The organism is Paenibacillus sp. F024, from assembly GCF_057814255.1.
The window spans coordinates 1-40,394 of the sequence record NZ_JBVASZ010000034.1 but is presented as its reverse complement, the minus strand read 5'-3'; the positions used below and the strand labels follow the sequence as shown (position 1 = coordinate 40,394).

Annotated in this window: 42 protein-coding genes and 1 pseudogene; 10 read left to right on the top strand and 33 right to left on the bottom strand. The window is 51.1% G+C overall.

The window, feature by feature from the left end:
• Window positions 1-183: 183 nt before the first annotated feature.
• Window positions 184-618 carry an SRPBCC family protein gene (locus tag ACZYR9_RS23170; protein ID WP_488980789.1) on the top strand — a complete coding sequence of 145 codons (435 nt, stop codon included), beginning with the start codon at window positions 184-186 and terminating at the stop codon, window positions 616-618.
• 193 nt (window positions 619-811) lie between these two features.
• Here ACZYR9_RS23170 and ACZYR9_RS23165 read toward each other — a convergent pair whose 3' ends face one another.
• The 9 genes and pseudogenes from ACZYR9_RS23165 to ACZYR9_RS23125 all read right to left on the bottom strand — a co-directional run bounded on the left by ACZYR9_RS23165 (window position 812) and on the right by ACZYR9_RS23125 (window position 5,617).
• A complete protein-coding gene (locus tag ACZYR9_RS23165) occupies window positions 812-1,552 on the bottom strand; it encodes an MBL fold metallo-hydrolase (RefSeq protein ID WP_488980788.1) in 741 nt (246 codons plus the stop codon).
• A 270-nt stretch (window positions 1,553-1,822) separates the two neighbouring features.
• Window positions 1,823-2,062, bottom strand: a pseudogene (locus ACZYR9_RS23160) (hypothetical protein); the annotation flags it as partial.
• Between the two features lie 81 nt (window positions 2,063-2,143).
• Window positions 2,144-2,863 carry a metallophosphoesterase family protein gene (locus ACZYR9_RS23155; RefSeq protein ID WP_488980787.1) on the bottom strand — a complete coding sequence of 240 codons (720 nt, stop codon included), beginning with the start codon at window positions 2,861-2,863 and terminating at the stop codon, window positions 2,144-2,146.
• Window positions 2,864-3,012: 149 nt separating this feature from the next.
• Window positions 3,013-3,138 (bottom strand): hypothetical protein, encoded by a 126-nt coding sequence (locus ACZYR9_RS23150; protein WP_488980786.1) that lies wholly within the window; start codon window positions 3,136-3,138, stop codon window positions 3,013-3,015.
• A 61-nt stretch (window positions 3,139-3,199) separates the two neighbouring features.
• Window positions 3,200-3,871 (bottom strand): 3D domain-containing protein, encoded by a 672-nt coding sequence (locus tag ACZYR9_RS23145; protein ID WP_488980785.1) that lies wholly within the window; start codon window positions 3,869-3,871, stop codon window positions 3,200-3,202.
• 126 nt (window positions 3,872-3,997) lie between these two features.
• The gene (locus ACZYR9_RS23140) at window positions 3,998-4,288 is read right to left on the bottom strand and encodes a hypothetical protein (RefSeq protein WP_488980784.1); all 291 of its coding nucleotides are present in this window, start codon (window positions 4,286-4,288) and stop codon (window positions 3,998-4,000) included.
• A 21-nt stretch (window positions 4,289-4,309) separates the two neighbouring features.
• Window positions 4,310-4,729, bottom strand: a complete 420-nt coding sequence (locus tag ACZYR9_RS23135; RefSeq protein ID WP_488980783.1) for a hypothetical protein — start codon at window positions 4,727-4,729, stop codon at window positions 4,310-4,312.
• Window positions 4,730-4,941: 212 nt separating this feature from the next.
• Window positions 4,942-5,313: an iron-sulfur cluster insertion protein ErpA gene (gene erpA / locus ACZYR9_RS23130; protein ID WP_488980790.1), complete on the bottom strand. Its 372-nt coding sequence runs from the start codon at window positions 5,311-5,313 to the stop codon at window positions 4,942-4,944.
• 103 nt (window positions 5,314-5,416) lie between these two features.
• Complete coding sequence (locus ACZYR9_RS23125) at window positions 5,417-5,617, bottom strand: Spo0E family sporulation regulatory protein-aspartic acid phosphatase (RefSeq protein ID WP_488980782.1); 201 nt, start codon at window positions 5,615-5,617, stop codon at window positions 5,417-5,419.
• A gap of 370 nt (window positions 5,618-5,987) precedes the next feature.
• Here ACZYR9_RS23125 and mqnE point away from each other — a divergent pair, with 370 nt between their 5' ends.
• Entirely contained in the window at window positions 5,988-7,088 is a 1,101-nt protein-coding gene (gene mqnE / locus ACZYR9_RS23120) for an aminofutalosine synthase MqnE (RefSeq protein WP_488980781.1), read from the top strand.
• Between the two features lie 28 nt (window positions 7,089-7,116).
• A complete protein-coding gene (locus ACZYR9_RS23115) occupies window positions 7,117-8,181 on the top strand; it encodes an NAD(P)/FAD-dependent oxidoreductase (protein ID WP_488980780.1) in 1,065 nt (354 codons plus the stop codon).
• 6 nt (window positions 8,182-8,187) lie between these two features.
• Here ACZYR9_RS23115 and ACZYR9_RS23110 read toward each other — a convergent pair whose 3' ends face one another.
• Window positions 8,188-8,442 (bottom strand): YuzB family protein, encoded by a 255-nt coding sequence (locus ACZYR9_RS23110; RefSeq protein WP_488980779.1) that lies wholly within the window; start codon window positions 8,440-8,442, stop codon window positions 8,188-8,190.
• Between the two features lie 79 nt (window positions 8,443-8,521).
• Here ACZYR9_RS23110 and ACZYR9_RS23105 point away from each other — a divergent pair, with 79 nt between their 5' ends.
• On the top strand, window positions 8,522-8,770 hold the full coding sequence (locus ACZYR9_RS23105; RefSeq protein WP_488980778.1) for a NifU family protein: 249 nt from the start codon (window positions 8,522-8,524) through the stop codon (window positions 8,768-8,770).
• Between the two features lie 52 nt (window positions 8,771-8,822).
• On the opposite strand, the gene ACZYR9_RS23100 is transcribed toward ACZYR9_RS23105, so the two are convergent.
• The 5 genes from ACZYR9_RS23100 to ACZYR9_RS23080 form a co-directional block, all read right to left on the bottom strand.
• Window positions 8,823-9,617 carry an SDR family oxidoreductase gene (locus ACZYR9_RS23100; RefSeq protein WP_488980777.1) on the bottom strand — a complete coding sequence of 265 codons (795 nt, stop codon included), beginning with the start codon at window positions 9,615-9,617 and terminating at the stop codon, window positions 8,823-8,825.
• Between the two features lie 77 nt (window positions 9,618-9,694).
• On the bottom strand, window positions 9,695-10,390 hold the full coding sequence (locus ACZYR9_RS23095; RefSeq protein WP_488980776.1) for a Cthe_2314 family HEPN domain-containing protein: 696 nt from the start codon (window positions 10,388-10,390) through the stop codon (window positions 9,695-9,697).
• Between the two features lie 69 nt (window positions 10,391-10,459).
• Complete coding sequence (locus ACZYR9_RS23090) at window positions 10,460-12,220, bottom strand: menaquinone biosynthesis decarboxylase (RefSeq protein WP_488980775.1); 1,761 nt, start codon at window positions 12,218-12,220, stop codon at window positions 10,460-10,462.
• Between the two features lie 53 nt (window positions 12,221-12,273).
• Window positions 12,274-13,221: a COX15/CtaA family protein gene (locus ACZYR9_RS23085; RefSeq protein ID WP_488980774.1), complete on the bottom strand. Its 948-nt coding sequence runs from the start codon at window positions 13,219-13,221 to the stop codon at window positions 12,274-12,276.
• A 351-nt stretch (window positions 13,222-13,572) separates the two neighbouring features.
• Window positions 13,573-13,950, bottom strand: a complete 378-nt coding sequence (locus ACZYR9_RS23080) for a thioredoxin family protein (protein WP_488980773.1) — start codon at window positions 13,948-13,950, stop codon at window positions 13,573-13,575.
• 166 nt (window positions 13,951-14,116) lie between these two features.
• Here ACZYR9_RS23080 and ACZYR9_RS23075 point away from each other — a divergent pair, with 166 nt between their 5' ends.
• Complete coding sequence (locus tag ACZYR9_RS23075) at window positions 14,117-14,959, top strand: SPFH domain-containing protein (RefSeq protein ID WP_488980772.1); 843 nt, start codon at window positions 14,117-14,119, stop codon at window positions 14,957-14,959.
• An 8-nt stretch (window positions 14,960-14,967) separates the two neighbouring features.
• The gene (locus tag ACZYR9_RS23070) at window positions 14,968-15,174 is read left to right on the top strand and encodes a type II toxin-antitoxin system antitoxin (RefSeq protein WP_488980771.1); all 207 of its coding nucleotides are present in this window, start codon (window positions 14,968-14,970) and stop codon (window positions 15,172-15,174) included.
• A gap of 232 nt (window positions 15,175-15,406) precedes the next feature.
• Here the strand turns inward: ACZYR9_RS23070 and ACZYR9_RS23065 are convergent, their stop codons facing one another.
• Complete coding sequence (locus ACZYR9_RS23065) at window positions 15,407-16,996, bottom strand: copper amine oxidase N-terminal domain-containing protein (RefSeq protein WP_488980770.1); 1,590 nt, start codon at window positions 16,994-16,996, stop codon at window positions 15,407-15,409.
• 128 nt (window positions 16,997-17,124) lie between these two features.
• Between ACZYR9_RS23065 and ACZYR9_RS23060 the strand changes: the two genes are divergently transcribed.
• On the top strand, window positions 17,125-18,387 hold the full coding sequence (locus ACZYR9_RS23060; RefSeq protein ID WP_488980769.1) for a DUF2515 domain-containing protein: 1,263 nt from the start codon (window positions 17,125-17,127) through the stop codon (window positions 18,385-18,387).
• Window positions 18,388-18,405: 18 nt separating this feature from the next.
• On the opposite strand, the gene ACZYR9_RS23055 is transcribed toward ACZYR9_RS23060, so the two are convergent.
• The 15 genes from ACZYR9_RS23055 to ACZYR9_RS22985 form a co-directional block, all read right to left on the bottom strand.
• Window positions 18,406-20,070, bottom strand: coding sequence for a putative polysaccharide biosynthesis protein (locus ACZYR9_RS23055; protein ID WP_488980768.1), 1,665 nt, complete (start codon window positions 20,068-20,070; stop codon window positions 18,406-18,408).
• Window positions 20,071-20,089: 19 nt separating this feature from the next.
• Window positions 20,090-20,575 carry a DUF456 domain-containing protein gene (locus ACZYR9_RS23050; RefSeq protein ID WP_488980767.1) on the bottom strand — a complete coding sequence of 162 codons (486 nt, stop codon included), beginning with the start codon at window positions 20,573-20,575 and terminating at the stop codon, window positions 20,090-20,092.
• Between the two features lie 29 nt (window positions 20,576-20,604).
• On the bottom strand, window positions 20,605-21,348 hold the full coding sequence (locus ACZYR9_RS23045; RefSeq protein ID WP_488980766.1) for a Cof-type HAD-IIB family hydrolase: 744 nt from the start codon (window positions 21,346-21,348) through the stop codon (window positions 20,605-20,607).
• A gap of 14 nt (window positions 21,349-21,362) precedes the next feature.
• Window positions 21,363-23,246: an asparagine synthase (glutamine-hydrolyzing) gene (gene asnB, locus ACZYR9_RS23040; RefSeq protein ID WP_488980765.1), complete on the bottom strand. Its 1,884-nt coding sequence runs from the start codon at window positions 23,244-23,246 to the stop codon at window positions 21,363-21,365.
• A gap of 234 nt (window positions 23,247-23,480) precedes the next feature.
• Window positions 23,481-24,269, bottom strand: a complete 789-nt coding sequence (motB, locus tag ACZYR9_RS23035; RefSeq protein WP_488980764.1) for a flagellar motor protein MotB — start codon at window positions 24,267-24,269, stop codon at window positions 23,481-23,483.
• Window positions 24,253-25,053, bottom strand: coding sequence for a flagellar motor stator protein MotA (gene motA / locus ACZYR9_RS23030; RefSeq protein ID WP_488980763.1), 801 nt, complete (start codon window positions 25,051-25,053; stop codon window positions 24,253-24,255). Before motA ends, motB begins: the two co-directional genes overlap by 17 nt.
• Before the next feature lie 478 nt (window positions 25,054-25,531).
• The gene (locus ACZYR9_RS23025; protein ID WP_488980762.1) at window positions 25,532-26,419 is read right to left on the bottom strand and encodes a metal ABC transporter permease; all 888 of its coding nucleotides are present in this window, start codon (window positions 26,417-26,419) and stop codon (window positions 25,532-25,534) included.
• On the bottom strand, window positions 26,416-27,384 hold the full coding sequence (locus ACZYR9_RS23020) for a metal ABC transporter permease (protein ID WP_488980761.1): 969 nt from the start codon (window positions 27,382-27,384) through the stop codon (window positions 26,416-26,418). The genes ACZYR9_RS23025 and ACZYR9_RS23020 overlap by 4 nt, the downstream gene beginning before the upstream one ends.
• 5 nt (window positions 27,385-27,389) lie before the next feature.
• Window positions 27,390-28,157: a metal ABC transporter ATP-binding protein gene (locus ACZYR9_RS23015; protein ID WP_488980760.1), complete on the bottom strand. Its 768-nt coding sequence runs from the start codon at window positions 28,155-28,157 to the stop codon at window positions 27,390-27,392.
• A gap of 38 nt (window positions 28,158-28,195) precedes the next feature.
• On the bottom strand, window positions 28,196-29,158 hold the full coding sequence (locus ACZYR9_RS23010; protein ID WP_488980759.1) for a metal ABC transporter solute-binding protein, Zn/Mn family: 963 nt from the start codon (window positions 29,156-29,158) through the stop codon (window positions 28,196-28,198).
• Between the two features lie 196 nt (window positions 29,159-29,354).
• On the bottom strand, window positions 29,355-31,412 hold the full coding sequence (locus ACZYR9_RS23005) for a peptidoglycan D,D-transpeptidase FtsI family protein (RefSeq protein WP_488980758.1): 2,058 nt from the start codon (window positions 31,410-31,412) through the stop codon (window positions 29,355-29,357).
• 65 nt (window positions 31,413-31,477) lie between these two features.
• Complete coding sequence (locus ACZYR9_RS23000; protein ID WP_488980757.1) at window positions 31,478-32,191, bottom strand: HAD-IA family hydrolase; 714 nt, start codon at window positions 32,189-32,191, stop codon at window positions 31,478-31,480.
• 113 nt (window positions 32,192-32,304) lie between these two features.
• Window positions 32,305-33,468, bottom strand: a complete 1,164-nt coding sequence (locus tag ACZYR9_RS22995) for a transglutaminase domain-containing protein (RefSeq protein WP_488980756.1) — start codon at window positions 33,466-33,468, stop codon at window positions 32,305-32,307.
• 35 nt (window positions 33,469-33,503) lie between these two features.
• On the bottom strand, window positions 33,504-33,938 hold the full coding sequence (locus ACZYR9_RS22990) for a hypothetical protein (protein WP_488980755.1): 435 nt from the start codon (window positions 33,936-33,938) through the stop codon (window positions 33,504-33,506).
• Between the two features lie 80 nt (window positions 33,939-34,018).
• Window positions 34,019-34,180, bottom strand: a complete 162-nt coding sequence (locus tag ACZYR9_RS22985; RefSeq protein WP_488980754.1) for a hypothetical protein — start codon at window positions 34,178-34,180, stop codon at window positions 34,019-34,021.
• Window positions 34,181-34,309: 129 nt separating this feature from the next.
• Here ACZYR9_RS22985 and ACZYR9_RS22980 point away from each other — a divergent pair, with 129 nt between their 5' ends.
• From ACZYR9_RS22980 to ACZYR9_RS22970, 3 genes are all read left to right on the top strand, one after another.
• Entirely contained in the window at window positions 34,310-35,476 is a 1,167-nt protein-coding gene (locus ACZYR9_RS22980) for an MFS transporter (RefSeq protein ID WP_488980753.1), read from the top strand.
• Window positions 35,477-36,029: 553 nt separating this feature from the next.
• Window positions 36,030-37,646: an S-layer homology domain-containing protein gene (locus ACZYR9_RS22975; RefSeq protein WP_488980752.1), complete on the top strand. Its 1,617-nt coding sequence runs from the start codon at window positions 36,030-36,032 to the stop codon at window positions 37,644-37,646.
• 290 nt (window positions 37,647-37,936) lie between these two features.
• Complete coding sequence (locus ACZYR9_RS22970; protein WP_488980751.1) at window positions 37,937-38,296, top strand: toprim domain-containing protein; 360 nt, start codon at window positions 37,937-37,939, stop codon at window positions 38,294-38,296.
• Between the two features lie 45 nt (window positions 38,297-38,341).
• On the opposite strand, the gene ACZYR9_RS22965 is transcribed toward ACZYR9_RS22970, so the two are convergent.
• Window positions 38,342-38,950 carry an SCO family protein gene (locus ACZYR9_RS22965; protein WP_488980750.1) on the bottom strand — a complete coding sequence of 203 codons (609 nt, stop codon included), beginning with the start codon at window positions 38,948-38,950 and terminating at the stop codon, window positions 38,342-38,344.
• A gap of 91 nt (window positions 38,951-39,041) precedes the next feature.
• Window positions 39,042-39,995, bottom strand: a complete 954-nt coding sequence (cyoE, locus tag ACZYR9_RS22960; RefSeq protein ID WP_488980749.1) for a heme o synthase — start codon at window positions 39,993-39,995, stop codon at window positions 39,042-39,044.
• Between the last annotated feature and the right edge of the window lie 399 nt (window positions 39,996-40,394).

Genomic DNA, 40,394 nt, shown 5'->3' with positions numbered 1-40,394 from the left:
CTGCATGCCCTTTCAGTTGTTCCAAGCTACCGGCTCCTCTGTTCCCTTCTTATCTCGCGCTAAACTAAAGGTGAAATCCTGCGAATTCATGAGTCTGAGTGAGAAAACCAAATCATTTCGAGGGAGCTTAGCGGTATAATTATCTATGATTCCAAATTTAATAGAGTGGAGGCGGTAAGTAGAATGGATACAGGTGATAAAGAAATCATAACGGTAGAAACGACAGTTCATGCACCGGTTGACAACGTGTGGAGCTATTGGACAGAGCCGCAGCATATAACGAAATGGAGTTTTGCTTCCGGGGACTGGCATGCACCTCATGCCGAAAATGATTTAAGGGCTGGCGGAGCATTTCTTACAAGAATGGAAGCAAAGGATAGAAGCTTCGGATTTGATTTTAGCGGAGTGTATGATGAAGTGCGTATCAATGAATTTATCTCTTATACTCTTGGAGACGGAAGAAAAGTTGAGATCACTTTTATTCGTCAAGAAAACGACACTAAGATCATTGAATCTTTTGAAGCAGAAGAAACCCATACCCTTGAGCAGCAAAAAGCAGGCTGGCAGGCGTTTCTGGACAATTTCAAACAATATAGTGAAACTTCTGCAGAGATGTAGAAAAAAATAGTAAACCTTCCTTATCGGAAGGTTTTTTTATGCTTTAAAACAGGAATCCATAAACTTTAAAAGGTATTCCGACACGAATTCCGGTCGAAGATATTCATCCCATGGACATATCACTTGGCCATACTGAGGGTCTTCAGTCCTCTTCATTGTTCTTTATTTAAGTCTTTTTGAAAGTGGGTATAGGTTATTTATTTTCGAATGTACCGGTTGCTCTCACAATTAAATCTTCAAGCTGTTCTGTCGCCTTGATATTACACAATCCCCCGTGATAACAAATGACTGCCTCCACATCCAGGTCCGAAAATTTCCTTAAAGATTGCAGCGCAGTTTCCATATCCCATGTGGCTTGCTGCACAGGCTCCCGCAAAATACCGCCCGCAAAAATTATCGCATCTCCTGCAACCAGAGTTTTGCTCTGCTTCAGATAGAGACTAATATGACCAGGTGTATGACCCGGAGTAAAGATGACCTGGATACCGCCGCAGAAGGGAAGCTCCTGACCGTCCTCTAATGTCTTGTGCACCTTTGATTTTGGCGGATTCTTATACAAGAATTTCATTTGTTCCGGCAAGCATTCCCAGGCTTCTTTACTCATCCGATCAGGGTCTGTTTTCATGAGAGGCAGCGACCCTTCAATATAGGGTTGATCCAGCTTGTGTGCATACACTTCGATAGGATTAGCGGATTGCTCCAGTATTTCCGGAAGGCCTCCTATATGGTCTAAATCCTGATGGGTTAGAATAATTGCTTTCAATTGATCTAAGGAGACTCCGACTTCATTCATGGCGGAACGTATTTGTTCCCCTTGTCCAGGCATACCCGTATCCATTAAAACAGCCATTTCCTCATTCCAGATGAGTGTGGGATGTAAACCAAAACCCTGAACCTTCAATTCCAACATCGCTAATCCATTGGATATTCTCATTTGCACTCCTCCTTATTCATGCGAAGGCTTCACCTCAATAATCTACCACTTCGGAGGATAAATCACAATAAAAAAATAATTATTATACCACATAAAAATATTTTTGTCAATATGTTTTTTTGGACAAAAGCCTCTGCTGCTGGAGACCCATTTTTTCTTCTTTATCGGCATATGGGAATACACAATTGCATTCCTTTTGTAGAGCCATACTTTAAAATTGCTGGTGCCGCCTATCCGGTTAGCGTTGCTTTTATGGTCAGGTTCTAATGGGACGCTCCCGGTTACATAACTGGAATCATCGGATGCCAGAAGCACGTAAGCCGGGGCCAGCTCAAACGGCTGACCCGCCCGTTTCATCGGGGTATATGCGGTAATCGAAGCTGTATTAACAATCGTGCTGCCCGGCATCAGATAGGGAAGCGCCGCTTTCGTCAAGTAAAACATCGGATAAACGTTCGTGACGTACGTAATGTGCAGCTGTTCGGCGGAAATGTTCGAGACGCTGTTTTGTTTCGTTTCGTTTGCGTCCCGGTGCTCGTATAAATACGGGATGGAGTCTCTCTCCGTCGAAGTCATCTCCCCCGAAATAATCTACACTTTAGCATTCCTTATAATCCGAATCATCATTTCGGCATTGGGATAGTCAACGCTTTTATAAAGCTCTACCACTTTTTCCGTATCATAACCGACCCGTTCGATCGAGGCTCTCAAATGACCGTCCACCACCTCAACCACACCGTATGATGCTTTGACCAAGCCGTCAAACGGCAGACCTACGCTTCCGGTATTCATGATCACCTTTCCATTGACAACCCTTATGTATGGTCTGTGAATATGAGCGTAGACATAGACCCGGGCACCGGCAGACTTCATCAAGCGTTCCTCCAATACGGTATCCTCCGCATGAGGAAGAACCGCTTCAAATAAGCTGTCCGGTGTCGCGTGGAATCCGTGGATTACGGTTCCATTCATCTCACAATGGATTTCTTCGGGCAGGCCGGCCAAATAATCAATATCTTCCGCCGCCAATTGGGAAACCGTCCATTGACGCTCCAGATTCATCATATCTAAAGCTTTCTCAGGAACTTCTCCTTCCCGGACACCGCGAACCACCCATTCATCCGCATTCCCCTTGATCACTTCCGTATGGAGCGAACGCACCAAATCAAGGGAACGTCCAGGCTCCGGCCCCCGGTAACAAAGATCGCCCATCACATAAATTTTATCTATTCCTTTGTTCTTGATGTCAGCGAGAACCGCATCGAGAGCTGTGGCATTGCCATGGATATCCGAAATAAAAGCGATTTTCATTCAACTTAACCTCCTCAAAGTAAAAACCTATGACTATGGTCTCTACCTTGATTTTAATCTACAAAAGGCCGGTCTGGAAAGGCTCATGTCCGACAAAAATGGAGTGTCAACCGGTTCCCCGTTTGCACTCCATTGTTTTTTACCCTGTATTATCTTCTCGCGTTTTTAGCCGCGCCCTCATTCGGATTATTCTGGGCCGCCCGCTTTACATTATTTTCAACGACTTCCTCGGCAAATTGCGAGTCATTTTTCATTTTGTTATTGCTTTTAGCCATGGATCTCACCTCCCCTGCACTCCTTATTGTGAGTGGATCGGAAGGGATTTATAATGGAAGCTTAATACAGCAGCTCTTGTTTTAATTGATTCCAAAGGGTTTGATTTATCTTGCCGTTCCCCTTTTTGACCACAAACACGTTCAATGTCTTTTTGCCCCACTCCTGATAAACCTGATCTTTTGTTTCAAAGTATAAATCGATCCGGTTTCCTTTAATTGCGCTGCCCGTATCCGCTACAACTCCGTAACCGTAGCCGGGAATGTAGAGAACCGTACCGATAGGGAATACTTTGGGGTCTGCGGCGATCGTCGAAAGGGACTGAACATCCCGAGCCACCATCATCCCTGAAAACGTAACGCCATATTCGGGATGACCCGGGCTTTTGCCCGTGGACTCCTTGCCTGCGGAATATCCTGTTGCGGTCACTTCCACGGCCCTGTATTTTGATAGATCCTGTCCCGGATGCGGGAATACCTTGTAATTCCGGGCTTGCTGATCTTGACCCGATTGGGTTGAAACCGGCTTGGATTCTCCTTTCGGGCTCCCCGATGCGTTGGCGGTTCGGCTAAAGCCGGACACCGGGACGGAAACGCTGTTGATTGGTTCAGGTGGAACGCTCGAGCTATGAAGCGATGCGGACTGCCTTGAATCTTGTCCAAACCACAGCAATACGGATACCATCAAAGTGATGAGAATTATCCATTTGGCATGGCTTGCGGTTTTCGTTAACATATGTGTTGTTAAACCTCCCCTTAATATAGGAGGCTGTCCATATGTGAACCAATCTATACATAGGGGAAAAAGAAACGCATAAAAAAAAAGGACCCCAAACAGGTCCTCCAATTCCGAATGATTCGATTATTCCTGAACGATGCTTTCTTTTACATGACCGTCTTCGAAGACCCGGTACTCTTGGATTTTGCCATCCTTCTGATAGAGGAAAGAATAGTGATTCACCGTATTCTCTTCGGACCAGTCAATAAACAATTGAATGGCCACCGAGCCGTTCTGCAGCCCCGTCATATCTACGGAATCCATTGTGTCCTGGAAGTCGTATCCCTGCTTTGTTCCTAGATCATAACGCCACATTATATTGCCGTCCATCGCGTTGGTTACTTCCGTATAGTTTGAACCCAAACGTTTTTTCACTTCGTCCTGGGACATGCCGATTTACAGGTTTTGCTTAATGTAACCCGCATCAGCCTTACCTTTTTGGCCTGCCGAAGTCTCCTTGGACGGCTTCGTTGATGCGCCGGCGTTAGATGTGCCGGCATCTGTGCCCTTCGTTGATTGTGTAATCACGGATGAGCCTGCTTTACCGGCCTCCGCCTTATTTGGTTCCGAAGCAGATTGAGTGCTTGCTGGAGAGGTCGCTTGTCCTTTACCTTCGTGTTGATGTTCCGTTCCCCCAGCAGACGGACTGCTCTTTGGAGCGGATGTGCTGGCATCCGTATTTTTTTGCTCTGCGTCAGCAGACGGCGGCGTACTTGAAGGGACAGCGGTATCACTCCCGGTGGAGCTGGTTTGCCCGCAGCCGCTTAGGATGGCCACGGCCAACATCGACATTAAAAGGACCCTTGATTTTTTCATTTGTTTCCTCCTTGCCCTTCCGAGAAGCATTGATTTTTCTCTTTTTCTCTCTCTATAACCTTAGACGCGGGAAATCTCTGGATGTTTCATTTTTTATGTATAATCGCCTGGATATAAAAAGCCTCCTAACGTAATGTTCCCGTAAGAACATCCGTCAGAAGGCCGTTTTACAAAACCCGGATACACGTCCAATATCCGCGCGTCAAGCCGCATTAAGCCTCGACTTTATCGTCGCACTTCTCTGGTGTCCCCTCTTCGTCCTTCACTTTGAAGGAAGAGCCGCAGCCGCAGGTAGCAACCGCGTTCGGGTTGTGAATGGTAAAGCCGCCGCCCATACCGGCATCCTCGAAATCGATCTGTACACCGTAAAGGTACTTGGCGCTTTCTTCGTCAACGACGACCTTGAGGCCGTTAATATCCATGACCTTATCGTCCTGCTGCTGGTTGTCGTCAAATCCCATGCCGTAGGAGAAGCCGCTGCAGCCGCCCGATTTTACCCCGACGCGCAGGAACAGGTTCGATGCTTCCTCCGCCGCCAGCATTTCCTTAATTTTATCGCAAGCACTTTCGCTAATGGTAATCATCATGTATTGCCTCCCTTACGTAAAAAAATGATCTTTCTACCTAAAGTATACTCCTTCCGGTCCCGTACCTCAAGGACAGGTTATGCATGTATGACAATGTTGCCTATAAAGAAGGAGCTTTGGCCGTGCCGTTGAGCTTTAAGTGATAAAAACGCACCAATAATTCATCCAACTGCTGACTGCATCTCTGCACTTCCGGATGCATCAAACCAAATTGAACACCTAAGCTGACCAAGCGCCCGCGAACCTCTTCAATTTCGCTGGCGATCACCGATTGGTTATCGGAAACACCAGAAACCAACACTGTCGTTACACCGCCCCATAAGATCTACAATACATAAAGTATATTGCATATTACAGAATTACAGAAAAAAGAAAATAAGGCAATGTATACATTATACACATTCAACTGATTTTATCAATGGATTCCTTATGATTATATTATGATGAACGCAGCGAATGCGTTTTCAATTTAATCATATGTTGCCCCGCTTGTATAGTAGGTTTATAATATAAAAGATTGTTTATTTCATTTCGGTCATTGGAGACTTCGGCGCTTCCATATATGACTCTTATTGTATAGTCTTTCCTACTTCATGATGACGGGCATTAAAAAACCAGCGCGTCCCAGGCTCTCCGGCCGGGGCGCCTAAACAGTTTACGGAGGTGCAACGATGAGCATCACAACAAATCACGAGCAGCGCATGGCTGAAATCGCTGAAAAAGTGGAGCACGGTGAGCGCTTAAGCCTGGAGGACGGCGTATACTTATACGAATCCGACGATTTGCTCGCTGTTGGCCAACTGGCCAATAAGGTCAATCTGCGCAAGAACGGAAATAAGGTTTATTTCGTCGACAACATGAGCCTGTACTTTACCAACGTATGCGAGGAACACTGCGCGTTCTGCCATTTCCGCCGCGATGAAGGAGAAGAAGGGGCCTACACATTGACTCCGGAGCAGATGTATGAATATGTGGACCAGCACATTCATCCGGGTCTTCGCGAGTTTCACATTACCGGCGGTCATAATCCGAACGTTCCGTTTCAATATTATGTGGACAGCATCCGCGCATTGAAGGAGCGTTACCCGAATGTAACGATCAAGGCTCATACCGCTGCGGAAATCGAGTTTTTTTCCCGGCTCAGCGGGTTAAGCTATAAGGAAGTACTGCAAACGCTCATCGATGCGGGATTGGGTACGATGCCCGGAGGCGGCGCGGAAATTTTATCCGAGAGGTACCGCAAAAAAATGCATCTTGTCGACAAAGCATCGACCGAGCAGTGGCTTGAAGTGCACCGCACCGCGCACCAGCTCGGAATGAAGACACATGCCACCATGCTCTTCGGATCGATCGAGACGTTCGAGGAACGCATCCGTCACTTGATGTATTTGCGCGAGCTGCAGGATGAAACCGGAGGCTTTATGGTATTTATACCGAATTCCGTACAGCCGGCCAGTGTCAATGCAGGGCTGAAACAGCGGGTGTCCGCGTATGACAATCTCAAGACCATCGCTATCAGCCGACTAATGCTCGACAATATTCAGCATGTGAAAGCTTATTTCATCAATCTTGGAACACAGCTTACTCAGCTCGCCTTCACGTTCGGCGCATCCGATGCTCACGGTACGATCATTCAAGAACGGATCAGCCATTCGGCCGGTGCGTTGTCTCCTAAAGGGATGACCCGTGATGAGCTTGTATGGCTGATCAAAGGGGCAGGACGTATTCCTGTAGAGCGGGATACTTTTTATAATGAGATCAAGGTTTATTAATTAGGCCATAGAAAGGGTTTGCCGTTGTATGAAAAAACTTGTGATTTTGGGCGGAGGCTATGGTGGATTAACCTTAGCCAAAGAACTGCTCAATAAGGAATTGCCATCGGACACGGTTATGATTTTGGTGGATCGGATGCCTTATCAAGGGCTCAAAACGGAGTACTATGCCCTGGCGGCGGGTACTGTATCGGATCGCGACATTCGGGTACAGTTCCCGGTTGATCCCCGGCTTATCCTGAAATATGGGGAAGTGGTCTCCGTTCATCCGGAGCAAAAGGAAGTCCGGTTTGCAAACGATGAGACATTGTCCTACGACTGGCTGGTGATCGCACTTGGCTGTGTCGACCGGTATCATGGCATTCCGGGAGCCGAAGCATTCTCGCACAGTATCCAGACGCTGTCCTCCACCCGTAAAACGTACCAGCAAGCCAACGACATCGCTCCTTACGGCCAGGTGACCATCGTCGGCGGCGGGCTCAGCGGTGTTGAAATCGCTGCGGAGCTTCGCGAGAGCCGGCCCGATCTGAACATCCGAATCCTGGATCGCGGCGCAAGCATTTTGTCGCCCTTTCCGGAGAAGCTGCGGAAGTATGTCCGTGAATGGATGCTCGAGCATGATATCGAGCTGCGCCCGCATATTTCGCTGGCCCGCTTGGAAGGCGGCATGCTGTACAACCAGCAGGAAATCATTCACACCGATTTGACCGTCTGGACTGCCGGCATTCAACCAAGCCCGATTGTGCAAAACCTGAATCTGCCCAAAGATGCACAAGGTCGTCTGATCATCAACGAATACCACCAGCTGCCGGATTATAACGAAATTTACGTTGTAGGGGACTGTGCCGCGCTTCCCTTCTCACCTAGCGGACAAGCTGCAGAAGCGCAAGGCGAGCAGGTGGCGCAGGTGCTTCAAGCGGTATGGAAAAACGAAACTCCCCGGCTCGGCAAAATCAAGCTCAAGGGAGTTCTCGGGTCGCTTGGCAAAAAAGCGGGCTTCGGCCTGATGGGCAAGCGGACCATCATGGTGGGAAAGATGCCCCGCGCCATCAAATCCGGCGTGCTTTGGATGTCCAAGAGGCATTTCGGATAGCTGTATTTATTCACCAAGGAGATCGAACATGGCTTCGATCTCCTTTATTTTATCCATAATGGCCTGCTCCAGCCCATCGGCCGTTGAAGCGGCGACAATCTCGCCGTTAACGAGCGCAAACGGTAAAATATAGCATTCCCCGCAGTTGCCCAGACAGCCGTATTCAATCACGTCATATTCGGGGTTCTGCTCCAGTTTTTTGAACAGCTTATCCGTGCCGTGATGCATATTATTTGTACAAAATTCAATAATAGGTCTCATAGGAAGGTAACACCGCCTTGCAGCCATTTTCATTTTTCGTTGATTGTACTATAATAAGATAAGAAGGGAGATGATGCAAATGAGCGAAAGTACTCAACAAAGTACGATGTACGATGAGGTGCTTGAGGTTCTAGATAAACTGCGTCCGTTTCTTCAACGTGACGGAGGCGACGTAGAGCTGGTTGATGTGGAGGATGGTATCGTGAAGCTGAAGCTCATGGGGGCCTGCGGCAGCTGCCCAAGCTCCACCATTACTCTGAAGGCCGGGATCGAACGCGCCCTCTTGGAAGAGGTTGAAGGCGTACAAGAAGTCGTACAAGTATTCTAACCACTTGATCCCATCAAGCCAAAAAGCCCTGAATCCCGCGGAATGCGGGTTTTCAGGGCTTTTTGGCTATGCCGCTGCCGGTGATCGCGCGAATCGGATCCAAGCCTCCGGAAATATCCATGATATTGCCTGTGATGAAATCGGAGCGCCCCTCGCACAAAAAGGCGATCACGCGGGCGATGTCCTCTCCGGTTCCCGGCCTGCCCCGCGGCGCTTCGTCATCATGGATGTGCTCCACCTCGTGGATCATACGTTCCTTATTGTCGCCAACGATATCACCCGGACAAATCATGTTGACCGTAATTCCACTTGCCGCCTCTTCGACTGCGAGTGTCTTGGTGAATGATACAAGACCCACCTTTGCCGCGGCGTACGCGGCCCGATGGGGCCAGCCGCGGGCTTCCGCCGCATGGCCGAAGCCAAAGTGAATAATGCGGCCCCACTGCTTGCTTCGCATCATGGGAATGACCATATGGTCCAGATGCATGACCCCGAGCAAATTGCCCTGCATTAAATCGAGAATTTCCTTGGGCTTGTACTCCCGAAACAGCCTTCGTTCACGAATGAACGGTCCCGCATTATTAATAAGAATATCAATCGATCCGAAGCGGCGAACAGCCTCGTCCACAAGCCGCTCCCTGTCGTCCTCGCGGGCTACGCTTGCTTGAATGGCTTCGCAGCTTACGCCCTTGCGCCGGATCCGCTCACAAAGCTCCTCGGCCTCCTGCTTGCTGTTCACATAATTTACAATGATATCAAACCCTTGATCGGCCAGCAGGAGTGCGGTCATTTTGCCGAGCCCTTTGGCGCTTCCGGTGATGAGTGCGGTTTTCCGCTGCTGCTCCATGCTCGGTTCCTCCCGGCTTCATCTTGCGTTACCTTACTACATCAAAGTATAGTGGATGCCGGAATTCGATTCAACTCTTAAGGGAGGCGGTGCACATAACGAAATACCTCGGCTACCGCACGAAACGTCATCTGGCACCCTTGCTCCAAATCATGAAGATCAGCCTGTATATCTTCCGTTCCGATTCTTACCTGCTCGCCATATTTGGCTTCGGCCGCCTTCATCAGCTCATCCAGCAAATCCGCATTCATGGTGTGGATTTCCATGTTTCGCTGGTTTCGCAATCGGGAAAGCGGTTCGTTATATTTCATTTTCAACTCATAAAGTCTCTGTTCCAGATCCGCAAACAGCTTCTCCTTGTGCATATGACGGAGCACGGTAAAGTAAGAAAACCGCGATTTGACCCTTTCCGTATGCAGGGCGAGGCGCTCGTTCATGAAATGCCCGAGCTTGTCCAATACCGCAAACACACGGATCAGAGCATTGTTGTAATAATAGATATGCCGATGATAATCATCAAGCTCCTCGGCGGACATCTGATCGGTATATCTCTTGCTTACCCTGCCGCCGAACCGAACCGCGGCGTATTGACTTTGCTCCATCTCGTCCAATGCGCGCAGGAAGCTTTGGCACCAGATGATGTACCGCCGGTCCTGTGACGGCTTGCCGGGGGCAGGCGTCAGTGTGGATAAATATTTGCGGATCGCTTGAATGGCTTCCAGCAGCAGGCCTTCGTCCTTGCGGTGCGGCTCGCCGAATATCGCTCTTAGCATGGCAGTTCTCCATCCATATACGGATTAGGTATGGCTAAGTATAACCGGATACGGGCTGATCCATGATCTTTAGGCAAAATATTCTTTCCAGCGCCGGTCCACCAGCTCCACGATATCCTCGCGGGGGAACAGCTCGTCAGGATACCCCGGCTTCATCCGGGCGTCAATGACAAGCGGCAGCTGATAGCCGATGTGATGGCGGTTCACCACGGTACGGGCATAAATGTCTCCCGCCGGATTAAAGCGCGTAAATACGGTCCACAGGAATGCCGTCTGATCTCCCGCAATGGAGGTATCGTCCGCCAGGATGACCAGCGGCCAATCGCCAAGACGGTCTCCTGCTTGTTCGGTCAAACGCTGCGCAAGAAGCGGATCCTCCTCATAAGACGCTCCGGAGACCACCAGACAGCCACGGCAGTAGACGGCAAGAGAACGGATTCCAGGCAGCTCTCCTCCATTATACACGGCCGGCAGCTCGCGTTGAGGCTCACCGACGCCAAGCAGCACCGCCTTGCTTCCGTGATTCAAGCGGTCTCCCGTATAGTCCAGCGTATCATGGGACGTATGATCGAAGATCAGCAAATCGCGAAGCGGATCGAACCTCTCCAGCACCGCCTCCAGCAGCTTAGGGAAGCGCTCAAGCTCTACGTTTTGATCGGTAACGATCAAAAACTTCGTCAGCGTCAGCTGGCCTTCGCCCAGGATGCGAAACGCGGAGCCCAGCGCCTCGCGGCTGTAGCTGTCGCGGACAATGGCCGCAGCCAGCGGATGAAAGCCGGTTTCGGCATACGTCCAAAGGTCTTTGACTCCCGGCATCGCCATCGGAAAGGCAGGAGACAGCAGCCGCTGCAAAAATTCGCCGAGATAATAATCCTCCTGACGCGGCTTTCCGACGATGGTAGCCGGGTAAATGGCATCCTTGCGGTGCCACATGTGGCTGACTTCAAAGACCGGAAAATCATGCGTGAGCGAGTAATACCCGTAGTGATCGCCAAACGGTCCCTCAGGACGGCGCAAATGCGGCGCTACGGAGCCGCTGATGGCGAATTCGGCCTCAGCGACCAGCCGATGTCCGCCGTGCGGATTTTGTACCATCGGAAGCTTTTGCCCAACGATAAGCGATGTCAGCAGAAGCTCCGGAAGATGCTCGGGCACTGGAGCGATAGCCGATGCAATCAGGGCCGGCGGTCCGCCCAAAAATACGGTGACCGGAAGCGCCTCTCCGCGCTTTTCCGCTTCGTGGTAGTGAAAGCCGCCGCCTTTATGAATTTGCCAGTGCATCCCGGTCGTCTTGTTGTCATACACCTGCATTCGGTACATGCCCAGGTTATGATGGCCGTTCTCCGGATGCTCGGTGTAGACAAGCGGCAGCGTCACGAACGGACCGCCGTCCTCCTGCCAGCTGGTCAGAACGGGCAATCCCGCCAAAGGCGCATCCGCTTTACAATGCTGCAGAATCGGAGCCGCATCCGAAGATACGTTTTTGGTTCCGATTTTGAGCAAATCGACAATCAGCTGCCTCTGCTGCCAGAGGGCCTTGGGCGTAGGGGGCACAAGCGTGTCCATGGCGCCGATAACCTGCTTCATAAGCTGCTCGGGACGCGGACCGAAGGCCAGATCGACCCTGCGGCTCGTGCCGAACAAATTCGTTACTACGGGAAAGGATGCTCCCTTTACATTCGTAAAGAGCAGAGCGGGACCCCCCTCGTCAATCACCCTTCTATGTATCTCGGCAAGCTCCAAATAGGGATCCACGGGCGCGGAGATCACCTTCAGCTCATTTTCCTTACGAAGCGCTTCCAGAAAGGTACGCAAATTTTCAAACCTCATGTATTGTTATTCTCCCTTCTATATACCGGTCACAAGCTCCGAATGAAGAAGGCTTACGGCAGCCTTGGAGCCGCGTAAGCCTGAATCGTCCTGTCTTCGGCCGTCTGCATCGAGATGATGGACAAATAGCATAGAATGCCGAATAAACATGATATCAAAAGCGCGTGCAGCAAGCTGGCCACCAAATAAACATCATATCCGATGGAGAGCGTGACGAAGCCGCCGCTTAAAATTTGGGAAATCACAAGAATCAAAGACCAGAGCGCCGCTTGATAAACGCTGCTGCCCGGCTCCGCTTGTTTCCGAATGATCAGAAACACCGTAAGAATGGCAAGGCCCAGCAGCGCGGCGGCCACCCTATGAATAAATACGATTCCGGTCCCCCCTGTCATCTCGGGGATCACCTGACCGTTACAAAGCGGCCAGCCGATACAGCCTCCGACCGATTCGGTATGGCGTACGAATGCCCCCAGATATACGACGATGTAACTGTACACCAGGACACCCCATATGGACAGCCTTGCTCCCCTCGACAGCCGCGTTCCGTCTCCGCGGATCAGAGCCTCGCCAAACCGTGTGAATACCAAATAGAGCAATAAGGTGAACGCGAAGGAAACAAGTGAAAATCCGAAGTGCAAAGCCATAACCAAAGCGGACTGCGGCCATATCACCGCAAACGCACCCAGAATCGCCTGAAGCACCGTAAAAAACATCGCTCCGCCTACATACCACTTGGCGTCTTTGCGATGGCTGTATAAAAACACCAGAATCGTCGTCGCGAGCAGGATCATTCCGACAATACCCACAACGAAGCGATGGCTGTATTCAATAAGCGACTCAATCGTATAGGCCGGGACAAAGCGCCCGTTACAAAGCGGCCAATCATCCCCGCAGCCCCGTCCGGATTCCGTCTTGGTCACAAGCGCTCCCATCAACAGAATCAGAAACATGCCAAACATACTGGCAAAGGAAAGTCGCTTAAGCCATCGTTGTATATTCATATGTTCTTCACATCCGCTTCTTCGTAAAATCCGACAGTAATAGACAAGGCCTAACGTTCCAAATTACATTATAGCGATAAATGGAGATCAAATCCATGCGGAAATGTTACAAAGCGATGAAAGAAGAAATATGATCTCCCTCTGAAGGACTTAAAGGCGGCTTGCTCTCCCCAATTGTCCAGAGTTGCTATGGCTCAGTAAGCGGTATATGGCAACAATGCGGCCTGATAACGGGATCCGTCCATGCCGCGTTCCTCCATAAACGAAAATATGCCCTATTCGGGCGTGTTCTTGTGTTCTTATTCAATAAAAAACCTTCCGGAGACGATTTTCCGGAAGGTTGAGAACCTATTATTTCTGCAGCTCGGCTGCAACATCAATCGCGCGGTCGAGAAACTGCTCAATTTCTTCCCGGGTCTTGCGCAGCTTGCTGACAAAGCGGACAAGCTCCTTGCCGTCGCGGAAAGCGATGAAGCTCGGGATACCTAAAATATTCAGCTCGGAGCAGAGGTCCGGCATTTCATCACGGTCAATATGAATAAAAGTCAGCCGGTCCTGATAAGCTTCCTCTACTGCCGGCATAAAGGGCTCAATAAAATGGCAATCCTTGCACCATGTCGCTTTAAATACCGCAACTGTTGGCTTTGATCCGCCGACAACCTCATGAAATCTTTGTTCTGTTGTAACGTGTTCCATGGAAAACACCGCCTTTGTATCGAAATCATTCATCTGCTTGCTAGCATTATACCACTTATAGCACTCGAGGAAGCTCCTGTCAACATTCAACAAGCATCGTCATTTTCCATAAAAAAGAAATTTACATATATTCCTAAAAGTGATATCATATAAATATCAAAACAGTATTAAATCAATTACATTTTAAGGAGAGTGCCTTATGAAAGAAAAAAAAGCATGGGTGATCAATGGATTCCTGGGACTGCTGCTAATCCTCGCCTTGGATGCACTCGGTCTGATTCTCTTGATCAATGAATACATTCCGCTTGGCATTGGACTGTTCTTAGCATCCGTGCCGCTGCTTTCCGCAATTACGGTCGTACAGCCCAATCAGGCCATGGTGGTCACCTTCTTTGGAAGCTATGCCGGTACGATTCGTGAAAGCGGATTGTGGATCACCGTTCCCTTCTCGGTCCGCAAGAAGGTTTCGCTGCGCGTTCGCAACTTCAACAGCGCCAAGCTGAAAGTGAACGACATTGAGGGAAATCCGATCGAAATCGCCGCTGTCGTCGTGTTTCGCGTAATCGATTCGGCCAAGGCCTCGTTTGATGTAGACAACTATGAGCAGTTCGTGGAAATTCAGAGTGAAACGGCCCTGCGGCATGTGGCCAATAAATATCCTTATGACACCTTCGAGACCAACGGGTACTCGCTTCGCGGCAACTCCGAGGAAGTAGCCCAAGAGCTCAGCCGCGAGCTTCAGGACCGGCTGTCTGTTGCCGGAGTGGAAGTCATGGAAGCCCGCTTGACGCATCTGGCTTACTCTACGGAGATCGCAAGCGCTATGCTCCAGCGGCAGCAGGCCACCGCCATTATAGCCGCCCGCAGCAAGATCGTGGAAGGGGCTGTAGGCATGGTACAGCTGGCCATCGCTCAGCTGCAGCAGGAAGGCGTTATCGAGTTTGACGAAGAGCGCAAAGCGGCGATGATCAACAATCTTCTCGTCGCCATTGTGTCCGACCGTTCCGCCAATCCGGTCATTAATACGGGGAGCCTGTATTAAGCACAGCTATGGCCGCGAAAAAAAATTTTCCCCTGCGGCTGGATCCCAAGCTGTACGAGGTGCTCGAACGATGGGCAGCCGACGAGTTCCGCAGCGTGAACAGCCATATCGAGTATTTGCTGCGGGAAGCAGCCGCCCGCACAGGGCGGCTGCCCTCTTCCCGTACCGTCGTCGCCAGGCCGCAGGAACCTGATAACGAGACGGGGGAGAAATGATAAGTTAGAGGAATGCACAATAAAGCCCCGATCTGTCCCAGGCGGAGTCAGATCGGGGCTTGATTTGTCCATAAATTTGCCCACATGGCGAATATTTTTTCAACTCATGCGCATAGTAACCACATGGTGTTCGCAAATCCTGCAGCGTCTGTGCATACAGGCTTCTCTGCAATAAAAAAACCGCATGCGATGCGCCTGATTAGGCACACCGATGCGGCTTGATCCCATCGGATTAATCGCGGGTAATCGAAACACTTTGGAGCTCTTGATCCCACTCCACTTCGGCTCCCATACTTTCCGAAACGAAGCGTACAGGAATATAGGTGACGCTATCGACGAGCACGGCCGGTTTCTCCAGCTGCTTGGCTTGCCCGTTAACCGCAGCATCAGTGCTGTTAATGGTAAGCAGAATGACGGTTCCGTTCAGATGATCCGTCACCTTCACTTGACGGGATGCAGCGTCCCATTCCACATCGGCATCCAGCCTTTCCGCAACAAAGCGGGCAGGCACCATGACGGTTCCTTGATCGTTATAAGGCTTGGTACTGAGGAAGGGATCGTACTCGTCATCCATAAACAAGTGGATTTCTTTCTTCGTCACTTGCAAATCGTCCTTCAAAAGCTTATACAGCTGGGAATTCGGATCCAGGGAAGCGACGATTTTGCTGGCCGTCATCCGGGATTCATTGTTGTTCAAATCAATTACACCGCCGGTCGTATTGATTTGGCCCATTTTCACCGGCTGGTTGATGTTCCACATCTCGGACGTTGACGTGATTTTGATGCTTTTCAGTGCGCCCAGCCCTTCAGGCATCGTCAGCAGCAATTCCGCCCATGATTTGCGGGTCATATGCTCGTTATCGATATACATATCCATTTTGAACGATTGACTGCCGTTCAGCCATTCCTTGACACCCATTTGGGAAGAGAGAAGGGCTTCCACGGATTGATCATAATCGGCCAGCAGCTGCTCCAGATTCGTTTTGATAAAGGTATGTGCGAATTCCACAGCCAGCGCTTTGTTATTTAAGTAAGGCGTGATCGAATCAGCCATAGGATCGTTGGTTTCCGCGCCGACTTCTTCCATCAGTTGTTTCACAAAGGGGACATACACATCATACAGCGTTCCGATGAAATCCTTTAAGCCCTGCTCATCGGCAAGGACATTCGTCAAAAATCCTTTAATCAGTCCAACGAGATCCTTACCGTAAATCTCGGCGTGGATCTTTTGCAGGTTCAAGCTTTCGCCGTTCACGGTTTCATTGACTTCCTCAACGGTAATCGTATTCGGATTTGGCAGAGTGCGGGAGAAGAACGCACCAAAGGCCGGCATCGCATCGACAGCCCGCTTCGTCAGCTCCTGAAGCTGTTTTTGCATCTCTTCGGAATGAGGCATCGGATTGCCTGCCGGGTTCCAGGCTGCGGCATCATTGCGGATAAACAGCGGTTTCTTGGCGCCCTCAATCTGAAGTATGTAATACGTGCTGGTCATGACCAACTCAAAAGGAATCTTTCCACCGGAGTACCCCAGCGTTCCTTTCATTGAAGCGTTAAGAGGATCCTGCATTTTCGATTCGGTAATATCGATCGTGATCTTGCTAAACAAATCGAACATGCGCTTGTCTTCAGGGAGCATCTCGGCCGACGGGTCAGGTGTCAGCTCAACGGTTAGTGTTTGTTTGCTATCTGCCGATTTCACGTTGAACGTATTCGCGAACGCCTTGCTTACATCGACGTTTGCCACCGGCTGACAGCCTGCAAGTACGGCAAGCACTCCAATCATCATAAGAATAAGTACGGAATTCCAGCGTTTCTTTTTCATCTGATGCCTCCTGGTATATGGATGTTTTATATTACAGCCCCAACTGTTATACGTATGAAATGGAAAAATGTTGCACTTTTTTTACAAAATGAAGCAAATTCCATTCTGACATGGGAGGCAAAACGAAGATGAACGGGGGACGCTACCGCCCGAGCGGCTTGGATCTGCTTCATAAACTGGCCGATCTGCCCCAGGAGGCCTGGCAATGGCTCAAAGCCAAAGCGCGCTTGGCAGCACATGAAAAAAAGCTGCTGACCGCAGCTCACCGGATGGAGGTCGAAGCGGCTTCTGTCGAGGCGTTGTGCAAAGGTCTGCGCCGAAAGCTGAGCACGAGCCCGTCTGGAGGGAGCCCTGCTTTGGCTCCGCACGATCAGGAGCTTCTTGAGCGGATTGAACGGGAGCGCGACGTCCACAACCGGAACAATGTCACCCGTACCGCCGCTTATTTGAATATGTACCGTGAGCATCCCGAGCTGCATTGGGCACTGCTCGCACATATGGTCTCGCGAAACGGCGGCTGGTGCATGACCGATTTACAGGGCGAGCTGCTGCCGCTGCTGCTCGACGGTACGCAGCGGCAGGCGGTATTCGCCTTTCTCGAGCGGGCCAACGCGCTTATTTTCAGAGATGCTTATCCGCAGCTGCTTCTTTACAGGGCAAGCTTGCAGTGCCAATCCCCCTTCTTTCATCTGCTCCCCCATTTAGGGGTCTCCGCTTTTATGTGTCCGGTTTGGGAGCATTTTTGGGAACGCAAAGATTCCGCTGCGCTGACGATTGGTTTAATCGTTAACGAGCAGAATCATATCGAACAACGCGTTGTCCAAAATCCCGCATACCGCCATTCGGTAATAGAGACACTATTTTTCCGGACCCAATCGCTGCTGCAGCTCAATCAAGTCGTTTTCCCTTATATCCATAACGGCCGAGCTCGTATGGCCGGATTAATACTGGAAAATTTCAGCAGTCTGCATGAGCGGATTGAGGTTGGCAAAAAGCTGTATGCCATCTTGTTCGGCATCCCGGTCGTCTTTGCAGGCGCAAAGGAATTCGCCTTCTCCACAAGACATACCGGCTCGAGAGCGGATCATTGGCCTCATCTGTTCGCCCCGATCCGCAAACAGCCTCCTGTGCCTCGCGGCCAATGGAAGGAGCGGCTGGACGGCTGCCGGCTGCGCCCGGGCGCCGTCCAGCTGTATAGTCCAAAGCTAAACGACAGCTGGGAAGACTGCCCTGTCGAGCCGCCGGAGCCTGGTGAGTGGTTTCAGGATATGGAAGCCTCCCGATACTTCACATCCGTTGAAGCGCCCTTCTCCTTCGAGATGACGCGGGAGTACGGCTTCGGACTCAACAAGATTGAGCTTGCTGTTCTTGCCGGAGATCTGCTTGTATAATCCTTGGAATGATTTCCGTTAACCCCGTTCACTCTGACGATCCCGTCCCAAACGGGCGAGTATCGGTCCGGCAAGCCTGCGCAGCGGTCCCGGCAAATGCTGCAGGTCATGAACGGTCATTACCCGGGTCAGGAACAGGAACACAGGATAAGCCGCACCGGTTACTCCAACGATCAGCAGGGTTTGCAGCATGGCATCCCAACGCTCGCTGCCAAACGGGTGAATAAAGCGGAGACTTACCCAATCCAATCCGATACCCAACAGCACGATCACCGCCGTAACGACGGCCAATCCCATCCAGCGGGGCAAGCTGAAGACTCGGAAACGGACCGTCCTGCGCAGCGTCAGCAGGCTGATGAACGTCATGACGATGAAGCAAAGCGCCGTAGCGGCAATAATCCCGTAAATGCCAAACAACGGTGAAAGCATGAAGCTTGCGATCAGCTTAACCGCAATCCCTGCCAGCACACTGAACACAAGCACCTTCATCTTGCCCATGCCCATCAGCACGGCTCCGGAGGTTTGCATCAGGATTTGGAACATCGCGCTTACGGTCAGGGCGATGATGACCGGTGCCGCGTATTCTTCAACCACCGGCGAACCTGTTGGATTGCCGAATACAAAATGGTTCAGCGGGCTAGCGGCGACGCAGATGATGAGCACCATCGGCAGCCCCGTAAGGATCGAGAGCTGCAGCACCTTTGCCGTCTGGCCCTCGACCTGCTTTATATCGTTTTGAGAGTAGGCGGAGGAGATAATCGGCACAATGGATTGGCTGAGCGCAATGGCGAGGATAATCGGAATCCCGGCTAACGACTGAGCCCGCCCTACGAGGATTCCCAAAATTTCCTTCGCGGGCATTTCTCCGATTTGATCCCTCAAAAGCAGCGTTACGATCGAAGCGTCAATCGTATAAATCAATGTGACCGTCATGGAAAAAATGACAATCGGTACGGATAGTCTAAACAGCTGCGCATAAATCTTCTTGAACGCCAACGGCTCGGCCTGAACCGGACCCCGCGTCTGCTCTTCAAGCCGCTCTCTGCGGTCGCTCCGCTTCAGACGCATGGCATAATACAGCATCACCGCCATGGCTGCGATGCTGCCCATCACTCCGCCGAACGATGCGCCGGCGACGGCATAATCCAAGCTGTGGCTGAGGAGCAAATAGGCCAACAGCACCGATGTGGCTACGCGGAAAATTTGCTCGATAATTTGCGACATCCCGTTAGGCATCATCATCTGACGGCCCTGGAAATATCCGCGCATAATCGCAATGAGCGGAAACAGCAGAAGGGCCGGAGCGATCGCCTGAATCGGCAGTGAAGCCTCCGGGTTGGCTATGCTGCGGGCATAATAAGGCGCCCCCGCATACAGCAGCACCGTCATGATAATGCCGGCGGCGGCTGCGAACAGCAGCGCAGCCTTGTAGATCCGGTCGGCCTCCGCATGCCGCCCCAGAGCCGTGCGCTCGGATATCATTTTGCTTAGCGCACTCGGAATCCCTGCCGTAGCCACAACCAGCAGCACGGAATACAGATTGAAGGCGATGCCGTAGGCCGCCATGCCGATGTCTCCGAGCAGGTAGACCAGCGGAATGCGCTGCACCACGCCAAGCGCCCTGGCCACCAAGGCGGCCAGGGTCAGGATAAGCGTTCCTTTGACTAACGAATCTTTAGACAAAACATTCCCTTCTTCCCCGTTAATACCTTACTATCCACACGATAAACAGAACGATCATCAGCAGTTGAAACGCAACCTTGATCACAAGGCCCGAGAAAAATCCGACCACCGCCCCTATGCCCGCCCGGAATGCCTGCCGCAGCTGGGCGCCTGCGATCAGCTCGCCAATGAGCGCTCCGAGGAATGGACCGATCAAGAGGCCAGCTACGGGTATGACAAACGGGCCGATCAAAAGACCCGCCGTACTGCCGATCACCGACGCGCGCGAGCCGCCGAATTTCTTGACGCCCAGCGCGCTGACCGCGTAATCGGCCACCATCAGCACCGCCACGATCGTGGTCTGAATGAGCCAGAACCAGAGACCGAACGGTTCAAATCCTATCATCCAGCCATACACAAAGAATGCAGCATAGATGGCGAGCGCTCCCGGCAGCACCGGATAGACCGCTCCAGCCATTCCGACGGCAAATAAGAGAATAATGATGATCCAAGCTGCAATCGTCACTGAGCATCGCCTGCCTTTCGGGCTTTAGCTTATGTAAGCGCATATTGTCTTATTGCCTTGGCCACTCCGTGCTCTTCATTCGTTAAAGTGACGGCGTCCGCCAGTGCTTTGACCTCGTCTTGAGCATTGCCCATCGCAACGCCGAGCCCGACCTCTTGAAGCATCGCAGCGTCGTTCAAGCTGTCGCCCATCGCTATCACCTGGGACATTTGGATGCCAAGGAGGCTGCACACCCGCTTTAAGCCGCTGGCCTTGTTAATCCCCTTAGGATTAAGCTCCAGGTTCCACGGGTGGGAATTCGTAATCTCCAGCAGGCTCCACGAGGCAAGCTCCTGGCGAATGACCGCAAGACTATCCGTATTTTCCGTAAAATAACCGAATTTCAGCCACTGCTTCGCATCGATCTCCGAATCCGGCAGCCAGCGCTCTTTGTTATAGATATCGCCGACGCAGTAAGCCCAAAACCACGTATCGTAATAAGCCGCCAGCTTATGCATACGGCGGATGAGGTCGGGGGAGACGAGATGACGCTCCAGCAATTCCCCCGGTTCCTTCCAAATCTCGCTGCCGTTGACGGTAACCAGCGGCGAACGGAGTCCGAGCTCGCGGATGTACTCTTCCACATTTTGCACGCCGCGTCCCGTGGCGAACATCACGGTAATCCCGGAGTCTTCCGCCAGCCGGAGCGCCGCCTTGTTTTCCTCGGAGATACGTTTATCATCCGTAAGCAATGTTCCGTCCAAATCCAGTGCAATCAGTTTATAATGACTCATGATGATGGTCCCCTTTACAACGCATGCGCCAACGACGGGGTCGATGATAGTTCTTCCATATACGTTGTATGCCAAAGCGCGAACATATATATGGTCCAGATCCGGCGTGCATAGTCCCCTTGACCGTTTTGATGGTTTTTGAGCATGGAATGAATCGTGTCGATGCGGATGTAATCCTCAATGCCGCTTCCGGCAATCTGTTCCATAATGACCTGGCCTTGAGGACCTTTCATCCAATCCCTCATCGGTACAGGGAATCCGAGCTTCGGACGATTCAGGATGAAATCGGGAATGATCCCTTCCATCGCTTTGCGGAATACGTATTTGGTCGTCCCTTCGGCAATCCGGTGTTTGGCCGGAATACGGCGGGAAATTTCATACAGCTCCACATCGAGGAACGGCACGCGCAGCTCCAGGGAATGAGCCATGGTCATTTTGTCCGCCTTCATCAGGATATCCCCGGGCATCCACAAATTCATATCGATATACTGCATCCGGGAAACCGGGTCCAGATGCTTGCTCTTGTCGTAAAACACTTTGGCAATCTCCAATGGATTCCGGTAGCTTCTGAGCATTTCACGGTCTGCCCGCACCACTTCCGCTTTCATGTCCTCGCTGAAAATTTTGGCGTTGCCCAGGAATCGCTCTTCCAGCGGGGTCGTGCCGCGAAGCAAATAATTCCGCCCGTAAACGCCCGCCGGAAGCAGCCGCGCCAACGCATGAAGCAGCCGTTTAACCCCTGTCGGCAGACGTTCGATCGGCGCCAGAGACTGCGGCTCGCGGTAAATCCGGTAGCCGCCGAACAGCTCGTCCGCTCCTTCCCCGGACAGCACGACGGTAACGTGCTCCCTGGCCAGCTGTGCGACATGGTAAAGAGCGATCGCCGACGGATCGGCTACAGGCTCATCCTGATGCCAAACCGCATTCGGCAGGGTGGCAAAATAATCCTGTGCCGTGATGATTTTATCGTAATGCTCCGTATCCAGCGCCTGTGCGGTCTGTCTTGCGATAACCGTTTCATTATTTGCACCCTCAAAGCCTACCGAGAAGGTACGGATCGGTTCGATCCTCCGCATATGCGCCGCGATTGCCGTCGAATCGATACCGCTGGAAAGGAAGCAGCCGCGCTCCACATCGCTTTGCATATGATGTATGACCGAATCCTTCAAGGCCTCCCGTATCTGCTCCACGCTGTCGGCGAGCGTAAGCTCCTCATTGGGCTCGAGCATCGGATCCCAGTAAGGGCTGATCTTCATGTCGCCGTCGTAGGACACGGATACGGTATGACCGGGAGGGAGCTTATAGATCCCTTGGAACATCGTGGTCGGCTCCGGCACGTATTGGAACGTCAAGTAGTTCAGCAGGCTCTCCGAGTGAACCGACCGCTGCACCCCGTCGGCAGCCAGAATGCTTTTGATTTCCGAACCGAACAGGAATCTTTTTCCGTCATTATAGTAGTAAAAAGGCTTGATCCCAAAATGGTCGCGCGCCCCAAACAGCCGCTTCTTCCGGCGATCCCAAATGGCAAAGCCGAACATCCCGCGCAGATGCTTCACGCAATCCTCCCCATATTCTTCATATAGGTGAACGATAACCTCCGTATCGCTGTGGGTTTTGAACTGATGTCCCTTGGACTGAAGCGTATTGCGCAAGTATTTATAGTTGTAAATCTCTCCGTTAAACACGATCCATACCGACTCGTCCTCATTGGCCAGCGGCTGGTGTCCTTCACTCAAATCAATAATCGACAAGCGCCGAAAGCCTAATCCAATCCGGTTTTCGCTCCAAAATCCGAAATCGTCCGGCCCCCTGTGAACAATGATGTCGGTCATGCTTTTCAGCATGCCAGGGGATGGCTCTCGGTCCTCAAAATATAAAACGCCGGTAATTCCGCACATATGATTCCAAATCCTCCTCAAGCTGCGCCCTTGGCATTCATTTATTCATCATGCAACAAACGAGCTATTAATTATCCGATACAACAGTATAACATATTCGCAGCGTCAGCAGGAAATGGGGTTGGTTTTGCGTCCAGCATCTTTTCAACCGGACGTGGAAGCGTCCGGTTGATCGCCTATGAGAAAAAGCATCCGTTTCCTCCACCATTGGAGAAATGCGGATGCTTTCATCATTTACTGGACGACAGGCGCTCCCGTTGGGGCCGGGTCCGTGTATTTACGAAGGATGGATACTTCGACCCTGCGGTTTTTGGAACGGCCTTCTACCGTATCGTTCGTGTCCACAGGCCGGTATTCGCCATACCCTACAGCGCTGAAACGCTTCGGATCAATGCCCGGATTCTCAAGCAGCACCTTCATAAAATTAATCGCCCGATCGGAGCTGAGATCCCAGTTGGAGCGGTACTGCCAATTATTAATCGGCAGATTATCCGTATGGCCCGAGACTACGATTTCATATCCCGGATACTGCTGCAGCATGTTTGAAATGCTGATTCCCAGATCCCGCGCTGCTGTTCTCACTTCGGCGCTGCCTGAATCAAACAATGCATTATCGCTGATGGTAATCATGAGCTGCGAATGATTCAGCTTGGTATCCAATTGGGTGGTAAGGTTGTTTTCTTGGATATACCGGTCGAGCTGCTGCTTCAGCTTCTCCATATCCTCTTGTTCATGCCTCATCTGCTCCTGGCGGTCGGTCTGGCTTCCGGAAGTCGATTCCTGACTCGGTGAGCTAGGCATCGGGAGCGGAGTGATGCCGCTATTTTCAAACACCCCCGAACCGCCGGTAAAAGCGATGCTGAAGGCTTGACTCATTTGTTCATATTTTTTGGCATCAATGCTGCTCATGGAGAACAACACGATAAAAAGCGCCAGCAGCAATGTCAAAAGGTCGGCATAAGGAATAAGCCAGGATTCGTCCATATGCTCGTCGTGCTGATGGTTCTTATGCTTTTTCTTCACCGCCGTCCGCCCCTTTCTCCGACATCTTCGCGCGCTCGCTCGGCGTCATAAATACGGACAGCTTCTGGCTGATGGCAATGGTAGACACACCGGATTGGATCGATAACAGGCCTTCTACCATCATCAATCGCAGATCCACTTCTTGTTTGGATATTCTTTTAAGCTTGTTGGCTATAGGGTGCCAAAGCACATAACCCGTAAAAATACCTAGAAGCGTAGCAACGAATGCGGCAGCGATAGCAGCCGATAATTTGTTAATATCGCTCATATCCGCCAATGCGGCGATCAACCCGATAACCGCACCCAATACGCCAAGCGTCGGGGCATATGTACCCGCTTGAGTAAAAATCAGCGCTCCCACGCGGTGCCGCTCCTCCATCGCAGAGATATCTTCCATCAGCACGTCATGCACGAATTCCTGATCATTGCCGTCAATAATCATCCTCATGCCATTGCGCAGGAAAGGATCCTGCATTTCGTCCACTTTGGACTCTAAGGCGAGCAGTCCTTCCCGGCGTGTGATCGAAGCCAAATCTTGAAATAATACGAGCAATTCTTCCCGGCTTGTCAGCTGCGGAGTATTAAAAACAATTTTTATCAAGTTCGGAATTTTCTTGAGCTCAGACATCGGAAAAGCGATGAATAACGATGCGGCCGTACCCACGAGAATGATCACGAAAGCGGCAGGGTTAACCAGAGACCCAAGCGGCGCATGCTTGAGCGCCATACCTCCAATAACGGCTGCAAAACCAAGTATGATTCCGATGATCGTTGATTTTTCCATATGCCCACTCCTTAAAGTTTTGAAAATGCCGCTTTCGATGCTTAATAACGGAAAGGACGGGCCATCTCACCATAACTCGATATTTTTCGACATATTTATTGCGCACCGTGCCTATCAATCTAGCATTTTAAGCTTTTTCTAGTATAAATTAACCATATTTTTTAAGCAATAACATTTGTAACGTTCTTGTAATGTTTTTGTGAAGAGAGCATTCGGCCAAAACATATCGAAGAAATGAATAACTTTACCATTTGGTTATGATACGGTTCATACGCATTACTTGAATAGAAAAAGAAGAGCATTAGAGGCAAAGTGCCGCTGATACCCTTCTTTTTTACGGTTATTTCATGCTTTTTGGGACCATCGTTACCGCCTCAGCCCGAGCAGCCGGGTTAAGAGGTCTAAGCTGCCATCGGTATATGCTGCCGGTATCCCCGTTTGGCGAATGCCGGATGATTTTACAAAATGATGTACAGGGTTATAACGCTTCTTCCCCCTGCGGTATCCGCTTTTGCCTCAGCTTCCGCCACACGACGCCATGCGTCGGGGAGAGCAGCAGGACGATGACGAACAGGAGGCCCGCCACCGTAATCATGCAGCCCGCAATCGAAGCGTCAAAGAGCACGGAGGTATAGTAGCCGATGACCGCACTGAGAGATCCGATCCCCATACTGTAAAATATCATCCGGCTGAGCCGTTCCGTCAAGAGATAGGCGGTTGCGGCCGGAACCACCAGGAGCCCCACCACCAGAATGGCGCCTACGCTTTCGAAAGAGGCGACCGTCGTCATCGAAACGAGCCCCATCAGAAGATAATGAAACAATGCGACCGGAATGCCTGCCGCAGCCGCCATGGCCGGATCAAAGGCACAGATTTTGAACTGTTTATAAAACAGACCGATCAGTAAACAGCTTAGCGTGAGCACAAACCCCAATGCCCATACAGCTTTGGGTCCCAGATCGACGCCCCCCGCTATGAAGCGTTCCCATGGTACGAACAAAATTTCACCGAACAGCACATGATCCAGATCCAGATGGACCTGCCGGCTGTACAGACTGACCAGCACGACGCCGACAGCGAATAATGCCGTAAACACGACGCCGATAGCGGCATCGGACTGTACCCCGGTCTGGTGAAACCACTGAATGAGGTAAACCGTGATCAGACCGAAAACCGCAGCGCCGAGCATCATGAACGGGGAGTCCTTGGATCCGCTGAAGAGGAACACAATGACAATGCCGGGCAGTACGGAGTGACTGATGGCATCTCCGATCATTGCCATTCTGCGCAGCACCAGAAAGCAGCCGAGCATGCTGCAGGAGCAGGCTACAAGAACTGCGGTGAGCATGATCCAAAAGTCATTCATGCCTGCCCCTCCTTATGGTTGGCTTGCTCCGCCCGATGGAAGCTGTGCAGCCTAGGTTGATGGCTCAGCTCTCCGAGCACGCTTCGCTTCACTGCCAGCCGTTCCAGCCGTTTGGACAGCATTCCCCGCCTCGGTGCGAACAGCACGGAGACTACGAACAGAAGCGTTGCCGCCAATACGCTGAGAGGCCCGGTCGGCAGGTTATTGGCCGTGCTGCTGACCAACGTTCCGACGAAGCCGCTAACAGCCCCGAAGACGCCCGATAGGACAACCATCAGACCGAGCTTATCCGTCCAGTACCTTGCCGAAACCGCGGGGGTAATCAGCAGTGCGGACATCAGCACAACGCCGACCGCCTGGATACCGATGACAACGGCCACCACAATCAGGAACATCATCAATTGGTCGAGAAAGGCAACCGGCAGTCCGATTCCTTTGGCAAAGCCTGGATCGAAGCTAAGCAGCTTGAATTCTTTGAATAATAAAACACAGATGACAACTAACGCCAGCGCCGCCAACGCCATTGTAATCACATCAGACAAAACCATCGAGGCCGCTTTACCGAACATAAAGGTATCGAGCCCGCTTTGATTGCCGTTGCCGCTTTGCTGTATCTTGGTCAACAGCACGACGCCGAAACCGAAAAATACGGAAAGCGCGATACCCAGCGCCGCATCCTGCTTGATTCGCGTATTGCGGGTAACAAATCCGATACCGAAGGTAGCAATAATCCCCGCAATCACCGCACCGACCAGAAAAAACAGCATCGATTTGGAGCCGGTCAGCATAAAGGCGATACATACGCCGGGAAGCGCCGCATGCGCGAGCGCATCTCCCATCAGACTCTGCTTTCTCAGATAGGCGAAGCTCCCCAGAACGCCGCTGCTAAGGCCAAGCAGTATGCTTCCGAGCAGGATCCATTGCATATTCGGATCACGAAAAAGCTCCAACACATGGGTCCACATTCCGCTCACCTCGCGCTCACAATAATCGCATCGTCGCTTCGGTTCAGCAGGGTTAATCTGCCTCCGTAGGTCCGCTGCAGATTTTCTCTCGTAAAGATCTCATCGGCAGGGCCGATGCCCATCAGCTTGACGTTCAACAGCATGACCCAGTCAAAATATTCTTTGACCGTCGAAAGATCATGATGCACGACAAGCACGGTTTTGCCCTGTTTTTTCAGCTCATTGAGCAGGGTAATGATCGCCTTCTCCGTCGCCGCATCCACACCGACGAACGGTTCATCCATCAAATACAGCCGGGCATCCTGCGCCAGTGCCCTGGCCAGAAAAATGCGCTGCTGCTGTCCCCCGGAAAGCTGGCTGATCTGCCTTTGGGCAAAGCCGGCCATACCGACCTTCTCCAAGCATTCCAAAGCGATTTGCCGTTCCTTTAAGCCCGGGCGCTTAAACCAGCCCAAATGCCCGTAGCGCCCCATCATCACTACATCCAGCGCGTTGGTCGGAAAATCCCAATCCACCGATTCCCGCTGCGGCACATATCCTACGAATTTGCGCTGCTCCTGATACGGCTTTCCATAGATGGAAACCTCCCCCGTCACACGGGGGATCAGTCCGAGCGCCGCTTTAATGAGCGTTGACTTGCCTGCGCCGTTCGGTCCGACAATTCCGATCAGCTTGCCTTCAGGAATGTCGAAGGTAATGTCCTGCAGCACGGGCTTTTTCTGATAGGCGACCGTCAGCTTTTCTATGGATAAAGGAAGACGCTGCTCTCTCATACGGCTCACTCCCTGTATAGTCTTTTTCAAACAATGTTCTATTTTAACGCTTTTACAATCGTATCGACATTATGGCGCACCATCCCGGGATAAGTCCCTTCCGGGGTTCCTTCCGCGCCCATGGCATCGGAGAATAATTCACCGCCGATTTGAATCTCATGTCCCTGTCTCTTGGCTCCTTCGGTTACGGCCTCAATCGATTTCTTGGGAACACTTGATTCCACAAAAACGGCCTTGATCTTATTTGCAACAAGATAGTCTCTCAGCTCACTGACATCCTTGGACCCGTACTCCGACGCCGTATTCATTCCCTGCAGCCCTCTGACCTGTATGCCATAGGCTTTACCGAAATATCCGAATGCGTCGTGGGCCGTCACCAGCACCCGCTGCCGCTCGGGAATGCTCGCGATTTGTGTTTTCGCGTATTGGTCCAGCTCTTCGAGCTGCTTGATATAAGACTGCGCATTCGTTTTGTAGCTGTCGGCATGGACGGCATCCAGCTTCACAAGCTCATCCCGGATCGTCTCGGCTGCGCTGATCCAAAGCTTGACATTAAACCATACGTGCGGATCGTGCTCCATTCCTTGATCACCGGAAGGAAGCAATTCGGATGCCGCAATGTTCTTCGTCACAGGCACCGTCGGCTTGGTTTTGGCCATTTGTTCAAACACATCAATCATCTTCCCTTCCAAATGCAAACCGTTATAAAAGATAAGCTCGGCCTGCTCCAATCTCCTGAGGTCTCCTTGGGAAGCTTTGTATAAGTGCGGGTCTACACCGGGCTGCATCAAGGCAAACGCTTCGACGTGCTCTCCGCCTACCTGCTTCACCAAATCATGAATCATGCCGGTCGTAGAGACCACCTGGATTTTCCCGTCCGCCGCAGCATTTCCTTCGTTTTCCTTTGCGCCTCCGCAAGCGGCCAAGGCTGCAGCCAGCCCCAATAAAAGCAGTGTCATAATGAACCTTTTGAATGATGCCGGCAGTGTTTTCATTTGCATGGTGCTCTCTCCAATCGTTCTCATTTTATTCCGTAGTTATCTATATGGTGCCCAATTGTTGTCTTAGACCTCAAATGTTGAGTTAGACAATGTTTTTTGCCCTATTGACTATATTTTTATAATACACAAATATGTTTACCTTGTGCAACATTTATTCAAAAAAAAATCTCCTGCAAGAGGAGATTCCGGCATGGATCTATTGCTGTGTATTTGCCGCTCCTGCGGCGGCGCCTTTAGGCACACCGTCAAGACCGTACTGCTGGTCGTACGCATCAAATATTTTGCGTGCGATCGGCGCTGCGCCGTAAGCCCCGTAACCGCCCTCGGGTACGACAACCGCGACAGCCAGCTTCGGCTTATCTAAAGGAGCGAAGGCGATAAATACGGCATTATCGACTTCCTTGCCTCCGACAACCTGGGTGGAGGTACCGGTTTTTCTTGCGAACTTGTAAGGGAAGTCCGAAAATCCTTGTACGCTTACGTTCTCCATCCCTTTGATGACCGCATCCCAATATGCCTGCGGAAAATCGGTCTTATCCAGAACGACCTTCTGGTCGAATTTTTGCACCAGCTGCCCTTCATAAGTCTCGATCCGGTCTACAAGCAGCGGCTTCAGCCGCTCGCCGCGCGTGGCCAGCGTCGCAGCATACTGTGCCAGCTGAAGCGTAGTATATTTTTCGTTCTGGCCCCAGGAGGCGAAAACCATCCGCTGCTGCGGGCTTTCTCTTGTGTTGGTTTTATACTCGCTTAACCCCTCGTATTCCTTGGGCAATCCGCTTCCCGTCGATACGCCGAGTCCGAACTTGGCCAAGTATTGATCCCAAATATCGATCGCTTTATTGCCGCTTCTCATATACAAAGCATTCCCGATCATGGCGGACATGAACGTGTTGGACGAGTATTGAATGGCCTGCGTAGCGTTGATCATGCCCCACGCTTTACCGTCGGAGTTACGCAGTCTTGCGCTGTTGTCCCTACCGTAGGTGAACACTCCGGTATCCGGGTACCTGGTGCTGGGAGTAAACAAGCCCTCGTTTAATCCGACCAGAACCGACAAAGGTTTAATGACCGAGCCTACATATACGATGGAGGTTGGATGCTTATCCCGCTCCTCCTTCGTCGGATAATCCGGGTAGGCCGTGGTGATCGTTCCGTTATTTACGTACGGCTGTATCCGGTCATACTCGCTTTGCGGAATTCCTCCTGCCCATACGCTCGGATCATAGTCAGGCATACTGGCCATGGTGACGACTTTTCCCGTATCGACCTCCATAGCGACGGCATATCCGGCAACCGCATTTCTCCCTCTGGCGACATAAGGATTAGAGCGGGCTTCCGGACTCTTCAAATATTTAAGATGATCCATAATCGCCTGTTCTGTCGTCAGCTGAACGTTGCGGTCGATCGCCAGGAAGAGATTGTTGCCCTTAACGGGCTTCGTGATCTCTACGGGTCCGATAATTTTGTGCTGGGCGTTGACAGGATAAGATTTCATCCCGTTTTGTCCCCGCAGCTGCTCCTGATACATGAGCTCAATGCCGTCATAGCCGACGTATTCCGTATCCATGTATCCTTCCGTTTTCGTTTTGTCCTTATAGAAGCTCAAGCCGTATTGCGCTTCCCTTGCCCTGGAGAAGGGACGCATATATCCTACCAGCTGAGTGGCGATCGTCTCCTGGTCATATAGGCGGATGCTTTCCTCCATGATTTCGATCCATTTCATCTCATCCCGGTGTTCGAGAAGGTAGGCCATTTCGTCCGGGGTCAGACCGGATTTAATGCGCCGCGGCACCGAAAAGTAGCTGGGGGCCGTCACTTTGTTCTTATTCAGGTCGTACCCCACATCCATCTCCAGGATGATATTTTCCGCGGTCAGCTTCGGAGCGTTGGGGCTCCCGTATTTAGCGAAAATATCGGCCAGCTTTTGCGCAAGCGCGATGACCTCGTCTTGCGGCTGATCCTGCTCAATACGAAAATAAAGCGACTGTGTAGAAGTGGTATAAGCAATCGGCGCTCCCACCCGGTCATAAATATTTCCGCGGATCGGCGGGATCGGCGTATTCGCTTTGTTGATCTTCGCTTTCTCCGCCTGCAGCTCCTTGCCGTCGACGAATTGCAGCATCGCCAGCCTTACGATCAGTACGGAAAACAGGAAAAAGGTAAAGAAAAAGAACAGATTGATACGAAATGTAAAATTGCGGCGTTTGCTTACTTCCTGCTTTTGCGGGTCATCCATCCCGATGGGCTTTTTCATTTCCTTTGGTGCTCCTTTACTTCTTTACTTCCTTACTTCTTTGCTGCATGTCGCTTTGTACGAGGTTAAAGCAGCTCGCGAAGTGAGTATATCCCGTCACCGGTATGATAGTCGTATCGCTTAATCTTGACGGCATCGATGCCTGCCTGCGCAGGGGCCCAAATATCATTCAGGTCGTGGTCTCCCACATAAAGAACGTCCTCGGCGGCAAGGCCCGAGCGCTCCAGAGAAAGACGGAATATCCCGGGATCCGGCTTCTCCAGCCCTACCTCCGTAGACACGATGACCGGATCGAAATAGTGCATAATTCGTTTGTGCTTCAAGATCGAACGCAGCGTCGGGGCAAAATTCGATATAATGCCGAGCTGCAGGCCCCGCTCCTTCAAAGCCGCAAGGCATTCCTCCACATCCTCGAACAACGCGTAGTGCTGAGGAGATGTAAACAAGTCATAAAGCTCGTGGCAGCAAGCATGAATTTGCTCTTCGGTCCACCGCTCTTCCTCCACGCCAAGATGCTCTAAAATGTAGCGGTACAGCTTCATCCAGAACATGCGGTCGGACTCCGGCGTACAAGCCTCAAACGAATCCATCTGCTTTCCGTAATAAAAAAGACGAAAGGATTCGGTAAAAAGTTCACCGATTCGTTCTTCCTTCCGGTGTAACGACCGGCTTGCCAAAAACTGCTGCATGATCGCTTGAGCTGCCGGGATCGTCAATAACGTATCCCCCACATCGAAAAATACAGCCTTATAATGTTCTAATGATTTGTGCGGCGGCATGCTGACGTCCCCCCGTATGGTTAAAGCCTTCCGTTACAAGTGTACCACAAATTTCTCTCATGAAAAAAGCCGGAGAAATCGTCCAATGGACGAGAATCCGGCTTAACGCGCGATTAACTATCCTTGATATGCGTCTCGTTAAAATTCGGAGGGTTGAACCAGTTGCCCCCGCTGGCCACCCAAGTGGAATCGAGCGGCACCCACTCTTTGTGTTCGCTCAAGTATACTTCGTTCCAAGCGTGAGGTCCATAGCCGCCGCGGCCGTCATAGCCGAGTCCTGTGACCACCTTCACGTCAAGTCCCACGGATCTGGCCATAACGGCGTATAGTCTGGAGAAATCGATACACACTCCTCTTTTGGCGCTAAACGTTTCTGCAGGCGTTTGTTCCTTCCATATCCGCTGCTCCTCATACAGACGGACCTTCTCCCAGTCATAGATGATGCGCGTCCCTACCCAGCGATAGAGAAGCTTGGCCTTCTCTTCATCCGTTTTGGCTTTTGCCGTCACGTGCCTGGCCGCCTCCGCAATATCGTTGGGAACGGCTGCATCCACCATCTCATATTTCCGCTGCAGGATGTTGGAGAATTCCTCTTCGACCGCCCGTGTAAATACCGGCAATTGGCTGGAGAAGAAATTGCCGGTAACCGGCTGAATCACTTCTTTGGCGCCCTTTTGATACAATGACGAATCTTGAATGTATCCGGATACCGGCGTTTGCGGAAACAAAGTCGTGAGGATAAAGAATGCCGCAATCATCAGAAGACTGCGCCCCAGACCGGTAACCGCTCCGATGATGCTGCCGATCAGACTGCTCAACAGTGTGGGAGTCCTTCGTGTATGTCCCTCGGAACCGAGCCTCTGCCGCTCCGTTATCCACAAGTTTGCCAGCGGATCGACAATCAGATACACCAGGCGTTTGATGAGGCCGTAGCTGACTACAAACAACACGCTAAATCTGAGCAGGGAAAAGTCTCTAACCCCGGTAACAATGGTGTAGTACAGCTGCTGCCAAAATCCCAGCTCCTGCCGGGGAATCTGCAGACCCAGCCCGACAAGCCAGGCTTGAAATTTTGGCGACAGCCAGGAGGTCAATTGCCAAGCCGCATACAAGCTGATCAGCGTAACGATCCCATCGGTTACCATCAGTGCCAAGTGTTTGGCAGACGAGGAAGCGCCGCGGTAAAGACCCTGAATGACTGACACAATAAACGTAACCGCAATAAGCACTGTAATCAGATTAATCGCTGAAAGCTGCTCCAGACCGTTCAAACGCATTTCCTCCTTCCGCCGTTACGAACTGGACACAGGAATTAGAGTCCTGCGTTTTTCTTCGCCTGTTCAATCAGGCCCTTCGTCAAATCATCCAGCTTCCACGTAAAGGTCTGGTTCATGAAGGTGACTTGAACGCTGTTGTCGCCAAGCTTACCGTCAAGCCTTACACTCTTCGTTGTGACCGTGTAAGAACCATCCGGGTTTTGTGTGTATTTCGCGTCCTTGGCTTCCTCCATAATAACAGTCATCGCCTGGGCCTTGGCTTCCTCCGCCACTTTGGCGCCTACCGTTGAGCCAAGCTCCACCAGCTGATCTTTATAGTTTGCCCCGTAGATGAACAAGCCTGCCAAGAGCGCCAGAACAATCACCCATTTCACCACTGTCTTCACTACGGCAATAACAATAAAAAGCAAAACGATCGCCCCGACGATGACAAACCAGCGCTCCGCCACAAATGTTGAAATAAAATCCATCCCGTTCTCCCCTTCCATTCCTCGCACACTCTTTGTCGATATGATTTCGAGCTATTCCCTCATCATACACCAATGCTCTCTTATTCTTCATCTCTTTTTTTGCGCAGCTCCATGAGCTTGCGCCGGATTTCTTCCTCACGTTCCGGCCTTCGGGAGCGCCGGAAGGCTGAGCCAAGACGCATCAGCGAAATGAGCAGAATCAGGACGAGCAGAAGCATCATGATCGAGTTCATTTCCCGCATCCATCCCTTCCTGTCTCTTAACAGAGCAATAACTCCAAAATACTTGTACTATCCGCTCTTCCACGAACGTAAACGTATAGAGTGACAGGCTAAGGGACAGCCACTCCTAATCGATGCGAGGTGATTCCAATGAAAACCGCCGTATGGCTCTATCTGTTCATGTTCGTTGCTTTTTTCGATCTGCATGCGCAGTATCCCATCCTCTCCCCGTTCGCCATCTCTCTGGGGGCGGCGCCGTCCTTCATAGGTTTAATATTAGGCGTCTATTCCATTACACACCTGCCTGGAAACCTGATCGCCGGCTATGGCGTAGATCGTTACGGCAGCAAAGGATTTATTGTGTTCAGCCTGATTGTAGCAGGAATTGTGCTGCTAATTCAATCGCGTGTGACCGACCCGTGGGAGCTTCTGATCATCCGTTCCATCAGCGGCTTCGTACTTGCCTTTTTATCCCCGGCTTGCTTGTCTCTCCTCGCCAAAATCGCCAAAGACCGGGTGCAGCAGGGCAAGCTGATGGCAGGCAACGGCATGGTTCATACGCTCGCATCCGTACTAAGCCCGGCCGCAGGAGCCTACCTTGTCGCAAGGTTCGGATTTGCCCAATCGTTTACGTTTCTGGGCTGGGGACTCATTATCACGGGAATTTTGGCCTGGATCGGGGTGAGGGAAAAACAGTACAAGCAACCGGCAGCCAAACCGGTTCCTCATGGTAGCCACCCTGCGCTTGAAGGCACTCTTCCAAATGCGTCTCAAGCAGAAACGGGCACGATTCCATGGTTGTTCTATGCGGTGCCTCTAGCCATCTCCTGCTCCCAGGGCATTCTTTTCTTTGAGCTCCCTTTGATGAAAGAGACTCACGGGTCCATTCTAACCTCGGGCGTGTTTTTCTCTCTGGTCAGCCTCGGCGCGCTGGTTACGCTGAGCATGCTGTTTTTGAGCCGGATTTCTCCCGTATTGCGTACATCCCTGGGCAGCTTGGCGCTGGCGCTCATTTTTTTCGGATTGTCGATCCATTGGCCGTTGCCCATGTATGCCTCTTTATTCATGATCGGAATGGCGAAGGGCGTCATCTTTCCTGCGATCGCCTCCGTCCTTGCCGCCGTCACCAGCTCCAGTCGCTACGGGCGCGTCTTTTCGCTGCTGTCGATTTCCTACTCCATCGGCGCTTTTGCCGGCCCTTTGGCAGCCGGCTACATTCGAACGTACATCTCGCCATATTTTATCGCCTTTGTCTGCTTAATGCTGGCGCTCTCCCTTCTTCCGTTTCGCGCGTTCACTTCTCCGGTTAAAGCATAGCGGAACCGGCAGGCTGCTCTCATGCTCTTTGGCCTTCCATTGGATTCGCATGCTCCAACAAAGACCGTCCCAAGCGGACGGTCTTTGTCATAGGATGATTCGTTGCCCTGTTCTATAGCATTCGACAATATTCGTGAAATGAAGCGGCGATTTCTTTGATAAACCATCGATTGCCCTGGATTTTCAAGGTCAATTCAGCCATTCGGCGGTTGGTCCCGGCTCTTCTTCGATAGCGCAACCGTAGAACTAATTTGCTGGTTCTAAAGTACAGTATTTGGTAAAATAGCGCAACTTTGTAATCCTTGTCCTCGTTTAATGGGGAGCCAAATCGTTTCGATTCCTACTCAAGGGGGTAATGTTCATAGGATTGGCTATTGACTGACGAAGCAGACCCCCTATATTTGGCAAAACGGACATAAACTTACGTGTCTGTTTCGAACCCATGTAAATGGGATTCCGGGAAAAAGGAGGTGAAAATGGACCAGCAGTGAAGCCGACTAACCGTAATACCTATTTGTCACTAATCGCAAAAACAGTAAGGAGTGATAACCGCATGAAGCCTGCTGTTCAAAAAACAGCCCAAGTCACTGCGCTGATGATGATCATCTCTGTCCTGCTGCCTGTGCTTGCTTTTGCAGCCTCAGGTTTTCAGGTGGGGACGTATCGCAACGGCTCAGTATCCGGTTCGGTCTATACCGACATGCATGAACCGGGCGTTACCCCAAGCGTATACGCGTATGACCCGAGCGGCAATCAAATTGGTGTCACCACCGCTACATACAGCGTATATGATGAAGTCTACGGCAGATATCACTACAACTTCAACCTTTCAAACCTTGGTAATTATAACTACATTAACTTATACGGGCCAGTAGGCTTTACCGTCAATGAGGCCGTATATCAAACCGTTTACCGCGATACCAGCGGCGATGACTCCGGATCCAGCCCAGGCGGCGGGAGCGGCGGTGGCGGCGGTGGAGGTGGCGGCGGCGTTAGCACGAGCCCTTCCGAAAACATCAGTGTTCCTGCTGACGGTTCCGTGAATGCCGACCTATTGAAAAACTCGTTCGAGCAGTACAACACGGTAACGCTTACCCTGAGCGGCACCTTTGCACTGATCCCGGCCAAAGCGCTTGAAAGCTTCATAGCCAACCCCGAGAAGCTGCTGATCGTGACCAACGACAACGGCACATACAATATTCCGTTGAATGTGCTGAAGCTTGAGGACCTGGCCACTAGGGTTTCCGAACCCGTCAGCGATTTGATCATCAGGGTAAGCATTGCCCAAGCCGATCAAGCGATGATCGACCGTGTCGCCTCTGCTGCAAACACGATTGGCGGAACACTTGTCAGCCCTGTGGTCGACTTCAACATCGCAGGTCAAGGCAGCAATGACCAAACGGCAGCTCTTGATTTGGGCAACCATTATTTAAGCCGGATTCTTCCGCTTAATAAAACGGCTGACCCATCCAGGATGACCGGCGTACTGTTCAACACGACAACAAACTGGCTGAGCTTCGTCCCTTCTATCTTCTCAGGCAATCAGGCGGTATTGAAGCGCAACGGCAGCAGTATTTATGCAGCGATCGAAATGAACAAATCGTTCAACGATATTTCGGGTCATTGGGCGCAAAACTACATTCAGCTGCTGGCTAACAAGCTGGTTGTTGACGGCGTAACTGATACGACCTTTGAACCGGAACGCAGCATTACCCGCGCGGAGTTCGCAGCGCTCGTCGTCCGGTCCTTGGGGCTTGACGCTACCGATACCGGCAGCAGCTCGTTTACCGACGTCGCTTCCGGAACCTGGTACTCCGGCGTTGTAAGAGCTGCGGCGTCCGCTCAACTGATTGACGGCTACGCAGACGGAACGTTCCGTCCGAACGCTTCGATCAACCGCGAAGAGCTGGCGGCGATGGTCGTCCGCGCTCTCGCCTATGCGGGCGCGAAGCCGGTCGTTTCCGAACAGAGACAAGCCCAGCTGCTCGAAAGATTCATTGACTCCAATACGATCGTATGGGGACATAACGAAATGGCGGCAGCCATTGAAGCAGGCATCGTCGACGGCATGACGGAGAATACGCTGGGCGCCCGCGATATGGCAACCCGCGCACAATCCGCTACCATGCTTAAGCGCCTGCTCGAAAGAGCCAGCTTTATCAACAAGTAACAGCTTACGCAATGACCACTCTCCATTAGAAAAGGTCTGACATCCAGTCAGACCTTTTCTGTTCGTTTAAAAGAACAATTTTGTTTTACATTTCATATGTCTACTGTTTTCCAGTTCAACTGACGGTTTTGGCGTTACTCTAAGCTATTGCGGCGCCGTATGGTGTAGAAGACGTACGGCATTCCGCTCCGGCATTTCCTAGGAAATAATGCCCACGGATTGGATAGGACCTCAAAAAGAGATATACTATTTGAATAAAGCGCCTTATCACCTGTGAAATGGGGGATTCGATGTCTATCGCCATCATTGTGGAGGGAAAAAACGACAAAAGCAGACTCCAGCGTCTGCTTACGGACGATATTCTTATTCTATGCACGTTCGGTTCACTCAACACAGAACGGCTGGAAGCGCTAAAAAAGAAAATCGGCGGCCGATACGTTTACTTGTTCACCGACAACGATGCCTCCGGCAAAAAAATACGGGCTATCTTAAGGGATGCGTTTCCCGATGCGGAGCAAATTTATACAAGACGCGGCTATGCCGGCGTGGAGGGTACGCCTGACGAATATTTAATTCAGCAATTGGAAAAGGCAGGACTTGATGAGTTTATCGTATATCCTCCCACCATCCCTGCCTTTGATAAGTTTTAAACCGTGCTTCACTAAATGAATGACGATGCCTTGCCCAAAGGAGTCTTACTTATCCTTGCTGATTTGGATCAGGTCATCAGCCACCTTCTCTATATCCAGGTTCTCGTCATGGCCGCTGTAATACGTACGGAGATCGCCTTTGCCGTCCACAAGCAAAAATAAGTTGCCATGTGTATACGTTTCTCCTCCGGGATCTTTGACTACCATCACACCGAAATCGCTGGCAAGCTTGATCACTTCATCCTGATTGCCGCGCAGGAAATACCAGCCCCGATAATCCGCATGGTAGAGCTGCGAGAATTCTTTCAGCCGCTCAGGCGTATCCCTGTCCGGATCAAAGGTAATCGACATCAGGACCGTCTTGTCCGGAAAGGCGCCCTTCTTGATCAGAGCATCCTGAATCTTGGAAAGCGTGTATGTCGTCGGAATACATACATCCGGGCAAGTAGAGAAATAAAAATAAATCAATTTCGATTTTCCAGCCGTATCCGCCAGCGATACCTGCTTTCCGTCCAGGTTTTCCAGCGTAAATTCCGGCGCTTTTTTGATCACTCCGATTTGCTGCTCCGGCCCCTTGAATAACATATAGGCAAAAGTAGCAATCAGGCCGAGCAATAATACCGTAACGATAATTTTAAAGCCGTTTTTTTGCATAAGACCCATCCCCTTTCTTTATTTAAAAAATAAATCCCAGGCCGCAGGTGCCGTGGGATTAAAACTCCATATCCAAGCCGTATTATAGCAATTACGGTATGGGAGTCGTGCTGACCACCATTGCAATAAACAACAGGATCAAATAATTAATGGAGTAAATAAACATTTTTTTCGCCCACTGCACTTCGTCTTCAGCTTTAAAGCCCTTCAGGCTGATAAATGCCCAATACAAACCCAAAACGACCGCCGCGTAGAAATACAACGATCCGACATAACCGAAGAGATAGAGCAGCAGAGAAACGGGAACGAGCAGAACGATGTAACGGATCATCGCCATCTTGGTAATATACGTCCCTTTGACTACCGGAAGCAAGGGAAATCCTGCAGCACGATACTCTTCCATCCGACGGATGCCAAGCGCCCAAAAGTGAGGCGGCTGCCACAGGAACAAAATTCCGAACAGTACGATTGCGCCCGCATCGAGCTGCGGGTTGACTGCGCAGTAGCCAATGACCGGAGGAACCGCGCCGGAGAAGCTGCCGACTACCGTACTCCAAACTGAGGTCCGTTTAAACCAGGCCGTATAAATCCAGACATAAACGAACAATCCGATGAGACCGAGCATCGCCGCGGTCGGATTGGCCAAAAACCAAAGCACGGATAAACCGATGACTCCCAAAGTGATGCCGTACCACAGCACCGTTTGAGGAGCAATCCTTCCGGTAGCCAAAGCCCTCGTCTGCGTCCGTTCCATTTTGGTATCCATATCGCGATCCAGATAGTTATTGAGCACACAACCGGAAGCCATCACGAGTGCGGTTCCGAGCAGTGTGAATATCATTTTCATCCAATCGAGATGCCAGCCCGATGCGACCCAAAAGCCGCCGAAGGCCGTAATGGAGTTGGAAAATAAAATACCCGGCTTGGCCAATTGAACAAAATCCTTCCAGCTCGCCGATTCGCTCGCCGGCGTTTCAACCGCGGCAGCCGCTTCCGCACCCAGCTCCAAGGTTACTTGTTCCTTCACTTGATTAAACCTCCTCATGCGAAGAGTCTTTAGTGAATCCTCGATTCTTCACGCATACATATCCCCTTAATAATATCAACCTGCAGACCGTTTGACAACAAACAGACCCCGGTGTTCAAAATATTGTCGAAACCGATGAAGGAGAGAATATATTGCGATTTTCGAACGTTTCAGCTCACTTGACGAGGAAATACGCTCTTTACTTTCGGACACAGGAGACGCAGTATAGTATAAATGCTGCCTTTCGACGTCGCTTACGGACTGGGCCTATACTAGAGTAAAGGACTGAATTTTTTTTTTTTTTCAGCCCCTCCTCATCAAACCGTACGTGAAGTTTTCCCTCATACGGCTTTCCGATGTTCGTCATTCATGCGCATGCGATTTACAAAAGCGTCTTTAGTCCATACATTTTGCAGA

Coding starts and splice junctions, on each gene's coding strand:
- ACZYR9_RS22985 (WP_488980754.1), bottom strand. CDS start 34,180: ATGCGGGAAATGAACTCGATCATGATGCTTCTGCTCGTCCTGATTCTG.
- ACZYR9_RS22980 (WP_488980753.1), top strand. CDS start 34,310: ATGAAAACCGCCGTATGGCTCTATCTGTTCATGTTCGTTGCTTTTTTC.
- ACZYR9_RS23085 (WP_488980774.1), bottom strand. CDS start 13,221: ATGAATATACAACGATGGCTTAAGCGACTTTCCTTTGCCAGTATGTTT.
- ACZYR9_RS23170 (WP_488980789.1), top strand. CDS start 184: ATGGATACAGGTGATAAAGAAATCATAACGGTAGAAACGACAGTTCAT.
- ACZYR9_RS23100 (WP_488980777.1), bottom strand. CDS start 9,617: ATGGAGCAGCAGCGGAAAACCGCACTCATCACCGGAAGCGCCAAAGGG.
- ACZYR9_RS22965 (WP_488980750.1), bottom strand. CDS start 38,950: ATGCAAAAAAACGGCTTTAAAATTATCGTTACGGTATTATTGCTCGGC.
- ACZYR9_RS22970 (WP_488980751.1), top strand. CDS start 37,937: ATGTCTATCGCCATCATTGTGGAGGGAAAAAACGACAAAAGCAGACTC.
- ACZYR9_RS23105 (WP_488980778.1), top strand. CDS start 8,522: ATGAGCGAAAGTACTCAACAAAGTACGATGTACGATGAGGTGCTTGAG.
- ACZYR9_RS23075 (WP_488980772.1), top strand. CDS start 14,117: ATGAAAGAAAAAAAAGCATGGGTGATCAATGGATTCCTGGGACTGCTG.
- ACZYR9_RS23115 (WP_488980780.1), top strand. CDS start 7,117: ATGAAAAAACTTGTGATTTTGGGCGGAGGCTATGGTGGATTAACCTTA.
- motA (WP_488980763.1), bottom strand. CDS start 25,053: ATGGAAAAATCAACGATCATCGGAATCATACTTGGTTTTGCAGCCGTT.
- ACZYR9_RS23070 (WP_488980771.1), top strand. CDS start 14,968: ATGGCCGCGAAAAAAAATTTTCCCCTGCGGCTGGATCCCAAGCTGTAC.
- ACZYR9_RS23025 (WP_488980762.1), bottom strand. CDS start 26,419: ATGAATGACTTTTGGATCATGCTCACCGCAGTTCTTGTAGCCTGCTCC.
- cyoE (WP_488980749.1), bottom strand. CDS start 39,995: ATGAGGAGGTTTAATCAAGTGAAGGAACAAGTAACCTTGGAGCTGGGT.
- ACZYR9_RS23080 (WP_488980773.1), bottom strand. CDS start 13,950: ATGAATGATTTCGATACAAAGGCGGTGTTTTCCATGGAACACGTTACA.
- ACZYR9_RS23145 (WP_488980785.1), bottom strand. CDS start 3,871: ATGTTAACGAAAACCGCAAGCCATGCCAAATGGATAATTCTCATCACT.
- ACZYR9_RS23000 (WP_488980757.1), bottom strand. CDS start 32,191: ATGCCGCCGCACAAATCATTAGAACATTATAAGGCTGTATTTTTCGAT.
- ACZYR9_RS23015 (WP_488980760.1), bottom strand. CDS start 28,157: ATGAGAGAGCAGCGTCTTCCTTTATCCATAGAAAAGCTGACGGTCGCC.
- ACZYR9_RS23135 (WP_488980783.1), bottom strand. CDS start 4,729: ATGAAAAAATCAAGGGTCCTTTTAATGTCGATGTTGGCCGTGGCCATC.
- ACZYR9_RS23095 (WP_488980776.1), bottom strand. CDS start 10,390: ATGCTAAGAGCGATATTCGGCGAGCCGCACCGCAAGGACGAAGGCCTG.
- ACZYR9_RS22995 (WP_488980756.1), bottom strand. CDS start 33,468: ATGCGTTTGAACGGTCTGGAGCAGCTTTCAGCGATTAATCTGATTACA.
- ACZYR9_RS23150 (WP_488980786.1), bottom strand. CDS start 3,138: ATGGCTAAAAGCAATAACAAAATGAAAAATGACTCGCAATTTGCCGAG.
- ACZYR9_RS23020 (WP_488980761.1), bottom strand. CDS start 27,384: ATGTGGACCCATGTGTTGGAGCTTTTTCGTGATCCGAATATGCAATGG.
- ACZYR9_RS23155 (WP_488980787.1), bottom strand. CDS start 2,863: ATGAAAATCGCTTTTATTTCGGATATCCATGGCAATGCCACAGCTCTC.
- ACZYR9_RS22975 (WP_488980752.1), top strand. CDS start 36,030: ATGAAGCCTGCTGTTCAAAAAACAGCCCAAGTCACTGCGCTGATGATG.
- ACZYR9_RS23010 (WP_488980759.1), bottom strand. CDS start 29,158: ATGCAAATGAAAACACTGCCGGCATCATTCAAAAGGTTCATTATGACA.
- erpA (WP_488980790.1), bottom strand. CDS start 5,313: ATGATTACCATTAGCGAAAGTGCTTGCGATAAAATTAAGGAAATGCTG.
- asnB (WP_488980765.1), bottom strand. CDS start 23,246: ATGTGCGGAATTACCGGCGTTTTATATTTTGAGGACCGAGAGCCATCC.
- ACZYR9_RS23060 (WP_488980769.1), top strand. CDS start 17,125: ATGAACGGGGGACGCTACCGCCCGAGCGGCTTGGATCTGCTTCATAAA.
- ACZYR9_RS23110 (WP_488980779.1), bottom strand. CDS start 8,442: ATGAGACCTATTATTGAATTTTGTACAAATAATATGCATCACGGCACG.
- ACZYR9_RS23005 (WP_488980758.1), bottom strand. CDS start 31,412: ATGAAAAAGCCCATCGGGATGGATGACCCGCAAAAGCAGGAAGTAAGC.
- ACZYR9_RS22990 (WP_488980755.1), bottom strand. CDS start 33,938: ATGGATTTTATTTCAACATTTGTGGCGGAGCGCTGGTTTGTCATCGTC.
- mqnE (WP_488980781.1), top strand. CDS start 5,988: ATGAGCATCACAACAAATCACGAGCAGCGCATGGCTGAAATCGCTGAA.
- ACZYR9_RS23065 (WP_488980770.1), bottom strand. CDS start 16,996: ATGAAAAAGAAACGCTGGAATTCCGTACTTATTCTTATGATGATTGGA.
- ACZYR9_RS23045 (WP_488980766.1), bottom strand. CDS start 21,348: ATGAGTCATTATAAACTGATTGCACTGGATTTGGACGGAACATTGCTT.
- ACZYR9_RS23090 (WP_488980775.1), bottom strand. CDS start 12,220: ATGAGGTTTGAAAATTTGCGTACCTTTCTGGAAGCGCTTCGTAAGGAA.
- ACZYR9_RS23165 (WP_488980788.1), bottom strand. CDS start 1,552: ATGAGAATATCCAATGGATTAGCGATGTTGGAATTGAAGGTTCAGGGT.